The organism is Microbacterium sp. UBA7513, assembly GCF_002478345.1.
Classification (GTDB): Bacteria; Actinomycetota; Actinomycetes; order Actinomycetales; family Microbacteriaceae; genus Microbacterium.
Genome location: NZ_DLNJ01000019.1, coordinates 55,467 through 111,535 on the forward strand (window position 1 = coordinate 55,467; position 56,069 = coordinate 111,535).

The window sequence follows — 56,069 nt, forward strand, 5'->3', positions numbered from 1 at the left end:
TCGCGCTCCTGCAGGGATTCATCTTCCTCCGGACGCACTCGCTCGCCTACGTCGTCACGGTGCACCTCCTCTTCGACGCGGTGGTCTTCGCCGTCCTCGTCCACGCCCACAACCCGGAGCTCCTGCCGATCTTCCTCGTCTGACGGGGTGACTTCGCGGTCGTCAGCGGCCACACTCGATGCATGGCCGAGTGGGTGCTGCACGTCGACATGGATCAGTTCATCGCCGCGGTCGAGGTGCGGCGCCGTCCCGAGCTGGCCGGACACCCGGTCATCGTCGGGGGCCGCGGTGACCCGTCCGAGCGGGCCGTCGTCTCGACGGCGTCGTACGAGGCGCGCGCCTTCGGCATCGGGTCGGGCATGCCGCTGAAGATCGCGGCGCGCAAGGCACCGGAGGACGCGGTGTTCCTGCCGGTGGATCACGCGGAGTACGAGCGGGCCTCCGAGGAGGTGATGACGGCGTTGCGGACGCTGCCCGACGTGGTGCTGGAGGTGATCGGGTGGGACGAGTGCTTCCTCGGCGTCGTGACCGATGACCCGGAGGGCGTCGCGCGGGCCGCCCAGCGCGCGGTCGAGGAGGCGACGGGTCTGCAGTGCTCGGTCGGCATCGGAGACAACAAGGTGCGGGCGAAGATCGCGACGGAGTTCGGCAAGCCGCGAGGCGTGTTCCGGCTGACCGCCGACAACTGGTTCGCGGTGATGGGCGACCGGCCGACCCGTGATCTCTGGGGCGTGGGGCCGAAGGTGCAGAAGCGGCTCGCGGCACACGGCATCGCCACCGTGCGCGAACTCGCGGCGGCGGACGAGGAGACCCTCGTCGCGGAGTTCGGTCCCAAGATGGGGCGGTGGTATCTCGGGCTGGGCTCCGGGCTGGGGCCGCGGATCGTCGACGACACTCCGTGGGTGGCACGGAGCCACAGCCGGGAGACCACGTATCAGCAGAATCTCACGACGCGGGAGGCCGTGCAGGAGGCGCTGCGCGAGCTCGCAGGACACGCCTTCGACGACTGCGCCGCCGAGGGGCGCCCGGTCATGCGGGTGCATCTCAAGGTGCGGTACGCCCCGTTCGAGACGAGGACCGTCGGCCGGAAGCTCCCGGCTCCCACGGCGGATCGAGAGGACGTGGTCGCGATGGCGCTCGCGCTCGGTGAGACCCTCGACGCCGACCGCGAAGTGCGCCTGCTCGGGGTGCGGGCCGAGATGACGATGCCCGACGAGCCGGACGGTATCGAGCGCACGCCTGTGCGCGGACGCATGTGACCTCAGTCGCGGATCATCGCGGCGATCGCGCTCACCTCGATGAGCGCTCCGGGCACGCCGAGGCCCGCCACCCGCGCGGCGGTCACGAGGGGCGGAGCGCCGTCCCTGGCGAGGGTGGCGGCCACGGCGCCGTACGCCGCGCGCAGATCGGCATCCTGGTGGATGAGGATGGTCCAGCTCACGACGTCGTCGAGCGTCGCCCCTGCGGACTCGAGCGCGACCCGCGCGTTGTCGAGAGCGCGAAGGGACTGCGTGCCCACGTCGGGGGAGACGACGGCGCCGGAGGCGTCGACGCCGTTCTGCCCTCCGATGTAGACGGTGGTCGCCCCCGGCGGGATGACGGCGGCGTGACTGAAGGCGGGGCTGCGGACGAGGCCGTCCGGCTGCAGGAAGGTGATGTCCATGCGCAGATCATGCCCGAGGGCACCGACATCGCGCACCCGGGTCTCACACGGGATCGGGCGGCACGAGCGGTGGCGGGGCCGGGACGCTGGTGACGGTGCCGGTGGTGCCGAGGCCGCCGAGGGCGTCGAAGACCGCGACCACGACGGCGGCGCTCACGAGGGCGCCGTGCAGCGGGTGGTGCCAGAACTGCAGCCGCGCGATCAGCCGGTCCCCGCTCACGCTGATCACGAGCGCCCGCACGCCTTCGTGCCGGTGCACGCCCTCCGCCGTCCTGGCCGCATCGACGAGCGGATCGAGCACGCCGTCGATCCGGGTCGTCCCGTCCCGCCGCACCCTGACCTCCACCTCGCTGCGCCGGGCTCCGCGGGTGGAGTCGTTGACCACGGGATCGGAGAGCAGGCGTGCGTTGGGGACGTGGAGGGTGCGGCCGTCGACCGTGTGCAGGATCACCGCGCGGGCGTTGAGCTCGGTCACCGTCCCGGCGATCACGGAGTCCAGCGCCTCCACCACGATCTCGTCGCCGATGCGGACCGTCTGCCGCGCCTGCAGCAGCACGCCGGCCGCGAAGTTGTCCGCCACGCCGCGAAGGACGAGGATCGCGACGATGCCGAGGATGACGACGATCGCGAGCAGGGGCTGCACGTTGGCGCCGAGCATCGCGAGCGCGATGCCGAAGCCCAGCAGGAGGATGGCGTAGCCGACGAACTGCGCGATCGCGGTCCCGACGGCGGGGGAGATTCCGGGTGCACGCCGGAGCAGGGCTGTGGTGCCCCGGCGTGCGAACCGCGAGACGATCCAGGTCGCGAGGGCGACGAGCAGGGCGAGCAGGAGCTGCCACCAGTCGATGTCGGTCGGCAGCAGATCCTGCAGGTCCATGCTGCGGGCTCCTCGCGGTGGTGGGGGCGGGCCCGGGGCCTACTGCAGCGCCTTCGCCTTGATGAGGGAGTACTCGTCCGGCGTGATGGTTCCGGCGTCCAGCAGTGCCTTGGCCTTCGCGATCTCCTCGCTCGGACTGCTGCCGGCCACCTGCTGGATGTACGCGTTCGCGGCCTCCTGCGCACGGCGGGCTTCCGCACTGCTGCGTTCGGCCATGCCGTTGCCCCGGGCGATGAGGTACACGAGCGCCGTGAGGAACGGCACGAAGATCAGGAAGAAGATCCACACGGCCTTCCACCAGCCGCTCAGCTTGTGGTCGCGGAACAGGTCCCCGATGATCGCGAACAGGGCGAAGAGATACGCGGTGAAGGCGAAGATCCACAGGAACCACCAGATGATGTCCCAGAACGATGCCCAAAATCCCATGACTGCTCCTTTCTCGGTGCCGCCGTCTCCGGGGCACGCTGGGAACATACCGGCGGGCGCAGCGCCGGTGCACCGGTTCCGTCAGGAGTTCACCCGGGTGACTCGCCACGGTGAGACGGCTCCGGCCGGTCACGCCCGGAGCGTCGGCAGTACGCTTCCCTCGACGGCGGAGGGAGTCCCATGAGCACAGTGCACCGGCCACCGTGGCTGCTGAGCACTCTGGACGGCTACCAGCGCCGCTGGATCGTGCGCGACGTGCTGGCCGGGCTCTCCGCGGGTGCGGTCGTGGTTCCGCAGGCCATGGCCTACGCGACGATCGCGAATCTCCCGGTGCAGGTCGGCCTCTACACATGTATCGTCCCCATGCTCGTGTACGCCCTCCTTGGTGGCAGTCGGGCGATGAGCGTCTCGACGACATCGACCATCGCGACACTCACCGCGACGACGCTGGTCTCGGCAGGCGTCGCCGCGGGCGCGGACGACGCGATCGGCGCGCTCATGATGCTGACCCTCCTGGTGGGAGCGGTGCTGCTGTTGGCACGGGCGTGTCGGCTGGGATCCCTCGTCGAGAACATCAGCGGAGCGACTGTGCTCGGGCTGAAGATCGGGGTGGGGGCGACAGTCGCCGTCGGGCAGCTCCCGAAGCTCCTGGGGGAGTCCTTCGACTTCTCCGGCCACGGCTTCATCCGCTCCCTGGTCGCCGTCGGGGAAGCGCTCGACAGCGTCAACACCCCGACGCTCCTGCTCTCGGCGGGATCCATCGCCACACTCCTGCTCCTCAAACGCTTCGCTCCGCGGGTCCCCGGCACTCTCGTCGTCGTCGCCGCAGGCATGCTGCTCGTGGGTGTCGGACGGATCGACGATCTCGGTGTCGACCTCATCGCCCCGGTGGCCGGTGGTCTTCCCGTTCCGGGGATCCCGGACCTGTCCGAGGCCGCGGCACTCGTCCCCGGAGCGCTGGCGATCGCCGTCATGGCCTTCCTGGAGTCCGCCGCGGTCGCACGCAGCCTGCGCCAGGCGACGGAGCCGCAGATCGACAGCGACCAGGAGCTCTTCGCGACCGGTGCGGCCAACACGGTCGGTGCCTTCTTCACGGCCATGCCCGCGGCGGGAGGGTTCTCGCAGAGCGCCGTCAACCAAGGCGCCGGTGCGCGCTCCCAGCTGGCCACGCTGACCACTGTCGGGCTCGCCGTCCTCGTCGCGTTGTTCCTCGCTCCCGTGCTGAGCCTGCTGCCCGAGGCGACGCTCGCGGCGATGGTCTTCACGGCGGTGGCCGGACTCGTCAACATCCCCGAGCTCGTGCGCTGGGCGCGCATCAGCCGGATGGACTTCTGGGTCGCGACCTCCGTGGCGGCCATCGGTCTCACCGCGGGGCTCCTCCCCGCGGTGGCTGTCGGCGTCGTCGTGACGCTGGTGCTCGTGCTGCGAGAGCTCAACATCCCTCGCGTCCGCGTGGTGGGGAGGCGGGGGAGCGCGCTCGGGCTGGAGCCCGAGCGGGGGCTCTACACGGCGAACGCGCTCGCCAATCGGCGGCTCATCGTGCAGACCGTCGCCGCGCAGGCCGAGCCGGTGCGGACGCTCGTGCTCGGACTGCCGCAGCAGGTGGTGATGTCGATCACCGTGCTCGACGCTCTCGAAGCCCTCGATCGGGAGCTGGCGCAGCTCGGCGTGGAGCTCCATCTCGCGGCTCTGCCTGCGGACGCGACCGCTGTCGCGGCTCGGACGTCGTGGTACTCCGCCCTGGCGGCGGACGGACGCGTGCACCCCTCGGTCGATGTCGGGCTCCGGGCCGCGGCGGACCGCGAGGAGCGGCGGCGTTCACCCGGGTGAAGTGGCCGATGAGCAGTGACGCGCGGCCACCGCCTGCCTAGGCTGACGGCACGGAAGAACCACGGGGCGATCGAGACAGGGGAGACGATGCCCGACCGCAGCCGGAACCGGAGAGCGAGGCGGGCATGGCGGCACGCGCCGGGGTGACGTGGCGATGGTCGCGGTTCGGTCTCGGCGTGCTCTACGCGGTGCCCGCGATGGCGGTCGCGCCGTTCGATCCCGCTGTCGCGCTGGCTCTGAGCATCGGGGTCCTGCCGGCGGCTGTCGTCGGGCTTCCTGCACGGCGACGAGCGCGCTCGGCGATCCCCGTGCTCGGGACGCTGGTCGCGCTGGGACTCCTTCTCGGTGCCACGCTCGCGCTCGTGCCGGTCCTCGCCGTGCTCGCCGTGGCTGTGCTGGCGGTCCTCGCCAGCATGCTCGCCGCGCGGGAGCGCGCCGGTCAGCTGGCCCTGACCCTGGTCCTGCCCATGGTCGGGATCGGTCTGAGCTTCCCACTGTCGACGACGACCGTCCTCCTGGCCGGCGCGATCGTCGCCGGCTCGGTGTACGCGTGGCTCATCGCCCTGCTCTGGCCGGAACACGAGGCGGGCGTGCGGGCTGCGGCATCGATGCCGAAGGGGCGCGCCTTGCTGATGTACGGGTTCCTGCTGGGTGCCGCCGCCGCGACGGCGGCGGCCATCGGCTTCGCGACCGGGGTCGAGCACGTCGGCTGGGCGACCGGCGCCGTGCTGCTGGTGATGCGTCCGGTGCGAGGCCAGCTCGTCCTCCGCAGCGTCGGTCGGGCGGCGTCGGTGCTCGTCGGGGCGCTGGTCGCGGCGGGGTTCGCCCTGTTGTCTCCGAGCGGGGTGGCGATCGGGCTCGCAATCGGTGTCGTGGTGGGGTGTCTCGGCGCAGTCCAGGAGAGCCGGTGGTACGTCGCGCCGGCCTTCACGACCTTTCTCGTGCTCACCCTGCTGCTGTCGACGTCGGACGAATCGCCGACGTCGCGGTTCCTGGAACGGACCCTCGAGACGCTGCTGGGAGTGGCTCTCGCCCTGTTCTTCGGCGTCCTCGTGCCGACGCTTCTCGCGATGCGACGGCCGTCGCGGGCGGACGTCTCCGAGTGAGCACCTCTTGCGGGACCGCTCCCACTGTGCAATAGACTGCCCGCCAGGGGGAGCAAGGTCGAAATCGGGGGGTTTCGAGTGCTGCACAGTGCAAGAACGGCGGGAACGAGCGAGAGCTCTGAACCCGCTCCGATGAAGGGCGAGGTCCGTCGAGAGCGCCTGCTCTCGCGGTTGACTGCCGCGATGGACGGGCCGTGGACGCTCACGCTCGTGAGCGCGCCGGCAGGATCCGGCAAGACCCGGCTGCTGTCGCAGTGGGCGCAGCGTCTGCGTGCCGATCCCCGCATCCACCTCGTGTGGGTGTCCCTGGAGCGCGGCGAGGCGGACCTGCCGCTCCTGCGCGGCGCCCTCGAGAGAATCGACGATCCCGGACTCCAGGACGCGCTCGCGGCTGTGCCCGCCGTGCGCTCCGCGACGACGGCGCGTGCGCTCGCCAGAGCTCTCCGCGAGGCGAGGAACCGGATCGTCCTCGTCATCGACGACGTCCACCGAGTCGAAGACGAGCACACCGCCCAACTGCTCTCGACGTTCGTGCAGAGCGCTCCCGGCACCGTGCACGTGGTGCTCTCCGGGCGCGGGACGCGGGCGATCCCCCTGGCACGACGCCGCATCGCCGGCGTGGCCCTCGAACTCGATGCCCGTGCGCTCGCCTTCACCCCGGCCGAGGTCCGCGCCTTCTTCGGCGCGCGAGGTCTCCGGCTCTCTCAGGGCGAGGTCAGCACCGTGCTCGCCCGTACCGAGGGCTGGGCGACCGGGCTGCAGCTCATGATGCTCGACGCCGCCGGGGCGCAGACCGTCCTCGGGCCCACGCTGCGCGGGGACGCCCCCGAGGTGGCGGACTACTTCGTCGAGGAGGTGCTCGCCGACCTCGATGGCGAGCTGCGCTCCTTCCTCGAGACGACCGCGGTCGTGGACCGCTTCACCCCCGAGCTCGCCGCCGTGCTCTCCGGGGCCGACTCCATCACCGCCACGATCGACCGACTGCTCCGCCTCAATGTGGTCGCGGGTCCGGACGCCGAGGATCCGTCCCGCTACCACTATCCGCCGCTGCTGCGGGAGTTCCTTCTCAGCCGGCTGCGGGAAGGCGGTGCCGACCGCGAGGAGCGGCTCCACCGGCGTGCCGCGGAGTGGTTCGCGCAGCATGGGCAGCACCTCCTCGCGTTGCAGCACGCCGTCCGCGGCGGGGAGACGGCCTGCACGGCCGGCGTCCTGCGGCGCTGCGGGATGCAGCTCGTGCTGGACGGCCGGGCGGATACGGTGCGGCGAGTGATGGCGGAGCTGCCGACCGCCCTGCGCGCCGTGCCCACCGTCCGGATGCTCGTCGCCGCAGCGGAGCTGTCCTGCGGAGATCCGTCGGCCGCCGTGATCGTGCCGCCCGTGGGCGCGGGAGAGTCCGACGCCGACCGTCGCTGGCGCCGCGGGATCGACGTGCACGCGGCGCTGCGGCGGGGCGGTATCGCCGAGGCTCTCGACGGCGCTGGAGCCGATCTCCACGACCTCAGCGGAGAGGAGCAGCTCGACACCTACGCCATTCTGGAGGCCGCGACGGCGAAGCTCTATGTGGGACGACTCGACCAGGCGGAGGCGACAGCGCGCCGTGCCGGTGACCTCGCTCGAGCGATCGGCGCCCGCGCGGCGGAACTGCAGGCGGAGGCGGTCCTCGCCACCAGCGTGCTGTTCCGCGGCCGGCTCCGTGACGCGATCGAGGCGGGAGCCGCCTTGGAACGCCGCTGGCACGAGCTCGGTGAGCCGGACAGCCCGTTCTTCGAGGTGACCAGGGTGTGGCGTTTCTGGGGCCCCTACGAGGGCATGCAGATCCTGGAGGGGCCTGAGACCCTGGAGTACTCGGCGCGGGTGATCGCCGAGGGCGGGGAGACCGCGATCGCGCGGGGCCTGCAAGGGCTGCGCGCGCTGCTCGGTGCAGAGCAGGGCGCCGATCCCCACGACGCGGCCGTGCGGCTCCTCGCCACCCTTACTCCCCGTGACGATCTGCCGCTTCCGCCGCACTGGTACGCCATGATGGGGCCCTTCGCGGTGCACGCCTTCGATCGGCTGGGGGAGCCGACGCTCCGAGACCGGTTCATCGCCGACATCGAGGATGCGCTGGGGGACACGGGAGACGTGCTCGTGCTCCGGGCTATCGCCGCTGTGCACGACCGGCGCGATGGCATCGCCCGCGGCGCGCTGGCGCCGGTGCTGGAAGGTGCCGTCCCGTGCCTGCTCCCGGCCTCGCTGATCGACGCCTGGCTGGTGGAGGCGGAGCTCGACGTGCACGACGGGGAGCCGGACCGGGCGCAGTTCGCGCTCGCCACCGCCCTCGCCCTTGCGGAGCCGGAGGAGCATGTGCGCCGGGTCGCCGAGGCGGGCCCCGTCGTCGCCCGCCTGCTCGCGGCCCGCGCGACGGCCGGAGCCCGCACGCACTTCGCGGATCGGGTGCGGGAGCGGCTCGCCGCCGCCGGTGTGCTCGTGGAGGAGGAGCTGACGCAGCGTGAGCGCATCGTGCTGAGCGCCTTGAGTCGCAATGCCACGCTCCGCCAGATCGCCCAGCAGGAGTACATCTCCCCGAACACGGTGAAGACGCATGTGCGCAACATCTACCGCAAGCTCGGGGTCTCGGATCGCGATGGCGTGACAGCGGCCGCCCAGGCCCTCGGATTGCTCTGAGGGCCTGGACGGCCGCCGGTCGTCAGTCGCGGGCCATGGCCGCCGCCAGGTGCGCCTCCAGGTCGAGGTAGGCGTCGTCGGCGACGTCGAACACGACCTTCTTGATCTCCCCGTCGCGGAACTCGAATCGCTGTCCCTGATACTCGGGCGAGACGGCGTCCGCACTGTCGTAGCCGATGCACAGTCCTTCACCGGAGAGCGAGAAGTGTCCGAGCACTGTGCGGATCTGCTCCTCGGCGACCTTCTGATCGTCGATGTACAACGCCAGCGGACCGAGGCCCTCCCGGTGCTCTCCCATGCTCTGCTTGGTGAACTCGACGCCCAGCACGTGGCGGCCGGTCAGGGCGATCGGCGCGGAGATCAGGTACAGCGGGGGCACGCCGAGGAAGTTGTAGCAGTACGTGAGGCGACCGTCCTTGATGTAGAGGGAGTGACCACCGAAGCGTGAACCCTGCGCGAAGATCACCCCCTGGCTGGCGGGTGTCAGGTCGACGTCCGCAGCGACCTTGTAGGACACACCGTGCACATTGGCTGAGGAGCGCTCCGGGATCTCGGTCGTGCCCGGGTAATAGGTGTACTGCCCGGATGGCGGGGCGGGCTGGTGGAACTCCATGTGGTTGATGAACAGGTCGAAGTCCTCGGGATTCGTCAGGATCGCCAGATCGTTCAGGGGGAGGACATCGTTCCGTTTCGCCTCCTCCATCCATAGACGGGTGAGTTCGGCCACCTTCTCGGGGTGCTCCGCGGCGAGGTCGTGGGCCTCTGCGCGATCGACGTCGGTGTGGAAGAGTTGCCACCGGTCGTTCTCGTAGTCACCCTTGCCGCTGACGGGACCGTGCTCGGTGACCGCCTTCCATCCCCGGTGCCAGATGCCGCGGTTGCCGAACATCTCGTAGTACTGCGTCTCCTTCTGCGTCGGACCGTCCGAGGCCGCATCGAAGCTGTACCGCATCGACACGCCGTCGAGCGGACGTTGCGGCACCCCGTTGTAGGTCTCGGGCAGGCTCAGTCCGCACACATCGAGGATCGTGGCGACGATGTCCGTGGAGTGGTGATATTGCGAGCGCACCTCGCCGCGCGCCGAGATCCCGGCAGGCCAATGGATCACCAGCGGATCGCACACGCCGCCCTGATAGACGTACCGCTTGAACATGCGGTACGGGGTCGAGAACGCGGCTGCCCATCCGGTCGGGTAGTGGTTGTAGGTGTCGGGGCTACCCAGCTTGTCGACGAGACGGAGGTTCTCCTCGAGCGAGTCGGGGTAGCCACCGAAGATCTTGCCCTCGTTGACCGAGCCGTTCGGACTGCCTTCGCCGGAAGCGCCGTTGTCGGCGCAGTAGAAGATGATCGTGTTGTCGAGTTGCCCCGACTCCTCCAGATAGTCGATGATCCGCCCCACCTGGGCGTCCGTGTACTCCGAGAAGCCGGCGTACACCTCTGCCATCCGGCAGAACATGGCCTTCTCCTCTTCGTTCAGCTCGGCCCACGGGCGCACGTGGTCGCCCGCCGAGTACGTGCCCTCCGCCATCGGGTTCAGAGGCGTGAGCTCGGTGTCCGCCGGCACGATGCCCTTCTCGATCATCCGCGCGAGCACCCACTCTCGATACGCCTCGTAGCCGTCGTCGAACGCGCCCTTGTACTTGTCGATGTACTCCTGTGGCGCGTGGTGCGGAGCATGGTTGGCGCCGGGGCAGAACCACAGGTACCAGGGCTTGTCCGGCTCCGTCTGCTTGCTGTCGCGGATCATCTTCAGGGCCTGATCGGCGAGATCCTTGGAGAGGTGGTACCCCTCTTCCGGCGAGTAGGGCTGATCGATGTAGTGGTTGTCCTCGGCGAGGGAGGGATACCAGTTGTTGGTCTCTCCGCCGATGAATCCGTAGAACCGGTCGTATCCCTGCGCCAGCGGCCAGTTCTTCTTGCTCGACCCGGCCGTCCAATCGTCGATGGGCACGTTGTGGTTCTTCCCGACCCAGAACGTCGACCATCCGGCGTCTCGGAGGAGGTGCGCCATCGGCACGTTGTGGGCCGGGATATGTGAGTTGTACCCCGGGAAACCGGTGGAGGACTCCGAGATCGTCGCGAACCCGTTGGAGTGGTGGTTGCGTCCGGTGAGGAACGTGGAGCGGGTCGGCGAGCAGAGAGCAGTCGTGTGCCACTGCGCGTACGTCAGGCCGTTCCGCGCAAGACGGTCCATGGTGGGCATGTTGATCCGCCCGCCGTATGGCGACCAGGCCGCCTGCCCGGTGTCGTCGTAGAGGACCACCAGGACGTTGGGGGCCCCCTGGGGTGCCTTCGCCGGGAGGAAGGCCTCCCAGTCGGCCTCCGAGTCGCGGACGTCGAGTTCGATCTTGCCCTGGAAGTCACGGGCCATGTCCATCTCCTTCATCTCTGCCGAACCGCCTTTCCCGCACAGTACTGCCGGGTCAGGTCCGGGTCACGGGCTCAGGGCCGCGTTCATCCGGGTGATCTCCGCCGGAGAGGGCACGCCGATCAGACGAGGGCGGTGAGGGCCTTGTCCAGCTGCAAGACGCCGATCACGAGCAGCATCGCGGCGTTGAGGACATGTGTGTTGCCGGCGACCCAGCTGCGCAGGCGCTCCAGCGCCGGTCGTGCACCGACCCCGCGCGCGACGACGAACAGCACGGGGGCGGCGATGGGCAGAGTGCCCAGTACGGCGAACAGGACCGTCACGCCGACGGTCGCGGCAGGGGTGATATCGGCGAGGGAGATGTCGAGCGCGGCGATGACCGCACAGGAGGCATCCACCGGATTGAGGACGAACAGGGCGAGACCGAGCAGGAACGTGCGCCCCGGGCGGAAGGTCTCCACCGAGTGCAGCCATCCCGGGAGCTGAGGCGATGCGGCCACGACCTCCCGGGGGGAGGAGGCACCGGCCATCGCCGCGATCCGGGCCCTCCCCTTTCGATACACCCAGACCGCGGCGCCGGTGAGGAAGAGCCCCAGCACCAGGCGGACGAGCGGAACCCAGAGCGGAGGCTCATACTGCTCGTGGACGGCGGTGCTTCGGAACACCCAGAGGAAGACAGCCAGCAGCCCGCCCAGTCCCAGGAGCCAGCCGACCAGATACGCGATGCCGTTCGTACGGGGGTGCCGGGACACCAGAACCGCCACGAGGGCCATGATGGCCAGGGGGCTGAGCACCACACCGAGGAGCACGGGAAGCAGCGCGACGACGAGCTCTCCCATGATGCTCTTCCCCCTCGCCGGTCACCTGCGATCGCGCGGCGCGCTCAGAAGCTGCCGATGCCCTTGCCGATCAAGGACACGCCGATCACGAGCAGCAGCACGGCCATGATGACCGCATTCTCGGCGGCGAGCCATCCCCGCAGCGCATCGAGCGGGGCGCGCAGCCGTGCGGCGGCGACGAGATAGCCGATGACGGGCACGAGCACGGTCGAGGCCCCGATCAGCGTGAAGACGGCGATCACGAGGATCGTGGAACCCCCGTCGAGCGACGCGCTGCCGATGTCGATCCCGGCTCCGGCCGCCAGGAGGAGGTTCTTCGGATTCACGGCGGAGAGGAGGAGTCCGAGGCCGAGCGCCGTGCCGAAGGACATCGTGTCGATCGCTTTCATCCACGACGGCAGGGCCGCCGGCTGCCCCGCTTTCGGGCGCTTGCGCCACTGACCGACCGCCAGCACCAGCAGCAGGATTCCGAGGATGAGCTGGATGACCCCGCGGATCGGACGAGAGGCATCGGGATCCTCTTCGGGGAGGACCGCCGACAACAGGGTGAAGACGCTGACCGCCAGGACGATGCCCGCAATCCAGCCGAGCAAGAAGCCGACGCTCGTGACCCGTGCCTTCGGGGACAGGAGCATGAGGATGGCGGCGATGATCGGCACAGGGCTGATCGCGACGCCCACGGCGAGGGGGAGGATCTCCCCGATGACGGCACCCATTCAGCTGCCCTTCCTGTTCGGAGCCGGCGAAGCGGCATCGGTCGGAGCGAGGTCGGTGATCGCGGCGCGGTTGGTCGCGTACACGGGCTCCCGGTCGAGCAGGCCCAGCGCGCGGAGGCGGCGGAGCGTGTTCGGGCGGACGCGACTGAAGGCCAGCGGGATCGACTGGGCGTCGAGCCACTCCCGCAGCGCCTGGAACGCCTGGGCCCCGGTGACGTCGACGTCGGTGACGGCTTCCATGTCGATGACGACGTGGTGGACGGCGGACGGGCCGGCGGCGCGGACGGCCTCCTTGACGGCTGCGGAGAACACGGCGCCGTTCGCGAAGAACAGTGGAGCCGCGAGCCGGACGACGATGACCCCCGGTGCCGTGGTCGTGCCCGCAGGAGCGTCCTCCAGGAGGGACTCGCCGGGGTCGCCCGAGGCCTCCAGCACATCGATGGCGGGGTGGGAGGCGCGTTGGGCGAGGTTGATGAGGGCCAGCACGAAGGCCACGACGATTCCTGCGATCGAGCCGACGAACAGGGTCACGAGGAAGCAGACCGCGCCGATGACGAACTCGAACCGGTCCAGGCGCCACAACCGGACGAAGTCGCGGATGCCGAGGAGCGGGATGATCGCGACGCCGACGATGGCCCCGATCGCCGGCGAGGGGATGTCGGCGAGCAGCGCGGTGCCGAAGAGCAGCAGCAGGAGCGTCCCGACGGCGAGCACGAGGGCGGGGAGCTGCGTGCGCGAGCCCGCCTGATCCATCGCCGCGGTGCGTGAGGTCGAGGACCCGACGGCGAAGCTGCCCTGCGCGCCGGCGGCGACGTTCGCGACGCCGAACGCCAGCAGATCCCGGTTGGCATGGAACGGGTAGCGGTGCTTCTCGGCGTAGGAGCGCGAGACGAGCAGGCCCTCCGCCGTGGTGACGAGAGTCAGGGCGATTGCGGAGGGGACGAGCGCGAGCCACAGCGACCAGTCGATGATCGGCCAGGTGAGCGCGGGAGGGCCGGCGGGGACCTCGCCGAGCACGTCCACGCCCCGTCCGTCGAGGCCGGTGAGGACGACCACGACGGTCGTCGCGACGAGGACGATCAGTGCCCAGGGCACCGACCGGAGGTAGCGCTGCCCGACGAGCAGAACCACGACGGAGCAGGCGGCGAGGAGCACGGACCAGCCGTTGAGCGAGGGGAGTCCGGTGACCAGTGCGACGACCTTGTCGACGAACTCCGCGCCGGAGTCGATCTTCACCCCGAGCATCTTCGCGATCTGGCTCACCATGATGTCCAGCGCCAGTCCGCCCACGAAGCCGACGAGGATCGGCGTGGACAGGAAGTTCGCCAGGAAGCCGAGCTTGAAGACGGCGAGCAGCAGGAACATCCCTCCGCAGAGGATGGCCTGGGCGAGGGCGAGGGTGGCGTAGTCGGCACTTCCCGCGACGGCCAGGCCGCCGATCGAGGAGGCCACCAGGGCGGCTGCCGCGGCGTCAGGAGAGGCGACCAGCTGACGCGACGACACCACGAGCGCGTAGACGACGGTCGGGACGATCAGTGCGTACAGCCCGGCGGTCGCGGGGAGCCCGGCGATCTGGGCGTAGCCGATGTTGAGCGGGATGGCGATCGCCAGGAGGGTGACTCCCGCGGTCAGCTCGGTGACGAGGTTGCGTCGGGTCAGGCCCGCGAGCGGACGCGGCATGCGCTCTCCCTTCGTCGCCGGTGGTGTCCGGCTTCACGATGGCATCGTCGGACGGCGACGACCAGAGCGGCGGGCAACCTCGCCCTGGTGATTTCGCGGTGCGGTGCCGGCGGCGCGCGGCGTCAGCGTCGGCGGAAACGGCGTCGAGTCGGCGCCGCGGGCGCCGTCGGCGTCGCCGACGGCTCGGGGAGAGCGGTGCGGTCGCCGCTGACCCAGCGCACCCAGGTCGATCCCGGGTCGCCCTCCAGGACGAGCGCGCGTACGAGGAGGGTCAGCGGGATCGACAGGATGGCGCCGAGCGGCCCGATCACGAAGGTCCAGAAGATCACGGAGAAGAAGCTCAACGTGAGGCTCAGGTCGACCGCGTCGCTGACGAACTTGGGTTGGACGAGCACCTGGAGCACGACGTTCACCACGCAGTACACGGCGATGACGCCGAGGAGCAACGGCCAGCCGCCCACCACGAAGGCGAGGATCGCGGGCGGGATGAGACCGAGCACGAAGCCGATGTTCGGGATGAAGTTCGTCACGAAGGCGAGGATCGCCCAGACCACCGGGGCGGGGACGCCCATCCACCACAGCGCGAGGCCGTCGATGATCGCCACGACGGCGCCGAAGGCGGCGTTGACGACGTAGTACCGGCGAACCCCCGTCTGCAGATGGGCGATGCGCCGCAGGACCGGGCCGTGCGTCGTGCCGAAGAGCGCCGGCGCGGTCCGGTATCGGGCTGCGTCTGCTGCGAGGAAGATGATGTAGGCGCAGACGAAGAACAGGGCGGTGGCGACGCCGAGCACCGCGCTGCCCAGGCTCCCCGCCACACCGAGCAGGGTCTCGGGATCGAGGATCGAGGCGGCCGCATCCGCCGCCTCCTGATCCAGCCCGAGGGACTGCAGCCAGGCGACGACCTGATCGGCGGCGCGCACGAGGCCGTCCTGGGACGCCAGGTCGCCGACGAGTCGGGCGAACTGGGTGCCGGCAAGCCACAGCAGCGCCGCCATCGCCAGCAGGATCACGTAGGCGAGGACGATCACGGCCGTCGTCCCGATCCAGGCGGGTCGGCCAGGGCGCTGGAAGGGCCGACGGATCGGCTCGCAGATCACGACGATGACGATCGCGAGGGCCAGGGGGCCGAAGACCTCACGCGCCAGCGAGACGCCCGCGAGGACGATCGCGCTCGCCGCCAGGATCAGCAGGGTCCGCAGAGCAGGGGAGATCGCGCGGTCTGTCGCGGGGCCGGGAGGAGTCGAGAGCGGGGTCACGCCGCCAGCGTAGCCCCCGGCACTTTCATCCGGGTGATTGCGGGCTCACCCCCTGGAAGGGGGCGCGGACCCGTGGTTTCGTGTTGCCATGTCGCCTCCCGTACGTTCCACGAGGCCGGGACCGACGATGCGTTTCCGGCCACCCGCCCCGCCCATCGGCGTCCTCCCGCGGGAACGCGTGATGTCAGCGATCACGGCGGCGGTGGCCGCCGACGGGGTGACGGTCCTCAGCGCACCGAGCGGTTACGGCAAGACGACGGCCGCCACGGCCTGGGCCGCGACGCGCGACGACGTCGCCTGGCTCACGCTGAGCGCCTCGGACGACGATCCCGCGCTGCTGACGTCCGGGGTCATGAATGCGCTGGCCCTCGCCGCCGACCGCGCGGGCCGCACATTCGCCGTGCCCCGTGACGTCGAGGACCCGGTCCGCGCCTACCGGCAGATCTGCGCGGCGCTGCAGGATGCCGAGCATCCGGTGCACCTCATCGTCGACGATGCGCACCGCGCGGGCGAGGGCTGGCGCGAGGGGCTGCTCGGCCTGCTCGCCGACCAGCCTCCGGACGGTCTCCGTCTCGTCCTCGTCGGCACGACGCTGATCGAGGTCACCCTGTCCCGACACCGCCTCATGCACCCCGGATCGTTCGTCGGCGTCGACGTGCTCCGGTTCTCCACCGAGGAGATCCGCCGTCTGATGCTGTCCCTCCCCGGCGGACTCGACGCGACCGCGGTCCGAGAGGAGACCGGCGGGTGGCCCATCGCGGTCCGGCTCGTGCTCGTGGGCGGTGCCCTGCCGTCCACCGCCGGGTCGACGGCATCCTCCTTCCTCAGCGAGTACGTCCGCGAGCACGTGCTGGCTGCGCTGCCGCCGGGACTCGCCGACTTCGTGCTCGACGGCACCGTCTGCGCGGAGCTGACCCCGGAGACCGCAGCGGTGGTGACGGCGAGGGAGGACGCCGCCGAGCTCCTCGAGAGCTGCGTCCGACTCGGCCTGTTCCTCGACCGTTTCGACGGCCCGACCGGCCCGATCTATCGGTGGCATCCGGCGTTCGCCCGTCGGTGTGCCGACCTCGCGCGGACGGATGCCGACAGGTATGCCGCCGCGCACCGCCGCGCCGCCCGCGCCCTGGAGGGTACGGACCCGATCGCCGCCGTGACGCATGCGCGCCGCGCCGGGGACCCCGTCGGTGCCAGGGCCATCCTGCTCCGCCACTGGCTGGGGCTCGTGGTCGGCGCGTCGGCGGGGGACGTCGAGCGGACGGCGATCTCCCTCCTGCGGGACACGCCGGATGATCCACAGCTCCTCCTCGTGCGGGCCGGTGCCAGCGATATCCTCGGAGACCATCGCGTCGCCCGAGAGCTGTGTCGCCGAGCCGAGGCGCTCCTCGATCGGACGCCGGGCACGGGCGACCCGGCCGTCTTGGTCATCGTCCGCCTGCTGCTGGCGGAGTCCTCCGCCGAGACGGCCGTGTCTGGTCCCGAGATCCGCGCGCTCCTCCAGGCCGAGGACGACCGGATGTACGGCGGCCGGGTGGCCCTCAACCATCTGCTCGGATGGACAGCGCTGCGCAATCGGGAGGCGCCGGATCTCGCGATCGAGTACTTCTCCGCCGCGGCGCGGGAGGCGCGGGAAGCGGGAGACCGCGACCTCACCTCCCGCGCGCTCGGTCACCTGGCGTATGGCCTCGCCGCCTCGGGTCGGCTCTCGGAGGCTGCGACCGTCCTGGCCGAGGAGGAGAGCCTCGGAGACTCCGTTCTCCCACGGAACACCTTCGCGAGCGGAAGCGCCGAGGCCGCCGCCGGATGGGTCGCCTACTGGTCCGGCGAGGCGGAGGAGGCGGTGCGGATCTTCGAGGCGGCACGCGAGGAGGCGGGTTCCGGGCGGGATCTCGCCGGCCATGCGCGCATGATGGGCGCCTATGCCGCCGCGCTCACGGGAGACCCCGCGATCTGTCGTCGGGCCGCCATCGGTGTGCAGGAGCTCCCCATCGACGTCGTGCAGGGGGTGGCGTGGCCGGCGTTCCGCGAATCGTCGGTGGCGCTGCTCGAGGAGGCGGTGGGGCGGAGGGAGCGCGCGCTGCGCATCGCGAAGAAGTACGCGGGCGGCACCGACCTCCCGCTCGTGGGAGTGGCCCTGTCCGGCATCCTGCGTCGCGCCGAGGAGCATGCGGCGGCGCTGGAGATGCTCCGATCGTTGCGGGGCGCCTCCGAGCTGTCGTACGTCAAGGCCGCCACGCTCATCACCGCGGCGGTGCTGCGGCGCGGGACCGGACACCACGAGCAAGCTCATGACCTGTGCGAGGCCGCGCTCGCCCTGGCCTCGCAGGAGAACCTCGTCGTGCTCTTCGGCCCGCGGGAGGTCGCGGTACGGCGCCTGCTCCAGGCCCAGGTGCATCACGGCACGCAATTCGAGGAGTTCATCGAGAAGTGCCTCGCCGTCGACGCCGTGGGGTCAGTGACGGACCGGCTGTCGGAGCGAGAGCGCGACGTCTTCCATCAGATGCAGACCGCACGGACACTGCCGGAGATCGCCCAGGAGCTGCGCGTCTCGGTCAATACGGTGAAGACGCACCAACGTGCGATCTACCGGAAGCTCGGGGTCTCATCCCGCCGGGAGGCCGTGCACGCCATGGTCTGAGTCCGGAGGGATGTCAGGCCTGTGCACCGAGCGTCGCCACCAGGGCGGCGTTCGCGATCGCGGAGGGGATCGCCTGCGTCGCCAGGATACGATCGCCGCCGTCCTCGACCTCGCGGACGAAGCGCACGTCCCAGCGCTGTTCTACCAGGATCACCGCAGCGACCGCCCCCTGCGGCACCCAGGGGAGGAAGTATCCGACGTCGTCGAGGGAGATCAGGCCCGGCGCGTAGAGGGGCAGACCGGCGAGCGAGAAGTCGTCTCCGTCGACCTCCGTGATGCGGTGCCCCTCGGCGGCGTCGTGGCGCACGACGAGGAAGTCGAGCACGCGCAGCGTGCCGTCCTCGACCTGACGCAGCAGCGGTTCGAGGACGGGTGGTCCCGGGTGTGCGTTGCGGAGCTCGACCACGACGAACGCCACGTCTCCCAGCACCCGGCTCCTCATGGCCACCTCGATTCGCTCCGTCCTCCGATGGTGACAGCCGCGCGGAGAGGGAGTCCCGAATCCTCACCCGGAGCGGGTGAGGATTCGGCGAGCGGGCGACGATGGCGGTGCCATTCTGGACCGCGGATGAAGGGTGACGACATGAAGGAGTTCCGATTCGGACCCGTCGAGTTCTATCTCGTGGGCTTCGACGGTGATCGACCGGATCCGTCCACGTTCGGGGCGCTGACCGACCTGGTGTCGACGGGCGTGGTGCGCGTGCTGGACTTCGTGCTGGTGACGCGGACGGCGGACGGGGAGCTCGAGATCCTCGAACGGGAAGAGGCTGAGGAGCCCCTGACCCTCGACGGCCTCGAGCCGATCGTGTCCGGACTTGCGAGCGAGGACGACGTCCGCGCCTTGGCCGAGGTCGTGCCACCGGGGCGGTCGGCGGCGGTCGTGGTCCTGGAGCTCCTCTTCGCCCGGACCCTCGCCCAGGCTGTGGCCGAGGCGGGAGGCCAGGTGCTGCGCAGCGAGCGCGTTCCGGCTCCCGTCGTCAACGCGGTGATGGACATCCTCGAACAGGAAGGTGATTGACATGCCCTTGCGGAGATTCGGTCGGCCGGGGCTCATCGGTCTCGCCGCGCGGACCGCGGTGGTCGCGGGGACGGCGACCGCGGTGCAGGGAGCCGCGATGCGGCATCAGGAGCGCCGTGCGCAGAGCGAGTACGAGCAGCAGCAGTACGAGGCCGCCCAGCAACAGGCCCAGCTGGACGACGCGGCTCGGAACGCGGCTGCGCAGTATGCGCCGCCGCCGAGCCCGCCGGCCGCGCCTCCCGCACCGGCCGACGACCTGATCGCCCGGCTTCAGGAGCTCGGATCGCTGAAGGCCTCCGGCGTGCTGACTCAGGAGGAGTTCACCGCCGCGAAGCAGAAGCTGCTGAGCTGAGCGTCGCGACGATCGAGACCAGACGCCGATGAGCGAGATCGAAGACCTGCGGGAACGACTGCGCGCGCTGGAGCTGGAGAACGAGGCGCTCCGACGCCCTCGACGCCGGATCTCGGCCCGGAGCATCATCGCCGGGATCGTGCTCGTCGTCGCCGTGCTCCTGGCGCCGATCGCGGCGATGGGGACGTGGGCCCGACTGCAGCTCGTGGATGCGGACCGGTTCGTCGCGACCTTCGCTCCGCTGGCCGAGGACCCGGACGTGCAGGACTTCGTCGCCGACCAGGTGACGGCGGCGATCGACGAGCAGGTCGACCTGGATGCGGTGGTCGGCGAGCTCTTCGACGGCCTGCGTGCCCTCGACCTCCCGCCGCGTGCCACAGCCGCCCTCGGGTTGCTGGAAGCCCCGGCCGCGTCGGGGTTGTCGTCCCTGATCGACGGCGTCGTGCACGATGTGGTCTCGTCGCAGCAGTTCGCCGACATCTGGGCGGAGACGTTGCGCTTCACGCACGAGCGCGCCGTCGCGATCCTGCAGGACGAGCCCGGCACCGCGCTGGAACTCAGCGACGACGGCGTGCTCTCGGTGGACGTGGGCGCGGTCGTCGAAAGGGTCAAGGAGGCTCTGGCGGAGCGCGGGGCCGGGGTGGCCGACCTCATCCCGGTGATCGATCGCACCATCCCCGTGGTGCAGGCCGACGCGCTGGTGCTGGTCCGCACGGTCTACCAGATCGCAGTGACGGCGGGGTTCTGGCTGCCCTGGGTGGTCCTCGGCCTCGTCGTCCTCGGCGTGCTGCTCGCGGTGAACCGGCCGCGGGCGCTGTTCTGGACGAGTGCGGGTTTCGCCGTCGTCTTCTTCCTCCTCGCCGCCGGGATGGGCGTCGGGCGCGGGTTCTTCGTCAGCGCCGTCAGCCCGTCGATCATGACGGCCGCGGCGGCCGAATCGCTCTTCGATCAGCTCACCGCGCTCCTCGGCTCCACGATCGTCGCGCTCGCTCTGGTCGGGGTGCTCATCGCGCTCTGGGCCTGGCTCGCCGGGTCGAGCCGCAGCGCCCTCACGGTGCGGCGCGTCACGGAGAGCGGGTTCGGGGCGCTGCGCGACGCGGCTGAGGCGCGCGGGATCTCGACCGGGCGGTTCGGGCGGGCGGTCGACCGCTATCGCGGTGCGATCCTCATCGCGGGGATGGCGATCGGGGTCCTGATCCTTCTGGCGACGCGTCCGGTCACCTTCGGAGCCGTCCTCGGCGTGGCGCTCGGCGTGCTCGTGCTGACGATCCTCGTCGAGCTGCTGCGGCGCCCAGGGCCCGCCACGGTCGTCGAGGACGCCGCCGACGCCGAGGTCACCCTGCCCGGGTGAAGACCCCTGTCGGGATGTAGGCCGGGTCCGGAGACTCGGATCGAGGCGCGCGCGGCCGCGCCCAGAGCGAAGGAGAGATGATGCCGGAATTCAATGCGGACTTCGCGGGCGAGATCAGGCTGGACGTCCGCGACTCCCGTCCCGACTGGTCGCCGTACGAGCTGCGGAAGGCGCCCGAGGGCGCTCCGAACGTCCTCGTGGTGCTCTACGACGACACCGGGCTCGCCTCCTGGTCGCCGTACGGCGGCCGGATCTCGATGCCGACCATGGACCGTCTCGCCGCTGGCGGCCTCACCTACACGCAGTGGCACACCACGGCGCTGTGCTCCCCGACGCGGTCCACCATGCTCACGGGACGAAATCATCACGTCAACCGCGCCGGCGTCATCATGGAGGGCACGAACGGCTTTCCCGGCTTCGCGGGACGGCTTCCCGCGGAGTGCGCGACGATCGGACAGGTGCTGCAGGAGAACGGGTACAGCACGTTCTGGCTCGGCAAGAACCACAACGTCCCGGAGGAGGACATCGCTCCGGGCGGCAGCCGCTCGATGTGGCCGCTGCAGCTCGGGTTCGACCGCTTCTACGGATTCCTCGGCGGCGAGACGAACAACTGGTACCCGGACCTCGTGGAGGACAATCACTTCATCGAGCAGCCGTACGGCCCGGAGGAGGGGTACCACCTGTCCAAGGACCTCGCCGATCAGGCGCTCGCGATGATCAGGAACCAGCAGGCGTCGAATCCCTCGAAGCCTTGGTACATGTGGTTCTGCCCGGGGGCGAACCACGCGCCGCACCACGCTCCGCAGGAATACATCGACAAGTACAAGGGCGCGTTCGACGACGGCTACGATGCCTACCGCGACTGGGTGCTCGCCCGGATGATCGAGAAGGGCGTGCTGCCGGAGGGCACGCGGATGACGCCGTTCAACCCGCTGCCGGAGGACGCCGCGAACCCCGCCGACCACGTGCGTCCGTGGTCGGAGCTGAACGACGACGAGCGGAGGCTCTTCGCCCGGATGGCCGAGGTCTTCGCCGGTTTCTCCGAGTACACGGACGCACAGGTCGGGCGGATCGTGGACTATCTGGAGGAGACGGGGCAGCTGGAGAACACGATCATCTTCTACTGCGCCGACAACGGCGCCTCCGGGGAGGGGTCGCCGGACGGCTCGGTGAACGAGAACAAGTTCTTCAACGGCTATCCCGACGACCTCGCCGAGAACCTCGCGATGATCGACACGCTCGGGTCCGCCGACACCTACAACCACTACCCGACGGGGTGGGCGGCGGCGTTCTCCACCCCCTTCCAGATGTTCAAGCGGTACTCCCAGTACTCCGGCGGCACCTGCGACCCGATGGTCGTGCACTGGCCGAAGGGCATCGCCGCGAAGGGGGAGCTGCGCCACCAGTACCACCACTCGGTGGACGTCGTCGCGACGGTGCTCGACGTGATCGGCATCGAGATGCCGAAGTCGTTCCGTGGGGTGCCGCAGCGACCGCTCGACGGCGTCTCGATGCGATCTTCCTTCGACGCCGCGCCGGACGGGCCGACGACGAAGACGGTCCAGTACTACTCCATGCTCGGGACGAGGGGCATCTGGAAGGACGGCTGGAAGGCCGCCGCCGTGCACGCGCCGCTGAGCGGCAAGGGTCACTTCGATGATGACGTCTGGGAGCTGTACCACGTGGCGGAGGACCGCTCCGAGTCGGACGACCTGGCCGCGACCCACCCGGAGAAGCTGCAGGAGCTCATCGCCGCGTGGTTCGCGGAGGCGGAGGCGAACTTCGCGCTTCCGCTCGACGACCGGTCGGCCCGCGAGATCCTCACGGTCCCCAGGCCTCAGGCGGAAGAGCCCCGGGAACGGTACGTGTACTTCCCCGGCACCGCGGCGGTGCCGGAGAGCGTCGCGGTGAACATCCGCGGGCGCTCCTACAAGATCATCGCCGACGTGATCCTCGACGAGGGGGCGGAGGGCGTGCTGTTCGCCCACGGCTCTCGCTTCGGCGGGCACTCGCTGTTCCTCAAGGACAACAGACTCGTCTACGTGTACAACTTCCTCGGCATCCCACCGGAGCAGTCGTTCTCCTCCGACGAACTCACCCCGGGCCCGCACACCCTCGGCGTGGAGTTCGTCCGCGAGGGAGCGGGGGAGCACGGCGAGTCCGTCGGCACGGCCACGCTGTACGTCGATGATCGCGCCGTGGCGTCGGGTCCGATGCGGGCGCAGGTCGGGAAGTTCACGCTGTGCGGCGACGGTCTCTGCGTGGGGTGGGACAGCGCCGACCCGGTGAGCGCCCAGTACCGCAACCCGTTCCCGTTCACCGGCGGCAAGCTGCTGGGCGTGGCGGTGGACGTGAGCACAGAGCAGTATCTCGATATGGAACTCGAGGCGGCGGCGATGCTGTCGCGGGAGTGATCGAACGGAGGGGGCCGAGGCCTAGCATGAGGTCATGACGGCGATGATCGAGATCCCCGGCGGAACGCTTCTCATGGGGTCGGACGAGTTCTACCCGGAGGAAGGACCAGTCCACGAGCGGCGCGTGGAGGCGTTCACGCTGGATCAGCATCCCGTGACGAACCGCCAGTACGCCGCGTTCGTCGAGGACACCGGGTACGTCACGATCGCCGAGCGGCCGATGGACCCCGCCGACTATCCCGGCGTGCATCCGGACGACCTCGTCCCCGGCGCCATGGTTTTCACACCGACCACCGGCCCCGTGGACCTGCGCGACTGGCGGCAGTGGTGGCGGTGGGAGCCGGGGGCGTCCTGGCGCCACCCGTTCGGGCAGGGGTCGTCGATCGACGACCGCCTCGACCATCCGGTCGTGCAGGTCGCGTATCCCGATGCCGCCGCCTACGCCGCATGGGCGGGTAAGCGCCTGGCCACCGAGGCGGAGTGGGAATGGGCGGCGCGCGGTGGGCTCGTCGGTGCCCGCTTCGCCTGGGGTCAGGAGACGAAGCCGGACGGCACCCTCATGGCCGACACCTGGCAGGGTGCCTTCCCCTACCGGAACGACGGCGCAGACGGGTGGATCGGCACCGCTCCGGTCGCCTCGTTCCCCGCGAACGGCTACGGCCTGCACGACATGATCGGCAACGTCTGGGAGTGGACGGACGACTACTGGACGCATCGCCACGTGCCGCCGGGTGCGGCGGGTGTCGACGCCGGTCAGCGCGCGAGCCTGTTGTCGTCCGAGCCCGGGTCACCCATCCCTCGCCGCGTGCTCAAAGGCGGCTCGCACCTCTGCGCCCCCGAATACTGCCTCCGCTATCGCCCCGCGGCGCGGTCGGCCCAGGCGGAGGACACCGCCATGACCCACATCGGCTTCCGCTGCGCTCTCTGACCGGTGTTCTCCGCCTCAGACGGAGTCGGGGAACACGGACGCCCAGTCGTCCTTCACGCTGACCACGGTGTAGCCCCGGTCGGCTGCGGCGTCCAGGGCCCGCTCGGCTCCCGTGTCGTAGGGGGTGTCGTCGCGGCCGGCATCGTCGTGATGGATCAGCAGTGCGAGCCCGGGCCGCGGGCCGCCGTGCGCGAAGTCGAGCATCGGCATGTCGCCGTTGGAGTTGCCGGCCGCCAGCAGCGGGCGCCGGCCGATCCGACTCCAGATCCGCACCGGCTTCTCCGGTCCGTCGTCGAAGAACGCCAGGGCCGAGGAGTAGCGGATGCTGGCATCCTTCTCGTCGTAGGAGAGTCCGAGCGCCGAGCCGATCACCCGCTCGGGAGGGATGCCGTAGTTCGCCTGGGTCATCGGCCGCATGAAATCGCGCTCGCCGCCCGACACGATGTAGCACGTGAAGCCGTGGCTCTCGAGGTACCGCAGCAGTTCGACCATCGGGCGGTACACCGATTGGGCGTAGGGGCGGCCCAGGAGCGGGTGCTGGGCCGTGCGGTAGAACTCCGCCACGGAGCGGGCGTAGTCCTCCACGCTCACGCCGTCGGTCAGTCCCAGGAGCGCCTGGATGATGACTCCGAGGTCGGAGTCGTCGCCGGCGTAGTGCTTGTCGATCGCGGTGCCGAGCCAGGCGAGGTCACCGGTGACCGCTGCTCGGTAGGGCTGCCGGTCGGCCAGGGACGGGTCGCGGGTCGCCTCTTCGCGCCAGCGCTCCACCACGTAATGCAGCTGGGTGGGCATGGGCTTCTCCGACCAGAGAGTGCCGTCGTTGTCGAACACCGCGATGCGTTCGTCGACGGGGACGGCGTCGGTGCCCTCCGTCACGGCGGCGACGAACGCCTCGATCGTGCGCCGCGTGCCGGTGTCCCGCCAGGAAGCCAGAGGTGAGGAGTCCATGACCGCGATCTTCACAGGCCCGGCGACGGATGCCGAGCGTCCCTCACCCGGAGCGGACGAGTCCCGCTGCGGCCCGGGCGTGCGGGAATACCCTCGGAGGGTATAGAGTTGTGCCGAAGGAGTACCCCAGGGGGGTATCCCGAGGAAAGGAAGCATGATGAGCACGAGCGAGTACCAGGTCACCGGAATGACCTGCGGCCACTGCGAGATGGCGATCCGCGACGAGGTGTCGCGCATCCCCGGTGTCGAGGGTATCGATGTCAGCGCGCAGAGCGGGAGACTCGTGGTGCGCAGCTCCGCCCCCGTCGACGACACGGCCGTGCTGGCCGCCGTTGACGAGGCGGGCTACCAGGCGGTCCGGTCCTGATGGACACCCCGTCCGCGACCAGCGTGGAGCTGGAGATCGGCGGCATGACGTGTGCGTCGTGCGCGATGCGGATCGAGAAGAAGCTCAACCGTCTCGACGGCGTCACCGCGACCGTGAACTACGCCACCGAGAAGGCGACGGTCACGGCGCCGGAAGGCGTGGACACCGCCGTGCTCATCGCCGAGGTCGAGAAGACCGGCTACACCGCCGTCGTTCCCGCGCCTCCCTCGCCGAAGGGTGCGCAGCCCGACGGAGAGCAGCCGGATCCGGAGCTCACGGCGTTGCGTCACCGGTTGATCGCGTCCGTCGTGCTCACCGTCCCGGTCATCGCGATGGCGATGATCCCGGCGCTCCAGTTCACGTATTGGCAGTGGCTGTCGCTCGCGCTCGCGGGCCCCGTGATCGTGTGGGCGGCGTGGCCGTTCCACAAGGCGGCGTGGATCAACCTCCGGCACGGTGCGGCCACGATGGACACGCTCATCTCCATGGGCACGATCGCCGCCCTGCTGTGGTCGTTGTACGCGCTCTTCTTCGGCACCGCCGGGATGCCCGGCATGACACACCCGTTCGAGCTCACCGTCGCGCCCAGCGACGGCGCCGGGAACATCTACCTCGAGGTCGGGGCGGGGGTGACCACGTTCATCCTCGCCGGGCGCTACTTCGAGAAGCGCTCGAAGCGGCAGGCCGGTGCGGCGCTCCGGGCGCTGCTGGAGCTCGGCGCGAAGGAGGTCGCCGTGCTCCGGCAGGGCGTCGAGACCCGGATCCCGACGAGCGAACTGCGGGTCGGGGACGCATTCGTCGTGCGCCCGGGGGAGAAGATCGCCACCGACGGCGTGGTGGTCAGCGGCACGTCCGCGGTCGACGCCTCGATGCTGACCGGCGAGTCGGTGCCCGTGGAGGTCGGTGCCGGCGATGCCGTCACCGGAGCCACGGTGAACGCCGGGGGACGCCTGGTGGTGCGTGCGACCCGCATCGGCGCAGACACCCAGCTCGCCCAGATGGCGCGGCTCGTGGAGGAGGCGCAGACCGGGAAGGCCGAGGTGCAGCGCCTCGCGGACCGTATCTCCGGGATCTTCGTGCCGATCGTGATCGTGATCGCCCTCGGCACGCTGGGAGTGTGGCTGGGGGCCGGGTTCCCGGCGTCCGCCGCCTTCACTGCCGCGGTCGCGGTGCTCATCATCGCCTGCCCCTGCGCGCTGGGGCTGGCCACGCCGACCGCCTTGCTCGTCGGCACGGGTCGCGGTGCCCAGATGGGCATCCTCATCAAGGGCCCTGAGGTGCTCGAGTCGACTCGGAAGGTCGACACGATCCTGCTCGACAAGACGGGGACCGTCACCGCCGGCCGCATGACGCTGACGGCGGTGCACACCGACGACGGCGTGGAGGGCGAGGAGCTGCTGCGGCTCGCCGGTGCCCTCGAGGACGCCTCCGAGCACCCCATCGCGCAGGCCGTGGCGGCCGCGGCCACCCGGGAGCTCGGTGCCCTGCCGAGCGTCGAGGAGTTCGCGAACGTCGAGGGCAGGGGCGTCCACGGCATCGTGGACGGCCACGCCGTCGTCGTGGGACGCGCCTCGTTGCTCGCCGACTGGTCGCAGCACCTGTCCGCGGGGCTGGCTGCGGCCAAGGCCGAGGCGGAGGCCCAGGGCAAGACCGCGATCGCGGTGGGCTGGGACGGTCGTGCCCGCGGGGTGCTCGTCGTCGCCGATGCGGTCAAGACCACGAGCGCGGAGGCGGTGGCGCAGCTCCGGGCGCTGGGACTGACGCCTGTCCTGCTCACCGGCGACAACCGCGCAGTGGCAGAGCAGATCGCCCGCGAGGTGGGCATCGCCGAGGTGATCGCCGAGGTGCTGCCCCAGGACAAGGTGGACGTGGTGCGCCGGCTCCAGGACGAAGGCAAGGTCGTCGCGATGGTGGGAGACGGCGTGAACGACGCCGCGGCCCTCGCCCAGGCCGACCTGGGGATGGCGATGGGGACCGGGACAGACGCGGCGATCGAGGCGAGCGACATCACCCTCGTCCGCGGCGATCTGCGCAGTGCGGCGGACGCGATCCGCCTGGCCCGGCGCACGCTCGGCACGATCAAGGGCAACCTGTTCTGGGCCTTCGCCTATAACGTCGCAGCGATCCCGCTGGCGGCACTCGGCCTGCTCAACCCCATGCTCGCCGGTGCGGCGATGGCGTTCTCCAGCGTCTTCGTCGTCGGCAACAGCCTCCGCCTGCGGTCCTTCCGCAGCAGGGCGGTGGACACCCCGTGAACGAGAGACAGAGGAGTACCGACATGTCCGATTCCCCCGCAGGATCCTGCTGCAGCGTTCCGCGCCAGAGCGGCGTCTCCGCCGAAGGGCGCACCGACCTGCTCGCCGCGCCGGCCGAGGGCATGGCCGAATGCCCGGTGATGGCCGGAACGCCCGTCGTGATCGCGACCGCCGAGGCCGCGGGGTTGTACCGCGACCACGAGGGCACCCGCTACTACTTCTGCTGCGCGGGCTGCGGGCCGGCATTCGACGCCGATCCCGCGAAGTACACCAGGGCGGCCTGAGCCCCCACCCGTGCGGGGCCGCGACAGATCCGGCCCCGCACGGCATCATCGACGTTGGAGGGAAGACATGAGCACCTCGCATCACGACCATTCCGCGCACGGTCACCCCGCGGGAACGGGGACCGGGACGCCCGCGGACCACACCGGGCACGCGGAGCACGCCGCGCACGGAGATCACACGGACCACGCGGGACACAGTGGGCACGCCGGGCACGACGATCACGCGGGACACGGCGGTCACGGGGGCCATGGCGATCACGGCGACCACGTCGCCCAGTTCCGGCGGCTGTTCTGGATCATGCTCGTCCTCGCCGTGCCGACCGTGCTGCTCTCGGGCATGTTCGCGATGATCGTGGGCTACCCGCTTCCCGACATCCCGGGTCTGGTCTGGGTGTCGCCGGTCCTCGGGACGGTCATGTACGTCTGGGGAGGGAAGCCTTTCCTCACCGGCGCCGTCAGCGAGATCCGTGCCCGGCGGCCCGGCATGATGCTGCTCATCGGGCTCGCGATCACGGTGGCGTTCGTCGCGTCCTGGGGAGCGAGCCTCGGTCTGCTGCATCATGAGCTCGACTTCTGGTGGGAGCTCGCTCTCCTCATCGTGATCATGCTGCTCGGGCACTGGATCGAGATGCGCTCGCTGGCGCAGACCACCTCCGCCCTCGACTCGCTGGCCGCGCTGCTGCCGGACGAGGCGGAGCGTGTGGAGGGCGATCAGGTCGTTCGGGTCTCCCCGTCGGACCTCCGCGTGGGCGATGTCGTGGTGGTGCGCCCCGGCGGGAGCATCCCCGCCGACGGGCGGATCGTCGACGGCCGCGCCTCGATGGACGAGTCCATGGTGACGGGGGAGTCCCGCACCGTCACCCGGACGACCGGCGATCCGGTGACCGCGGGAACCGTCGCCACCGACTCCGGCCTCCGCGTGGAGATCACCGCGACCGGAGACGATACGACGCTCGCGGGCATCCAGCGGCTCGTGACGGAAGCGCAGAACTCCTCGTCCCGCGCACAGCGTCTGGCCGATACGGCCGCCGGCTGGCTGTTCTGGTTCGCGCTCGGTGCTGCCGCGATCACCGCGGTGGTGTGGAGCGCGGTCGGCCTGCCGGACGACGCCGTGATCCGCACGATCACCGTGCTCGTGATCGCCTGCCCGCACGCGTTGGGCCTGGCCATCCCGCTCGTCGTCTCGATCGCGACCGAGCGCGCGGCCCGTGGCGGCGTGCTGGTGAAGGACCGGCTGGCCCTGGAGAGCATGCGTACCGTCGACACCGTGCTGTTCGACAAGACCGGCACGCTGACCAAGGGCGAGCCCGTCGTCTCCGCGGTGTCGGTGGCCGGTGCGGAGACCGCGGAGGAGGTGCTGGCGCTCGCCGCGGCCGCCGAGGCCGACAGCGAGCATCCGCTGGCGAAGGCCATCGTCCGGGCCGCTCGCGACAGGGAGCTCCGCGTGCCGGCGAGCCGCGACTTCTCGTCCTCGCCGGCAGTGGGGGTGACCGCGACGGTGGACGGTGCCGTGATCCGCGTCGGCGGCCCGCACCTGCTCACGGAGGAGGATGCCCGCGAGCTGCCCGTCGCGGAAGGGTGGCGTGCGGACGGCGCGATCATCCTGCACGTGCTGCGGGACGGCCGCGTCATCGGGGCGCTCAAGCTCGCGGACGAGGTGCGTCCGGAGTCGCGGGACGCGGTCGACGCCCTGCATGCGCTCGGCGTCCAGGTCGTGATGATCACCGGCGACGCGGAAGCCGTCGCGCACACCGTCGCGGCCGACCTCGGCATCGACCGTGTGTTCGCCGGCGTCCGGCCGGAGGACAAGGCCGCGAAGGTGCAGGAGCTGCAGCGTGAGGGCCGCAAGGTCGCGATGGTGGGTGACGGCGTGAACGACGCCCCCGCGCTCGCTCAGGCCGACGTGGGCCTGGCGATCGGCGCCGGCACGGACGTGGCGATCGCCTCCGCCGGCGTGATCCTCGCCGGCGACGACCCACGTGCGGTGTTGTCGGTGATCGAGCTCTCCCGCGCGTCGTACCGGAAGATGACGCAGAACCTCTGGTGGGCGGCCGGGTACAACCTGCTCTCCGTCCCGCTCGCCGCGGGTGTGCTCGCTCCGATCGGGTTCGTGCTGCCGATGTCGGTCGGCGCGGTGCTCATGTCGCTGTCGACGATCGTGGTGGCGCTCAATGCGCAGCTGCTGCGGCGGCTCGATCTCCGTCCGGAGGTCGTCACCGCGGACATCCTGCAGCGCTGAGCGCCACCACGCCGCCGTCTCGGTCCCGGCTCAGCGCCGACGGCCGAGGCGGCGGAGAGCGCGGACGCTCAGGACCGCCGTCAGCGCCCAGGGCCCCACGACGATGATCGGGTCGAGCCAGGTGTGCCGGAGATCGATGCGGCCGCGTCCGAACCGCGACGCGAGCGGACGATGCTGCGGTTCCGCGAGGACGCCGGTCTGCGTGATGGGGTCGTCCGGCCGCCGGGTAAGCAGGGAGCGGGCGTGCGCGGTCACGGCATCGACGCGGTCGCCCACCACGAGCAGCAGCCAGCGGGTGTTCTTCGTCTCGCTGAACCGGTCGTAGGCCACGCGCCGGATGGCGCCGGACAGGCCGTGCAGCGGCTGGGCGGTGCCCCAGACGGGAGGCAGCATCCCGTGCTCGATCGAGCGCTCGCGACCGCGGTCGGGGCCCTGACGCTCGGGGAGGTCCCAATGCGCGCCGGTGTCGCCGACATCCTCCAGCTGCTGCCAGGTGCGGCGGTGCTCGGGGGCGAGGTCGGCGCCCCAGCCCGGGATCCGGGCACGCAGCTCATCGGGGGTCGGTGCGGGGATGGGTCGGGATCCTTCGTACGGCATGGTCATTCCTCTCCGACGACGATGAGCGGTTTGATGCAGTCGTCGAGCTTGGACGAGAACACGTGGTAGGCCTCCGCGATGTGCTCCAGGGGGAAGCGGTGGGTCAACAGCTCGGACGGACGGATGTGCCCCGCCTGGATGTGTTCGAGCAGTCGCGGCCACTGCCTCTTCACGGGAGCCTGGTTGCCGCGCACCGTGAGCCCCTTGTTCATGATGTCGCCGAGGCGCACCGAGGTCACCAGCGGGCCGTAGGCACCGAGGATCGACACGGTGCCGCCCTTGCGCACGCTGTCGATGGCCCAGTTCACCGCGACGGGGGAGCCGCCCTGCAGCTTGAGCTTCGCGGCGGTCACGTGCTGGACGACGCTGCCGTCCGCCTCCGCGCCGACCGCGTCGATCACCACGTCCGCGCCGAGGTAGCCGGTCGCCTTCTTCAGCGCGAGCACGATGTCACCGGCTTCGTGCAGGTGCATCGTCTCGGCGAAGGCGAAGTCCCGTGCCTTCTCGAGCCGGTAGTCGAGGTGGTCGACGACGATGACCCGTCCTGCGCCGAGGAACCAGGCCGAGCGGGCGGCGGCCAGACCGACGGGCCCGGCGCCGAACACGACCACCGTGTCCCCTTCGGCGATGTCCGCCTGCTGCGCGCCGAAGTAGCCGGTGGAGAACGCGTCGGTGAGCAGCAGCGCGTCCTCGGAGGCGAGCCACTCCGGGATCACCGAGGGGCCGACATCCGCGAACGGCACGCGCACGCGCTCCGCCTGCCCGCCGTCGTACCCGCCGGTCGTGTGCGAGTAGCCGTAGATCCCCCCGACCGCGGTCGCGTTGGGATTCACGTTGTGGCAGTTCGAGAAGAGGCCGCGGCGGCAGAAGTAGCACGAGCCGCAGTAGATGTTGAACGGCACCATCACCCGGTCACCCGGGCGCAGCGTCTCCACGGAGGGACCGACCTCCTCGACCACCCCGACGATCTCGTGACCGAAGGTGTGCCCGATGCGGGTGTCGGGCATCATGCCGTGGAAGAGGTGGAGATCCGACCCGCACACGGCGGCTCTCGTGACCCGGACGATCGCGTCGTTGGGGTGTTGGATCGTCGGGTCGGGTTTCTCCTCGACGCGGATCTTGTACGGTCCGCGGTAGGTCATCGCCTTCATCGGGTGCTCCTTCGCTACGTGGAGTGACCGACGCTAGGCACCGCCTCGGGGACGACTCAGGGCATTGACGGATGGCGCAGGGGAGCGTAGAGGACCGAGGTCAGGCCCCGGGCGGGAGCCCGATCTCGGCGCGTGCCCGACGGCTGCGGGCCGCGAGCACGAGTCCGCCGAGGACCGCGGCGAGGAGTGAGCCGACGAGCACGCCGATCTTCACGTGATCGTCCGCGACGCTGCTGCTGCCGTACGCGAGCTCACCCACCAGCAGCGAGACCGTGAATCCGATGCCCGCGAGGAGGGACATGCCGGCGAGATCCGGCCAGCGCAGCGTCTCGTCGAGGCGCAGCGCCGGCACCCGGCTCAACAGGAAGGTCGTGAGCAGGATGCCGACCGGCTTCCCGAGCACGAGGCCCACGATGATCCCGATCGTGATCGGATCGGTCAGGGCCGAGACGAGACCCTCCACGCCGCCGATCTCGACCCCGGCTGCGAAGAACGCGAACACCGGCACGGCGACGAGGGTCGCCACGATGCCCCAGCGATCCGCGAAGTGCGCGGCGAGACCGTCGTACACCGGGGCGCCGTCGGCGTCCGTCCCCGTGCGCACCCGCGCGCGGGCCGTCGGACGCACCGGCACCATGAAGCCGAGCAGCACGCCGGCCACCGTGGCGTGCACGCCGGACGCATGCACGAACGCCCAGACGGCCAGGGCGAGGGGAAGCAGGATCCACCAGGACCGGATGCCGTTCTGCACGGCGAGTGCGAAGCCGGCGAGGGGGAGGAGCGCGAGGATCAGCCAGGGGAAGCTGATGGTCTCGGTGTAGAAGGTGGCGATGATCGTGATGGCGATGAGGTCGTCGATGATCGCGAGGGTCAGCAGGAACACCCGCAGCGCCGGCGGCAGGAAGCGGCCGACGACGGCGAGCACCGCGATCGCGAACGCGATGTCCGTGGCCGTGGGGATCGCCCATCCGCGGAGGACCTCGGCGCCGGAGGACGCGTTGATCGCGACGAAGAACAGGGCGGGGACGATGACGCCGCCCACTGCGGCGGCGATCGGAAGCGCGGCACGGCGGGGGTCGCGGAGGCGGCCGGCGACGAACTCCTCCTTCAGCTCCAGTCCGACGACGAAGAAGAACACCGCGAGCAACCCGTCGGCGGCCCAGGCGCCGACACTGAGCTCGAGGTGCCACTCCGGGATCCCGAAGCGGAAGTCCCTGACGGCCTCGTACCAGGAGGCGGCGGGGGAGTTGGCGAGGATCAGGGCGGCGAGCGTGGCGGTCAGCAGGAGACCGCCGCCCAGCACGTCGCTGCGGGCGGTGGAGCGGATGCCGCGCCAGAGCTCATGCGGCGCGAGACGGAAACGGGCAGGGGACGACGAAGAAGACACAGGGATACCTCACGGCAGATGGATGGGTGACGCGATGTCGCCGCACCCGTCCGGGCGCGGCCTATCCCCGTGGCGGCGGGCAGCCCGCGATCTCGCCGTGCGAGAGGGTGCCCCAGACGCTCGTCCACCCGTTGGTGCCGGGGTGCAGGACCACGCGCATCCACTCCGTCATCGGCGTCGCGGACGACAGACGGCGCGGAGCGCGCGTCGAACCGGCGATGTGGAGGGTGGGCACGGATCCAGGCTACCGCGACGAGCGCACCCGGGCGATCGCAGTCGCAGAGGCTGGACCGCGCTCGGGGCGTTCGCTACGTTCGAGGCATGGCGTCCAAGAGAGTGCTCACCGTCGCGATCGCCGTTCTCCTCTGCAGCTCTGTCGGGATCCCGGCCGCGGCGCTCGGTGCCGTCCCCGCTCCCTCCGACGGGACCGCGGTGGTGACGGTCCGTGCTGGCGGCGACCGCATCTCCGATGACGAGGTGGGCCCGCTCGCGGATGTCCAGCTCGGACTCTTCGCGTCGCAGTCGGCGACGACGCCGGAGGCTCTCTGCACGTCGGATGCCGATGGCGACTGCAGCTTCGTCCTCAGCGGCGCCCAGCTCGGCCGCACCTACTGGGTGGGAACGGTCGGGGTGCCGGCCGGATGGTATGCCAACGACGCCCTGCGCACGGGCCCGGCGAGCGGATCGAGTTCGACGGCCTCGGCGTACCGTTTCCCGACGCCGGCCGTGGAAGCCGGCCAGACCTACCGTTCTACGCGCGAATTCATGATCTCCTCCTCGAACTCGCTGCCGACGCGGTCGAACGGCGTCTGGCAGCAGTCCCGGGTGAACCCCGCTCTCGACGCGAAGTGCGGGTCCGACATCGCCATCGTGATGGACCTCTCCGCCTCGGTGGGGTCGGCGCTCCCGCAGCTCAAACAGGCCGCCGACGCCTTCGCGAACGCGCTCGTCGGGACGCCGTCTCGCGGGTCGGTGTTCAGCTTCTCCCGTCAGTCCCCGAGCATCGAGTCCGCCACCGGGGAACCCAGCGAGAACCGTCCGGAGTTGGTCTCGCTGTCCACGCAAGCAGGGGCGGACGCGTTCACGGCGCAGTACGCCGGGTGGAGCCTCGGCTCGGGGACGAACTGGGACCGCGCGTTGCAAGAGGTCGCCGCGGCGTCTCCCCGCTACGACGTCGTCGTCGTGCTCACCGACGGCAATCCCGACCGCTGGGGAGCCACGCACGGGGATGGCTCGAACACCCACTTCACCGACGTCGAGGCTGCGGTGTTCTCGGCGAACGCGCTCAAGGCCGAGGGCTCGCGGATCGTCTCCTTCGGGGTCGGCGCCGGAGTGCAGGGGGTCAGCGCCCTCAATCTCGCCGCGATCTCGGGGCCGGTCGCTTTCGACGGGGACAACCTCGCCGAGGCCGACTTCTTCCAGACCCCCGACTACGCGGGCGCCGCAGAACAGCTGGGGCAACTCGCCTTGGCCGGGTGCGCAGGCTCCCTGTCGGTGGTGAAGCAGATCGTGCCCGGCAACACGACCGAGGAGGACGTCACAGGCGCCGTCCCCGCCGGGGCCGGGTGGACGTTCGACGCCCAGCCCGCGACGGCGGGCACGGTCATCGCCCCGGCATCCGCGACCACCGTCGCGGATGGCACGGGTACGGTGTCGTTCGAACTCACGCCGCCCGCCGGAGCCAGTGCCTCCAGGGTCACGGTGGCGGAGCGGCAGCAGGATGGTCACACGCTCGTGACGCAGGGAGGGCAGAACGCACGCTGTGTCGATCTGCGGACGGGCGAACGAGTCCCGGTCACGTCGTCCGGCGCCACAGGATTCACGGTGGACGTGCCGGCGGCCGCTGCCGTCAGCTGCACGATGTACAACCGTTCCCCTGTACCGACGTCGGTCGTCGTCGACAAGGAATGGGTCGTCGACGGAGGCCGCTATCCGGACGGCGCGCAGCCGGCCGGAATCACGGCGGCACTCGGTCTCACGGGACCGGGGAGCGCCGGCACCACCCCGCAGCCATTCGGCGCGGTTCGCGACGGGTATCGCGCGGGCGACGCCGTGACGATCTCGGAGGTGACGACGCTGGAACCCGAGGAGTGCTCCCTCGTGTCCAGCTCGGTGAGGTCGACCACCGGGGTGACGATCGCCGAGACGGTGCCGGCCGCCGTGACCCTCGAGTCCGGTGCCAACGCCTTCGTCATCACGAATGTGGTGACGTGTTCGTCGGACCCGACGCCTGCCCCGACCGAGCCGGGGTCAGGTGCGGAACCGCCCGCCGACACGGGGCCGCTCCCGGCGACCGGGCTCGACGGCTCGCGGCTGGCGCCCACGATCGCGGGCGCCCTGACGGCGGTGGCCCTGGGACTGACGCTCGCGCTCGCAACCCGCCGTCGTCGTGTCTGAATCGGAGAACCCCCGCCCGGATCGGGCGGGGGTTCTCGCTGTACGTGCCCCCGACAGGAGTCGAACCTGCGACCTACGGTACCGGAAACCGGCGCTCTATCCACTGAGCTACGGAGGCGTACCGATCGACAATATCACTCGTCGGGGGTGGTCTCCGACCCACCGGCCTCCGTGACCGGCGCGGCGCGCAGTTCGTCGAGCGCCGCGGCGAGCTTTTCGGCGAGATAGCGGTGGCCGTCGGTGGACGGATGCTTGCGGCCGACCTCCACGTCGATGACGGCGAGATAGTTGTCCTCGGTGATCCAGTCCCGCTCGATCGGGGAGATGTACCACCAGCCGCGGGCCGAGGCGAGAGCCGCGAGATCCCGGTCGATCCGTGCCGTCTGCGCGCCGACCGGCAGCTCGTGCGGCGCGGGACCGAGCACGACGATGGCCGCCTCCGGGTACAGCGCCGTCAGCGCGTCCCAGGCGGCGGTCACGGCCTCGCGGTAGCCGGCCGCGCCCTGCGCCCGGTCGTTGATGGAGCCCTGGATGATGACGAGGTCCGGAGCGAGAGTCGGGTCCAGTGCCGCGATGCGGTCGCCGAAGGTGGGGCCGTCGATGCCGGGCTTGAGGTAGCCGCTGCCCCGGACGCCGTCCACGATGGTCGTGCCGTGCAGGAGGTCCGCGAGCACGTATGCGTAGCCGAGCGTGGGGTCGGAGGCGGCCGAGCCGTAGGTCCAGGAATCGCCGAACACGAGGACGGTCGGCTCGTCGGGGAGCACGAGCGGCGCGGGGGCGATCACCGCGATGGACTCGTCTCCGGCGGCGGCACCGGCGGGGAGGGACGATGGCGCCGGAACCCAGGGCCGCCAGACCCCGAGAACGCCCGCGGCGACGGCGACGAGGAGGGCCGCGGCGATGCCCGCGATGCGCAGTCGACGAGGGGCGGCGGGGGCGTTCATGGTGTGAGAGTAGATCACGGACGGCGGATCGCAAACTCCCCGGGACACGGGGCGACGGAATGGGCCCGCGCGCCCCCGTAAACTGGGGGATCTATGAATCCTGAAACGCTCGCCCACGCCCTCCTCGCCGTCCTCGCCCCCATCGCCGAGGAACGACGTCCGGGCGAGCCGTTCGACCTCACCGCCGCTGACATCGTGCTGGAGCGCCCGCGCAACCGCGATCACGGCGACTGGGCCTCGAACATCGCCATGCGCCTGGCCAAGCCCTTCGGCACGAACCCGCGTGAGCTCGCGCAGCAGATCGCTGACGGACTGGCCGATGTGGACGGTATCGCGAGCGTCGAGGTCGCGGGCCCCGGGTTCCTCAACATCCGCCTCGACGCGGCGGCCGCCGGCGCGCTCGCGAAGGTCATCGTCGACGCCGGCCCCGCCTACGGGACGAACTCCTCGCAGGAGGGCGTCAGCGTGAACGTCGAGTTCGTCTCGGCGAACCCCACCGGGCCGCTGCACATCGCGCACACGCGCTGGGCGGCCCTCGGCGACGCGATCGTCCGCCTGCTCCTCGCGAGCGGTGCCCGTGCTGTGCGCGAGTACTACATCAACGACGCGGGCGTGCAGATGGACCGCTTCGCGGCGTCCGTGCTGGCTGCGGCGAAGGGGGAGCCCACGCCGGAGGGCGGCTACCCGGGGGAGTACATCGCGACGCTGGCCGGCCGCGTGCTCGAGGCCCGTCCCGACCTGCTCGACCTCCCGGGGGAGGAGCAGCTCACGGTCGCCCGCGAGCTCGGCTACGAGTACCAGCTCGCCGAGATCAAGAACTCCCTCGAGCGCTTCAACGTGCCGTTCGACGTCTGGTTCTCCGAGCGCACCCTGCACGCGAAGGACGCCTCGGGGTCGAGCCTGATCGACCAGGCCGTCGACCGTCTGCGCGAGCAGGGCCACGTGTTCGACGAGGACGGCGCCGTCTGGGTGCGCACGACCGACTTCGGCGACGACAAGGACCGCGTGATCCGCCGCTCGAACGGCGAGTACACGTACTTCGCGGCCGACGCCGCCTACTACCTGAACAAGGGCGACCGCGGCTTCCGCGACAAGATCTACCTGCTCGGCGCCGACCACCACGGCTACGTGCACCGTCTCAAGGCGGTCGCGGGGGCGGCCGGCGACGACCCCGCGAAGAACATCCAGGTGCTGATCGGCCAGATGGTCTCGATCAACGGCGCCCGCCTCAGCAAGCGTGCCGGCAACATCATCGAGATGGACGACCTGCTCGACTGGCTCGGCACGGACGCGCTGCGCTACTCGCTGGAGCGCTCGCCCGCCGACTCGCCGCTCGACCTCGACCCGGAGCTGCTGCAGAAGCGCACGAACGACAACCCGGTGTTCTATGTGCAGTACGCACACGCCCGCACCCACAACGTCGCGCGCAACGCCGTCGACTCCGGCATCGACCGCTCGGTCTTCGCCCCGGAGACGCTCACGCATGAGACCGAGGCGGCCCTGCTGGGCGCACTCCAGGAGTTCCCGCGCATCGTCGCGTTCGCCGCCGAGGTGCGCGAGCCGCATCGCGTCGCGCGCTACCTGGAGGAGCTCGCCGGGCTGTACCACCGCTGGTACGACAACTGCCGTGTGATCCCGCTGAGCGATGCCCCGGTGGAGGACGTGCACCGCACCCGCCTGTGGCTGAACGATGCCGCCGGCCAGGTCTTCCGCAACGGGCTCGACCTGCTCGGCGTCTCCGCGCCCGAGCGCATGTAGGGAGCGGCATGAGCGACGACAACCCGACCCTGCCGTACCCGAAGCCCTCGGACGAGCACCCGACGCTCGTCGTCCCGGATCCGGCGGACGGTCGGGGCAGCGCCGGAAGCCGTCGCCGACGGTGGCCGTGGGTCGTGCTCATCGTCGTGGTGGTGCTCGCGGCCGTCGTGGTGGCGGCGGAGCTCGTCGCCCGGGCGGTGCTGCCCGGCGTCGTGCGTTCGATCGTCATCGAGCAGCTCGATCTGCCGGCCGATCAGCAGCTGGACGTCGAGACCGAGGGGATGCTCCTCCCACAGCTCCTCGCTGGCCGTCTCGACACCCTGCGGCTGTCGACGGACGCCGTCACGCTGCAGGGCATCACCGGTGCGGCTGACGTCACGGCGACCGGCGTTCCGCTGCGGGGCGGCGACCTCGACGGCGCCGACGGCACCATCCGCATCGACCAGGAGCAGTTCACCGCTCTGCTCGCCGACTCGGATCTCCCGGTCGACACCGTGGAGTTCGCGGCACCGAACGCGACGCTCGGGGGCTCGTTCGACGTGCTCGGCGCCGCGGTCCCGGTCTCCGTCACCCTCACTCCCGGGGCTGTCGAGGGCGACCTCGAACTCACCCCGGTGGCGGCCAGCATCGGCGGCGTGGACATCGATCTCGACAGCGTCGGGTCGTCGCTCGGCTCCCTCGGTGACGGGATCACGCAGCCGCGGCGGGTGTGCATCGCGGACCAGCTCCCGGCCGGCCTGACACTGACGGGGGTCGAGATCGTCGACGATCAGGCCGTGATCGACATCGACGTGGACGGGGCGATCGTCACGGATGAGGCGCTCCAGGAGAAGGGATCCTGCGACCGCTGACCGGACCCCGCTTCAACCGGGCAGGCGCTCCTGCAGCCGTGCGGCGAGCTCCACCGGCTGTTGCAGCGGGACGCCGTGTCCGCATCCACGGAGGACCTCGAGGGTGCTGTGGGGATGGACACGGTTCAGCAGCGCGGCGGAACGATGCATGAGCGGCTTCTCGTCGCCTCCGACGAGGACCAGTGCCGAGCCGGGGTGCGTACTCCACGCGGACGGCGGTGCGAACCGCAGGTTCTCCTCGACGGCACGCAGCAGGGTCGTGCGTGAGAGGGCGGCGGAGGTCTCCAGATAGCGGGGGAGCAGTGCGTCCGGGATGAACAGTTCGCGCGCCTGCAGACGCGCGAACCGCTCGTTCCTGGCGAGCCCGGCCGTGAGCCGCAGCAACGCGAGGGTCGGTCGGACGGCGCGCAGCGGTTCCGCCTGGGCGCTGATGACGACGGCGTCGGCGACGAGGTCCGGCCGTCGTGCCGCGAGCAGGACGGCGAGCTGCGCGCCGAGGGAGAAGCCGACGACGGTGGCCGGTCCGGTCTCCCGTTCCAGCAGGGGGATGAGCCTCGCCACCGTCTCCTCGTGCGACGCGTAGTCCTCGGCCGCACTGCGGCCGTGACCGGGAAGATCCGGGACGATGACCCGCCGCACGGGATCGAGGTGCGCGCGCAGCGGTTCCCACATCCAGCCGGCGACGCCACCGCCGTGCAGCAGGAGGAGCGGCGTGGCTCCTGGGGGACCCGATGTCTCGTGATGCATGTCACTCCGTCTCGAAGCTCGCGGCCATGCGGCCGACCGTGTCGATGGCGCTCTTCAGCGTTCCTCGGTCGAGCGGTCCCAGCGTGCGGGCCGCGGAGAGCAGTCCGAGGGTGGCGCTGGAGAGCGCGAGGGCGAGGGCTTCGGGCTCCACGTCCGGCACGATCCGGCCCTGACGCTGGAGGCCACGGATCCCGGCGACGACCTGCTCGTGACGTGTCCGGTACCGGGACATCGGTTGCGCGGCGACGTGGGCCCCGAGCACTCCCGCGTCGTCGAGGAACGCGGCCGTCATGAGCTCGTCGTCGAGCAGCGCCGTCGCCGTGGCGCGGTAGAGGGCGCTGAGCGAGGGCTGCAGTCCTGCGGTGCGGGCGACGGCGTCGGCGATCCGCCCGGTTCCGCGCTGGAGCAGGGCGTCGAGGATGTCGCGCTTCGCGGCGAACTCCAGATAGACGGCGCCTTTGCCGATGCCGGCCGCGCGGGCGATCGCCGCGACGCTCATCGAGTCGAACCCCTCCGCGAGGACCATCCGCTCCGCCGCGTCGAGGATGCGTGCCCGGCGGTCTGGGACGAGCGGCCTAGGCATCGGAGCCTCGGGCGAACCACTCGCGCAGGGCGGGGATCACGAGGTCGGGACGGTCCCGCTGCACCCAGTGCCCGGCGCCGGGGGCCACGAGGAGCTGCCCGTCGGGCAGGATCTCCGCGGCCGTCTCGATCCGTCGGAGAGGGACGCCGGAGTCGCGGTCGCCGTGCACGAGGAGGACCGGGACGCGGATCTCGGCGAGCCGATCTCGGTAGTCGGTGCGCAGTCGCAACGGCCACACCTGATCCCGCTGCCAGTCGCCGAACGTCGTGAGACCGGAGCCGGTCGCTGCCTCGGCGAGCACCGCATCGACGAGAGCCGGGGTGCGGGCGTCGGGGGAGCGGACGAGATCCTGGAGGCCTCGCGTCATCGCCTTCCGGTCGCGTGCGTAGACGCGTGTCATCGTACCGAGCAGGCCCGAACGCAGGAGCAGGAAGGTCGACAGGTGCGAGAGGGTGCCGAGGGCGCCGTCCGCCAGGCGTGGCATCAGTCCGTAGCTGCCGAGGAGGGCGGCGGCGTGTGCTCCGTCCGGGCGGTCGAGCAGATGGCCCAGCGTCATGCCCGCGCCCATCGAAAGACCTCCGATGGCGTAGGCGTGCAGCCCGAGGGCGTCGACGAGGTCGCCGACGTATTGCACCAGGCGCTCCTGGGTGAGCGGCGCATCGAGGCGGGGGCTGCGTCCGAAGCCCGGGTGGTCCGGCGCGACGACGCGGTGTCCGGCCGCCGCCAGCGCCGGCCCGACCTCTCCCCAGGAGAGCTCCGCACTGTCGGCCCCGCCGCCGTGCAGCAGCAGCACGGGCGGTTGCGTCTCCACGGAGGGGTGCCATTCCAGGACCGACACCGCGGCGCCGGGAACGGTCACGGTGTGCCGTCGTGGTGCGGACATGCGCCCCCTATCGTTGTGACCACCATATCGAATGCGGTCACAACGAGGATGGTCAGTCTTTCTTGGCCGCCTTCTCGACCGTGCCGTTCTCCTCGGCCGCCGCGCGCTGGGCGTCGCGCAGCTCTGCCGTGGCGATCTTGACGTCGACCTCGGCGCGCTGCAGCCGACGCTGGACGAACGTCCGCGCGCCGAACCGCTCGTGCAGGCGGTCGCCGCGCTCCTCTTCGGCGGTGACGATGTAGGCGCACGCGACGAGGATGACCTGCGTGGACAGCTGGAGCCAGATCAGGAGCGCGAGGAGCGAGGCGAACGACGCGAGGAGGGGATTGCTCGTCGCTCCGCCCACGAACAGCCCGGAGAGCTGCTGCAGCACGATGAGGCCGAAGGCGCCGAGGAAGGCGCCGCTCCACAGGGAACGCGCGGCGGGCCGGACGCCGGAGAGCAGGAGGAAGGCGCCGACGATCAGGGCCGCGTCGAGGATGAAGACCACGAGCAGGGAAAGGAGACGGACCGTCCAGGCGAGCAGTGGCGAATCCGACGGCACCCCGAGCAGATCGCCGATCCAGGTCACCCCGAGCTGTCCGATGAAGGTGATCCCGGCGGCGAGTACGAACGCGAGCCCGATGCCGACGGCGAGCAGGAGGTTGCGGACGATGACCCAGATCCACAGGATGTCCGCCTGGATCGTGCCGGCGATGGTCCGGATGGCCGTGCGGAGCGAGCCGATGGCGCCGAGCGCGGCACCGATCAGCGCGACGAGGGAGACGATGCCGGCGATCGAGAACGACGCCGGGGTCCGGAGGTCGTTGGTATTGATGACGCCGCCCTCGCCGATGAGCCCGGGGACCGCGGACTGCACGGCGTCGATGATCGCGCGCCACGCCTCCGGGTTCCCGGAGAGCCAGAGGGCCGCGAGGGAGAAGCCGAGGAGCACGCCCGCGAACACGCTGAACAGGGCGCGGTAGGTCACGCTGTCGGCGAGCATCGGACCGCGGCGTTCGGAGTACAGCAGCACCGCCCTCACCGGTCGCCGAGCCAGGGCCCAGGCGATCACCGGGCCCGTGACGCGGGCGACGAGTCCCGGGCGGGCCGGGGCTGCGGAGCGGTTCTCGGAGTCTCGGTTGTCGGTGTCTGCCACGTGCCCACCCTACGAGCCGGACGGTACCGCTCCCCAGGGGGTTGACGCGGCGTGTCACCATGACCAGGGCCCGACAGAGGGTGCCCTAGAATCGGGGCAACTCGATGTGCGCCTCCGCCCGAGATCCGTCCCACGATTGGTGTTCCGTGCTCGACTCTGCCGCCACGCTCGCTCCGGACTGGCTTGTCGTCCCCGAGGATCCGAACGATCTCGCGCCGGGTGTCTGGCCATCGTCGGCCACGCGCGACGAGGACGGCGGCCTCGTGCTCGCCGGAGTGCCGACGCCCGAGCTCGCCCGTACCTACGGCACGCCGCTCCTCGTCCTCGACGAGGACGAGGTGCGTCGCCGCGCCCGGGCCTTCCGCGACGCGTTCGACCGCGCCGCGTCCACGCACGGCACCACCGCGCAGGTGTACTACGCCGGCAAGGCCTTCCTGTGCACGACGGTCGCCCGCTGGGTCGTCGACGAGGGGCTCCGCATCGACGTGTGCACCGGTGGCGAGCTCGAGGTCGCCCTCGCCGCGGGGGTCGCACCGGCGTCGCTGGGCTTCCACGGCAACAACAAGTCGGTCGCCGAGCTGGAGCGCGCGGTCGCTCTCGGTGTCGGCACGATCGTCGTCGACAGTGCGATCGAGATCGAGCGCCTCGCCGCCATCACGGCGCGCACGGACACCGTGCAGCGCGTGATGGTCCGGGTCATCAGCGGCGTCCACGCCGAGACCCACGACTTCCTCGCCACGGCCCACGAGGACCAGAAGTTCGGCTTCCCGCTCGCCGAGGCCGAGGCCGCGGTGGCGCGGATCCGCGAGATCCCGGGGCTGGAGTTCGCGGGCCTGCACTGCCACATCGGCTCCCAGATCTTCGGCGTGGCCGGCTTCCGCGAATCCGCGTCGCGCGTGCTCGAACTGCACGCCGCCCTCCTCGAAGGTGGCCCGGTGCCGCAGCTGAACCTCGGCGGCGGCTTCGGCATCGCCTACACCCGCGTCGACGACCCCACGCCGATCGACGAGCTCGCCGACGGCATCGTGGCGGCAGTGGCCGAGGGCTGCGCGGCGCGGGGCATCGCGGTGCCTGCGCTCTCGTTCGAGCCCGGGCGCGCAATCGTGGGCACGGCGGGCGTGACGCTCTACGAGGTAGGGACGACGAAGGACGTCACTGTCGCCTCCGGGGCCACGCGGCGGTATGTCAGCGTCGACGGCGGGATGAGCGACAACGCCCGCACAGCCCTCTACGGCGCCAGCTACTCGGCCCGCCTCGCCTCGCGGACGGGGACCGACGAGCCTCAGCTGAGCCGGGTCGTCGGCAAGCATTGCGAGTCCGGCGACATCGTCGTCGACCACGAGTACCTTCCCGGAGACGTCACGCCGGGCGATCTCCTGGCCGTCCCGGCGACCGGCGCCTACTGCGCCTCGCTCTCGAGCAACTACAACCACGTCCCGCGGCCGCCCATCGTTGCGGTGCGCGAGGGGCGCTCGCGGGTGATCGTCCGCGGCGAGACCGTCCACGACCTGCTGGCCCGCGACGCGGGCATCGACGGGGCGCACGCCCCCGAGGGAGCACGATGACCCACCATCGAAGGAGCATCCATGACTGACTACAGACGACTTCGCGTGGCGCTGCTGGGCGCCGGAGCCGTCGGCTCCCAGGTGGCGGCCCTCCTGCTCCGCCACGGCGACGAGCTGGCCGACCGTGCGGGTGCTGCGCTGGACCTGGCGGGCATCGCGGTGCGCAACCTCGACGCGCCCCGCGACGTCGACCTCCCGAAGGAGCTCTTCACGACCGACGCCGAGTCGCTCATCCTCGGCGCCGACATCGTGATCGAGCTCATCGGCGGCATCGAGCCCGCCCGCACGAACATCCTCCAGGCGATCGGCTCCGGAGCCGACGTGGTCACGGCCAACAAGGCACTGCTGGCCACCCACGGGCCGGAGCTGTTCGAGGCGGCGGATCGCGTCGGCGCCTCGGTCTACTACGAAGCGGCGGCCGCGGGCGCCATCCCGATCATCCGTCCGCTGCGCGATTCCCTCGCCGGCGACCGCGTCGTGCGGATCATGGGCATCGTCAACGGAACGACGAACTACATCCTCGACCGGATGGACACGGAGGGCGCCGACTTCGCCGACGTGCTGGCGGACGCGCAGCGCCTCGGATACGCGGAGGCCGACCCCACCGCGGACGTCGAAGGCTACGACGCCGCGCAGAAGGCCGCGATCCTCGCCAGCCTCGCCTTCCACACCGCGGTGCCGCTGGAGGCGGTGCACCGCGAGGGCATCACCGCGATCACGGCATCCATGATCGAGGAGGCCCGCGCGGCGGGCTTCGTGATCAAGCTGCTCGCCGTGTGCGAGCGCATCGAGGCCGACGGCGCCGAGTCCATCTCGGTGCGGGTCTACCCGGCCCTCGTGCCGGTCGCCCACCCGCTCGCCTCCGTGCACGGCGCCAACAACGCCGTCTTCGTCGAGGCTGAGGCGGCGGGCTCCCTCATGTTCTACGGCGCGGGCGCGGGTGGGATCCAGACGGCGTCCGCCGTGCTCGGCGACGTGGTCTCGGCCGCTCGTCGGCACATCGCCGGCGGCGTCGGGGTGGGCGAGTCCACGCGGGCGAACCTCCCCGTCGTGCCCATCGGCCATGTCACGACCCGGTACCAGATCACCCTCGAGGTCTCCGACGCCCCGGGCGTGCTGGCCACCGTCGCCGGGATCCTCAGCGACGGCGGCGTGTCCGTCGCGACCGTCGTGCAGACCGTCGAGGGGGAGGACGAGCCGACCGCGCGCCTCATCATCGGCACGCATCGCGCGACGGAGCAGGCCCTGAGCGACACGGTGGACGTGCTCGCGGGCAGCGACGTCGTCGCCCGCGTCGTGTCCGTCCTCCGGGTGGAAGGCGAGTGACCACGGTGACGGCCACGGCTCCCGCCCCCGAGGAGCACGGTGCGCGCGTGGGACGCACGGTCGAGGTGACGGTGCCGGCGACGAGCGCCAACCTGGGCCCCGGCTTCGACACGCTCGGCCTGGCGCTCAGCATCTACGACCGCCTCGAGGTGACGGCGCTGCCCGAGGGGCAGCTCGAGATCGAGGTCTCCGGTTCCGGCGCCGAGGAGATCCCGCGGGATGCGTCCAATCTCATCGTCCGCACGATCGCCTACGTGTTCGCCGACGCAGGCCGCGCGATGCCCGGCCTGCGCATCGTGGCCGAGAACGCCGTCCCGCACGGCCGCGGTCTCGGCTCCTCTGGCGCGGCCGTCGCCGCCGGCGTGCTCGCGGCGAAGGGGCTGCTGGCCGGCGACGTCGACATCTCCGACACCGATCTGCTGCGCCTCGCGACCGAGCTGGAGGGCCATCCGGACAACGTGGCGCCCGCACTGTTCGGCGGACTCACGATCGCATGGATGGGGGAGCGGGGCCCGCAGCACAAGAAGCTCCTCGTGCACCGCGGCGTGTCGCCGCTCGTCCTCGTCCCGGCCTACACGATGTCCACCTCGCAGGCCCGTTCCCTGCAGCCGCCGCACGTCTCCACGGCCGACGCGGTGTTCAACGTGTCCCGGTCGGCGCTGCTCATCGCGGCGCTGATGCAGAGCCCGGAACTGTTGCTCGACGCGACCGCGGACCGGCTGCACCAGGATTACCGCGCCGGCGCCATGCCCGAGACGCAGCGCCTCGTGCAGGCGCTGCGCGCCGCGGGATTCGCGGCCGTCGTCTCCGGCGCCGGACCCAGCGTGCTCGTGCTCGCCGACGGGCCTGGCAGTCGTCTGGACGCCGTCGATGTGGCCAATCGGGTGACCGACACCCCGTGGGAGGCGCTCCTGCTCGCCGTCGACGTCCGTGGTGGTACAGTGGGGGATCGAGCGGAGGGCTCCACGTAGCATTCGTGAATCTGGCCCCATTGCATCTCTTGCAAGACCCGCACGCGAACCCCTGAGGCCCAAGTGCCGAGGCTGGCTGACGCCGAGCGTCAGCCCGTGCGATCGTGCGCAGCACCCGTTGTGCGCGTTCACGCTCATTTCCCATGACCTATAAGGGAGTACTCGTGGAGAACCTCTCCGAGACCCAGAACGATCAGGCGGCTCCGACCGCCGATGCCCCCGTCGCCGAGCAGGCGACCGAATCCGCTCCGGCCAAGAAGCGCGCACCGCGTCGGGCGAATACCGCCACGGCTGCGGCCAAGGCGGCCAAGGCCGCGGAGGAGTCCGGTTCGGCCGAGGCCCCTGCGGCTGCCGCCGCCTCCGCCGAGGCTGCGGAGGCGGCCCCGAAGGCGAAGGCTCCGCGCCGCACGCGGGCGAAGAAGGCCGACGCCGAGGCCCCCGCTGAAGCCGCACCGGCCGAAGCGGCCCCCGCTGCCGAGACCGTCGAGGCGCCGGCCGAGGCCCCCAAGTCCGCCCGCGGCCGTCGCACGAAGAAGGCGGACGCCGAGGCTCCGGAGGCGAAGACCGAGAAGGCCGAGGCAGCACCCGCCGAAAGCGCGACGGAGACCGCCGAGGCGGGCACCGCTCAGGGCGGCCGCGCCAAGAACGACGCGGCGAAGAACGACGCAGCGAAGAGCGAGTCGAGGAACGACAGCGCCGCCGCGAAGAACGAGGCCGAGGCGGACGCTCCGGCGAAGGATGCGTCCGGCGAGGGAGACAGCGGTGAGGAGCAGGGCGGTCGAGGCCGCAACCGCAACCGCAACCGCAACCGTGGCCGGGGTCAGGGCGGCGGCCATGAGCAGGCGCAGAACGCGCCGGCCGACGACGACCAGTCGGGTAACGGCAACGGCCGCAACCGTCAGCGCAACAAGCGTCGCAGCGGCGGCCAGGCCGACGAGTTCGAGACGGAGATCACCGAGGACGACGTCCTCATCCCGATCGCCGGCATCCTCGACGTGCTCGACAACTACGCTTTCGTGCGCACCACCGGCTACCTGGCCGGCCCCAGCGACGTCTACGTCTCGCTCGGCCAGGTCAAGAAGTACAACCTCCGCAAGGGCGACGCGGTCGTCGGGTCGATCAAGCAGCCGCGCGAGGGCGAGCAGCAGGGCCGCCAGAAGTACAACGCGCTCGTCAAGGTCGACTCGATCAACGGCCTCTCGGTCGACGACGCGGCCACCCGCGTGGAGTTCGGCAAGCTCACCCCGCTCTACCCGCAAGAGCGCCTGCGCCTGGAGACGGCTCCGGAGAAGCTGACGCAGCGGATCATCGACCTCGTCGCGCCGATCGGCAAGGGCCAGCGCGGCCTCATCGTGGCGCCGCCGAAGGCCGGGAAGACCATCGTCCTGCAGCAGATCGCCAACGCGATCGCGCAGAACAACCCCGAGGTGCACCTCATGGTCGTGCTCGTCGACGAGCGCCCCGAGGAGGTCACCGACATGGAGCGCACCGTGAAGGGCGAGGTCATCGCCTCGACCTTCGACCGTCCCGCGGAAGACCACACGACGGTCGCCGAGCTCGCGATCGAGCGGGCCAAGCGTCTCGTCGAGCTGGGCCGCGACGTGGTCGTGCTGCTCGACTCGATCACCCGTCTCGGTCGTGCGTACAACCTGGCCGCTCCGGCGTCCGGCCGCGTGCTCACCGGCGGCGTCGACGCGTCCGCGCTCTACCCGCCGAAGCGCTTCTTCGGTGCTGCCCGCAACATCGAGAACGGCGGATCCCTCACGATCCTCGCCACCGCGCTCGTCGAGACCGGCTCCAAGATGGACGAGGTCATCTTCGAGGAGTTCAAGGGCACCGGCAACAGCGAGCTGCGCCTTTCCCGTCAGCTCGCCGACAAGCGCATCTTCCCGGCGGTGGACGTGAACGCGTCCAGCACGCGCCGCGAGGAGATGCTGCTCTCGGCCGACGAGGTCAAGATCACCTGGAAGCTGCGTCGCGCTCTCGCCGGGCTCGACCCGCAGCAGGCCCTGGAGGTCGTGCTCGGCAAGCTCAAGGAGACCCACTCCAACGTGGAGTTCCTCGTGCAGATGCAGAAGTCCATCCCGACGCTGCCCTCGGGCGCCCACGGGCACGACAACAACATCCGCTGAGGTCCGACGTGTTCGAGTCCGTCCAGACTCTGATCGACGAGCATCGCCGGGTCCAGGAGGAGCTCTCCGACCCGGCGGTGCACGCCGACGCGGCACGCGCCAAGCGCGTCAACCGTCGGTATGCCGAGCTGTCGCGCATCGTGGCGGCGCATGAGGCGTGGACGGCTGCCGTCGACGATCTGGAGGCGGCGCGGGACCTGGCCCGTGAGGACGAGGCCTTCGCCGCGGAGGTCCCCGCCCTCGAAGAGGGCGTGCAGGCGGCGCAGGAGCGCCTGCGGCGCCTCCTCATCCCGCGCGACCCGGACGACGCCCGCGACGTGATCATGGAGATCAAGGCGGGGGAGGGCGGCGCGGAGTCGGCCCTGTTCGCCGCGGATCTGCTGCGCATGTACGTGCAGTACGCCGCGTCGAAGGGGTGGAAGACCGAGCTGCTCGAGCGCAACGAGTCCGACCTCGGCGGCTACAAGGACGTGCAGGTCGCCATCAAGGGTTCCTCGTCCGACCCCGCGCAGGGCGTCTGGGCGCATCTGAAGTACGAGGGCGGCGTGCACCGCGTGCAGCGGGTTCCCGCCACGGAGTCGCAGGGCCGCATCCACACCTCCACGACCGGCGTGCTGGTGTTCCCCGAGGTCGACGAGCCCGAGGAGATCCAGATCGATCAGAACGATCTGAAGATCGACGTGTTCCGCTCGTCCGGCCCCGGTGGACAGTCGGTGAACACCACCGACTCCGCTGTCCGCATCACGCACGTGCCCACCGGCATCGTCGTGTCCATGCAGAACGAGAAGTCGCAGCTGCAGAACCGCGAGGCGGCGATGCGGGTGCTGCGTGCCCGGCTGCTGGCCAAGCAGCAGGAGGAGCTCGATGCGGCCGCCTCCGACGCGCGCAAGTCGCAGATCCGCGGCATGGACCGCTCGGAGCGCATCCGCACCTACAACTTCCCCGAGAACCGGATCGCGGATCACCGCACCGGGTTCAAGGCGTACAACCTCGATCAGGTCATGGACGGTGCGCTCGACCCCATCATCGAGAGCGCCATCGCCGCCGACGAGGAGGCGCGTCTGGCTGCCGTCGGCTCCGAGGGCTGAGCGGCTCCCGCGACGGAGTCAGGTGCGCGCGGCGTACCGGTGCTCGGGACGCCCGGTCGACCCGTAGCGCAACCGCACCTCGACGATGGTCCGTGCGGCGAGAGCCGCGAGGTGCCGTTGCGCCGTGGCCCGGGAGATGCCGACCCGCTCGGCGACCTCCGCGGCGGAGGCCTCGCCGTCGCCGAGCGCCGCGAGCACGCGCTGCTCGGTGGCCGAGCGCGACAGGGAGACCGGCTCGCCGCCGCCGTGCAGGATCGTCAGCGCGCGGTCTACGTCTTCCTGCGTGACGGGCCGATCACCCGCGAGCAGGTTGCGGTAGCGGGTGTACCGGTCGAGGAGTCCCGTGAGAGCGCGTCGGTCGAAGGGCTTCACGAGGTAGCCCACGGCGCCGGCGCGCAGTGCGCGGCGCACGGTGGGCGCGTCGTCCGCGGCGGAGATGAGGATCGCGTCGACCCCGAGCTCGCGGACGAGTCCGATGCCGTCCCCGTCGGGGAGGTAGACGTCGGCGAGCAGGAGGTCGGGGCGTGTCGAGCGCACGAGGTCGCGCGCCTCGGCGCAGGACCGCGCTGTCCCGGTCACGGCGTATCCGGGCTGATCGTCCACGATCGTCCGGTGCAGGTCGGCCACCCGGAAGTCGTCGTCGAGGATGAGCGCGCGCAGCGGATCGGTCATGGGTTCTCCTTCGGGACACGCGGGGCGGGGTCGACGGCATCCCCGAGCCGGGCGGCGAACACCGCGCCGTTGCCGGGACTGCCGGGGTCGATGATCCAGAGGTCGCCTCCGCTCCGGCGGGCGATCTCCGTCGCGAGCGGCAGACCGATGCCGTGCCCGTGCACGGCGTCCTCGCTTCCGTCCTCGACGGCGCTCGTCCGTGGGTCGGGCTCGCGCAGACCGTCGCCGGAGTCGGCGACGGTGACGACGAGCGCGTCACCGTCGCTCAGCACGGAGACGTCCACCCACCGCGGCTCCCGCGTGCCTGCGACGGCGGCCACGACCGCGTTGTCGACGAGGTTGCCCAGCACGCTCGCCACGTCCTCGGCCCGGCGGACGGTGCCGATCAGGTGAGTCTCGTCCCCGATCCGCAGGGCGACGCCCCGTTCGGCGGCCTCGACGCCCTTGGCTCCGAGGAAGGCGTGCAGGAACGGGTCGCCCACGAGGTCGAGTCCGGCGACGGGGAACGCCACCGGACCGCGACTCACCAGCTCGCCGAGGAATGCCCTGGCGTCGTCGACGCGACCGGCGTCGAGGAGGCCCGCGGCCACATGAAGGCGGTTCGCGAACTCGTGGCGCTGGACACGCAGCGCGGAGGTCATCGTCCGGACGGCCTCCAGCCGCTCGGTCAGGGCGATGAGGTCGGTGCGGTCGCGCACGATCAGCACATCGCCGAGCGCGCGCCCGTCGCGTCGCACCGCGCGCGATTCGAGGTACAGCATCCGGTCGCCCACGACGGCCTCCGCACGGTCGCGAGCCCCGATGGCGGTGTCACGCACGATCGGGGGGAGCGTGTCCACGGTGTGGCCGACCGGATCGTGGAGCCCGAGGAGCCGGTCCGCCGCCGCATTGCTCACGCGCACGACACCGTCCTGATCGACGGCGAGCACGCCGTCGCCGACGCCGTCGAGCACCGCCGTCTGATTCTGCACGAGGGCGACCAGCTCCTCGGGCTGCACGCCGATGGTCAACCGTTCCCAGCGGCGGCGCAGGAGCAGGAAGGTCAGGAGGGCGAGGGTGAGCGCGCCGGCGGCGGTGAGACCGAGAGCGGTGAGGAGGGGCGGCAGGTCGTCGAACACACCCGCGCGCTCGAACCCGACGCTGATCTCGCCGACCGGTGTGCCGGAGTCGTCGCGCACCGGCACCTTCGCGCGGGCGGACTCGCCGAGCGTACCGGTCTGCCAGTCGACCACCTCGTGGCCCGCCAGCACCTCGGCGAAGGGGGTGCTCACCACCTCGCCGATCCGCGACGGCAGGGGATGGGCGAGGCGGATGCCCTGGTCGTCGGTGATGACGACGAACAGGGCTCCGGTGCGCGCCGTGACGGCGGCGGCGATCTGCTGCAGCTCCCCGTCGCGCAGCGCCTCCGCATCCGGCTCGTCGTCCGACGCGGAGATGGCGGCGACCGCCGCCCGCACCTGCGCGTCCTCCGCCAGGGTCCTCGCGATGCCGAGCGCGGTCGACTCCGCCTCGGCGCGCAGCTGCTGGACCGCGAGGGCGAGGTACACGCCCGTGCACAGCGCGACGACGAGGGCGACGGCGGCGAGGTGCAGCAGCAGCGCGCGGGTCGCGAACCGGACCCGTCTCCGCGGGGACATCGACACCTCCTCGACGCGCAATATGCGCAGAAGTCACGGTACGCGCACAAGGCCCGGGAATGCGGCATACCGCGCTCCGCGTCCCCGGATTCCCTAGCCTCGTCAGGATCCGTCAGCGATGACGGAGCGACGACGAAGGAGTCACGCATGTTCCACGCATCGACCGCGCTGATCGCTGCTGCCGAGGAGGAAGCCCCCACCTACGACGTGGCCTTCGTACCGCCGGAGGGCGTGCTCGTCATCCTCGGCTTCACGATGGTCCTCGTGTTCATGACGCTGATCATGACCAAACGCCTCACCCCCATGGTGGCCCTGATCCTGGTGCCGACCGCCTTCGGGCTCTTCGCGGGAGCGGGGCTCGGGCTCGGCGACATGATCCTCGACTCGATCGGCACCATGGCGCCCACGGCGGCGCTGCTGATGTTCGCGATCATGTTCTTCGGCATCATGATCGACGTCGGACTCTTCGACCCCCTCATCCGGCTGATCACGCGGGTGCTCGGCGACGACCCCGCGAAGGTGGTGCTCGGGACGGCGATCCTCGCCGGCGCGGTCTCCCTCGACGGCGACGGCTCGACGACGTTCATCATCACGACCTCCGCGATGCTGCCCATCTACCTGCGCCTCGGCATGAGCCCCGTCGTCCTCACCTGCGTCGCCGGTCTCATGAACGGCACGCTCAACATCGTCCCGTGGGGCGGCCCGACCGTGCGCGCCGCGACCGCGCTCGGTGTGCAGCCGACGGAGATCTTCGTTCCGATGCTCCCCGCTCTGGGCGCAGGCATCGTCGTGGCGCTCGGGTTCGCCTGGCTCCTCGGCCTGGGGGAGCGGCGCCGCCTGGGACGGATCGACGCGGACGGCCGGCTCACCGGAGCCGACGGCGGCGTCCTCTCCTCGGTGCCCCGGATCTTCCGCGGCGCCGAGCTCAAGCCGGGCGCTCGTGCCTCGCTGCGCACCGGCAACCTCGTCGTCGTCGCCGGCGGACACGCCCCGGTCGCCGCCGGGAGCGTCGACCCCGCAGACACGGCGATGGCCGACACCATGCTGGACCCCGCCCGGCCGACCCTGCGCCCGCGGCTGATCTGGTTCAACCTGCTGCTGACCGTCGCCGTCATGGTGCTCCTGGTGATCGACATCCTGCCGCTGCCCTACGTGTTCATGGTCGGCGCGGGAATCGCCCTCGTCGTCAACTTCCGCGGCATCAAGGAGCAGGCGGCCGAGATCGTCGCGCACGCCCCAAGCATCGTCGGCGTCGTGTCGATGGTCATCGCGGCCGGCGTCCTCGTGGGGGTCCTCTCCGGCACCGGCATGGTCGACGCCATGGCGAACTGGATCACGAACGTGCTGCCGCCCGCGCTCGGACCCTTCCTCGCTCCGATCACGGGCGTGCTGTCCATCCCGTTCACGTTCTTCATGTCGAACGACGCCTTCTACTTCGGGATCCTCCCGGTGCTCGCCCAGAGCGCGGCGAGCTTCGGCATCGATCCGGTCGAGATGGCCAGGGCCTCGATCACCGGGCAGCCGGTGCATCTGCAGAGCCCGCTCGTGCCCGCGATCCTGCTGCTCGTCTCCCTCGCCGGGGTGAACCTCGGAGACCACCATCGCAAGGTGCTGTGGCGCGCGGTCATCGTGTCGCTCGTGATGCTGGGGATCGGGATCCTGGTGGGCGCCGTCCCGTTCTTCGTCGCGCAGTGACCCCGCCCCGGTGCCGCGCTAGGCTCGCCCCGTGATCACACTCCTGTACCGCGGCCTGATGTATCTCGTGTCGGCCGGCCTCGGTCTGCTGGCGGCGGACCTGCTCCTCGACGGTTTCCAGATCCAGTGGGACCAGTGGTGGGGGTTCGTCGTGTGCATCGTGGTGTTCGCCGTGCTGCAGAGCGTCCTCTCGCCGTGGGTGAGCAGGCTCGCCGATCGCTACGCGCCCGTGCTCATGGGCGGCATCGGGATCTTCTCCACGCTCATCGCCCTCATGGTCGTCGTGCTCCTGCCCATCGGGGGCCTGCGCATCGTCGACCTGACCGGGTGGCTGCTGGGCGCCGTCATCGTCTGGCTGGTGACGGCGCTCGGCAGCGTGCTGCTTCCGCTCGTCTTCCTGCGTCGTCGGATGGAGGGCCGCAGCGAGCACCGCTCGGGTCGCCGGGCGGCGCGTCAGATGGAGTAGTCCGGGGCGGTCAGCAGGGCTCTGGTGTCCTCGCCGGCGGTCCGCTGGCGCGGCTTCGCCGGCACCCCCACGAGCACGCTGTCGGCGGGCGCGTCCTTCGTGACCACGGCGTTGGCGCCCACCACCGAGCGGGCGCCGACCGTGACGGGGCCGAGGATCTTCGCTCCCGCGCCCACGGCGACGCCGTCGCGCAGGGTGGGGTGCCGCTTGCCCACGTCCCGTGTCCGACCGCCGAGGGTCACACCGTGGTACATGAGCACGTCATCGCCGATCTCCGCGGTCTCGCCGATCACGACGCCCATGCCGTGGTCGATGAAGAAGCGCCGTCCGATCCGGGCTCCCGGGTGGATCTCGACGCCGGTCAGCCAGCGGGACACCTGCGACCCGGCACGGGCGAGGAGGCGGAAGCGTCGCCGCCACAGCGCGTGGGAGACGCGGTGCGCCCAGACAGCATGCAGGCCGGGGTAGAGCAGAGCCACCTCGATCGCGCTGCGCGCGGCCGGATCGCGAAGGCGCGCGGCGGCGATGTCCTCGCGCATTCGCCCCATCATGCCCATCGACGACCTCAGTCCTCCCGCAGATCCTCGAACAGGGCGGTGGAGAGGTACCGCTCGCCGGTGTCCGGGATGATCACGACGATGGTCTTGCCGGCGTTCTCCGGGCGTGCGGCGACGGTCAGCGCGGCCGAGACGGCGGCACCGGAGGACATGCCGACCAGCAGTCCCTCCTTCGCCGCGAGCTCGCGGGCCACGCGCAGCGAGTCCTCGAACTCCGCGGTGATGATCTCGTCGAGCACCTCACGGTCGAGGATGTCGGGCACGAAGTTCGGGCCGATGCCCTGGATCTTGTGCGGTCCGGGGTGTCCCTCGGTCAGGACGGGGGAGTCCTTGGGCTCGACGGCGATGACCTGGACCTCGGGCTTGGCCGCCTTCAGCGCCTGTCCGGTGCCGGTGACGGTGCCGCCCGTGCCGACGCCGGCGATGAAGATGTCGACCGCGCCGTCGGTGTCCCGGAGGATCTCCTGCGCCGTGGTCTCGCGGTGGATCTGCGGGTTCGCCGCGTTCTCGAACTGGCGGATCCAGACGGCGCCGGGGGTCTCGTCGACGATCCGCTTGACCTCCTCGATGGCCCCCTTCATGCCCTTGGTGGGGTCGGTGAGGACGATCTCCGCGCCGAACGCCTTGAGCAGCACACGGCGCTCCTTCGACATCGAGGCGGGCATGGTGAGGATGACGCGGTAGCCGCGCGCGGCGCCGACCATGGCGAGGGCGATGCCGGTGTTGCCGCTCGTCGACTCCACGATGGTGCCGCCAGGGGAGAGCTCGCCGGCGGCCTCGGCTGCGTTGATCATGGCGATGCCGATGCGGTCCTTCACGCTCGACGCCGGGTTGTAGTACTCGAGCTTCGCGAGCACGGTGGCGCCGAGACCCTCGGTCACGCGGTTGAGGCGGACGAGCGGGGTGTTCCCGAAAGCGGTGGTGATGTCGGGGTGGATGCCGGACATGGGGGAGCCTTCCTGTGCGGGTGCGCTGCCGCTCCAGCCTAGGCGAGCGTGATGGGGCGCGGGGCATTGTGACGGCTGCGCACTCTACGCTGGAGCCATGCCCGACCTCTCTCTCGCCGCGGCCGTGCGCGCCGCCGCGCAGCGTCTCGCAGACGCCGGCGTGCCCGACCCCCTCGTCGACGCGGAGCTGCTCGCCGGGCACGTCCGTGGACAGCGTCGGGGAGAGGTGCAGGCAGCGGTGATCCGCGGTGACCGACTCGACGAGGAGGATGCGACCGTGCTGGACGCCCTCGTCGCCCGGCGAGCGGGCCGCGAGCCCCTGCAGCATCTCACCGGCACCGCGCCGTTCCGGCACCTG

The 56,069-nt window shown here is 70.9% G+C and carries 49 protein-coding genes and 1 tRNA gene (2 of these 50 cut by a window edge); 26 read left to right on the forward strand and 24 right to left on the reverse strand.

The window, feature by feature from the left end:
- Window positions 1–143: the end of a CPBP family intramembrane glutamic endopeptidase gene (locus B2W79_RS10245; protein ID WP_292789258.1), read on the forward strand. The gene continues 709 nt to the left of window position 1, outside the view; 143 of the gene's 852 nt are visible here — the last part of the coding sequence; the start codon falls outside the window, past its left edge; its stop codon occupies window positions 141–143.
- A gap of 39 nt (window positions 144–182) precedes the next feature.
- Window positions 183–1,259: a DNA polymerase IV gene (locus B2W79_RS10250; RefSeq protein ID WP_292789261.1), complete on the forward strand. Its 1,077-nt coding sequence runs from the start codon at window positions 183–185 to the stop codon at window positions 1,257–1,259.
- A gap of 2 nt (window positions 1,260–1,261) precedes the next feature.
- Here the strand turns inward: B2W79_RS10250 and B2W79_RS10255 are convergent, their stop codons facing one another.
- From B2W79_RS10255 to B2W79_RS10265, 3 genes are read right to left on the reverse strand one after another with little or no spacing between them, the layout of a single operon-like run.
- Entirely contained in the window at window positions 1,262–1,663 is a 402-nt protein-coding gene (locus tag B2W79_RS10255; protein ID WP_292789264.1) for a RidA family protein, read from the reverse strand.
- A 43-nt stretch (window positions 1,664–1,706) separates the two neighbouring features.
- Window positions 1,707–2,540: a mechanosensitive ion channel family protein gene (locus tag B2W79_RS10260; protein ID WP_071328333.1), complete on the reverse strand. Its 834-nt coding sequence runs from the start codon at window positions 2,538–2,540 to the stop codon at window positions 1,707–1,709.
- 39 nt (window positions 2,541–2,579) lie between these two features.
- Complete coding sequence (locus tag B2W79_RS10265) at window positions 2,580–2,966, reverse strand: SHOCT domain-containing protein (protein WP_025103101.1); 387 nt, start codon at window positions 2,964–2,966, stop codon at window positions 2,580–2,582.
- Window positions 2,967–3,146: 180 nt separating this feature from the next.
- Between B2W79_RS10265 and B2W79_RS10270 the strand changes: the two genes are divergently transcribed.
- From B2W79_RS10270 to B2W79_RS10280, 3 genes are all read left to right on the forward strand, one after another.
- The gene (locus B2W79_RS10270) at window positions 3,147–4,796 is read left to right on the forward strand and encodes a SulP family inorganic anion transporter (RefSeq protein ID WP_292789269.1); all 1,650 of its coding nucleotides are present in this window, start codon (window positions 3,147–3,149) and stop codon (window positions 4,794–4,796) included.
- 125 nt (window positions 4,797–4,921) lie between these two features.
- The gene (locus B2W79_RS10275) at window positions 4,922–5,902 is read left to right on the forward strand and encodes an FUSC family protein (protein WP_071328335.1); all 981 of its coding nucleotides are present in this window, start codon (window positions 4,922–4,924) and stop codon (window positions 5,900–5,902) included.
- 132 nt (window positions 5,903–6,034) lie between these two features.
- On the forward strand, window positions 6,035–8,566 hold the full coding sequence (locus tag B2W79_RS10280; protein WP_292789273.1) for a LuxR C-terminal-related transcriptional regulator: 2,532 nt from the start codon (window positions 6,035–6,037) through the stop codon (window positions 8,564–8,566).
- Window positions 8,567–8,588: 22 nt separating this feature from the next.
- Here B2W79_RS10280 and B2W79_RS10285 read toward each other — a convergent pair whose 3' ends face one another.
- From B2W79_RS10285 to B2W79_RS10305, 5 genes are all read right to left on the reverse strand, one after another.
- Window positions 8,589–10,937 carry an arylsulfatase gene (locus B2W79_RS10285; protein WP_292789276.1) on the reverse strand — a complete coding sequence of 783 codons (2,349 nt, stop codon included), beginning with the start codon at window positions 10,935–10,937 and terminating at the stop codon, window positions 8,589–8,591.
- A 119-nt stretch (window positions 10,938–11,056) separates the two neighbouring features.
- Window positions 11,057–11,773, reverse strand: coding sequence for a GAP family protein (locus B2W79_RS10290; protein ID WP_292789279.1), 717 nt, complete (start codon window positions 11,771–11,773; stop codon window positions 11,057–11,059).
- A 44-nt stretch (window positions 11,774–11,817) separates the two neighbouring features.
- The gene (locus B2W79_RS10295; RefSeq protein WP_071328338.1) at window positions 11,818–12,489 is read right to left on the reverse strand and encodes a GAP family protein; all 672 of its coding nucleotides are present in this window, start codon (window positions 12,487–12,489) and stop codon (window positions 11,818–11,820) included.
- Window positions 12,490–14,169 (reverse strand): SulP family inorganic anion transporter, encoded by a 1,680-nt coding sequence (locus B2W79_RS10300; protein WP_292789281.1) that lies wholly within the window; start codon window positions 14,167–14,169, stop codon window positions 12,490–12,492. It lies immediately after the preceding gene.
- A gap of 122 nt (window positions 14,170–14,291) precedes the next feature.
- A complete protein-coding gene (locus B2W79_RS10305) occupies window positions 14,292–15,428 on the reverse strand; it encodes an AI-2E family transporter (protein WP_292789284.1) in 1,137 nt (378 codons plus the stop codon).
- Window positions 15,429–15,609: 181 nt separating this feature from the next.
- On the opposite strand from B2W79_RS10305, the gene B2W79_RS10310 reads away from it, so the two are divergent.
- On the forward strand, window positions 15,610–18,063 hold the full coding sequence (locus B2W79_RS10310; RefSeq protein ID WP_292789286.1) for a LuxR C-terminal-related transcriptional regulator: 2,454 nt from the start codon (window positions 15,610–15,612) through the stop codon (window positions 18,061–18,063).
- A gap of 13 nt (window positions 18,064–18,076) precedes the next feature.
- On the opposite strand, the gene B2W79_RS10315 is transcribed toward B2W79_RS10310, so the two are convergent.
- A complete protein-coding gene (locus tag B2W79_RS10315; RefSeq protein ID WP_292789289.1) occupies window positions 18,077–18,493 on the reverse strand; it encodes a DUF6325 family protein in 417 nt (138 codons plus the stop codon).
- Window positions 18,494–18,646: 153 nt separating this feature from the next.
- Here B2W79_RS10315 and B2W79_RS10320 point away from each other — a divergent pair, with 153 nt between their 5' ends.
- From B2W79_RS10320 to B2W79_RS10340, 5 genes are all read left to right on the forward strand, one after another.
- Window positions 18,647–19,081, forward strand: a complete 435-nt coding sequence (locus B2W79_RS10320) for a DUF6325 family protein (protein WP_071328735.1) — start codon at window positions 18,647–18,649, stop codon at window positions 19,079–19,081.
- 1 nt (window position 19,082) lies between these two features.
- Window positions 19,083–19,433, forward strand: a complete 351-nt coding sequence (locus B2W79_RS10325; protein ID WP_071328342.1) for an SHOCT domain-containing protein — start codon at window positions 19,083–19,085, stop codon at window positions 19,431–19,433.
- A 28-nt stretch (window positions 19,434–19,461) separates the two neighbouring features.
- Window positions 19,462–20,784 carry a hypothetical protein gene (locus tag B2W79_RS10330; RefSeq protein WP_292789294.1) on the forward strand — a complete coding sequence of 441 codons (1,323 nt, stop codon included), beginning with the start codon at window positions 19,462–19,464 and terminating at the stop codon, window positions 20,782–20,784.
- Between the two features lie 80 nt (window positions 20,785–20,864).
- Entirely contained in the window at window positions 20,865–23,198 is a 2,334-nt protein-coding gene (locus tag B2W79_RS10335; protein ID WP_292789297.1) for an arylsulfatase, read from the forward strand.
- Window positions 23,199–23,241: 43 nt separating this feature from the next.
- A complete protein-coding gene (locus B2W79_RS10340; RefSeq protein WP_396654718.1) occupies window positions 23,242–24,126 on the forward strand; it encodes a formylglycine-generating enzyme family protein in 885 nt (294 codons plus the stop codon).
- A gap of 15 nt (window positions 24,127–24,141) precedes the next feature.
- On the opposite strand, the gene B2W79_RS10345 is transcribed toward B2W79_RS10340, so the two are convergent.
- Window positions 24,142–25,074 carry an HAD family hydrolase gene (locus B2W79_RS10345; protein WP_292789303.1) on the reverse strand — a complete coding sequence of 311 codons (933 nt, stop codon included), beginning with the start codon at window positions 25,072–25,074 and terminating at the stop codon, window positions 24,142–24,144.
- Window positions 25,075–25,231: 157 nt separating this feature from the next.
- Here B2W79_RS10345 and B2W79_RS10350 point away from each other — a divergent pair, with 157 nt between their 5' ends.
- The 4 genes from B2W79_RS10350 (at window position 25,232) to B2W79_RS10365 (ending at window position 30,219) form a co-directional block, all read left to right on the forward strand.
- On the forward strand, window positions 25,232–25,441 hold the full coding sequence (locus B2W79_RS10350) for a heavy-metal-associated domain-containing protein (RefSeq protein ID WP_025103117.1): 210 nt from the start codon (window positions 25,232–25,234) through the stop codon (window positions 25,439–25,441).
- On the forward strand, window positions 25,441–27,696 hold the full coding sequence (locus B2W79_RS10355) for a heavy metal translocating P-type ATPase (protein ID WP_292789306.1): 2,256 nt from the start codon (window positions 25,441–25,443) through the stop codon (window positions 27,694–27,696). Before B2W79_RS10350 ends, B2W79_RS10355 begins: the two co-directional genes overlap by 1 nt.
- Window positions 27,697–27,719: 23 nt before the next feature.
- Entirely contained in the window at window positions 27,720–27,980 is a 261-nt protein-coding gene (locus B2W79_RS10360; RefSeq protein ID WP_071328346.1) for a YHS domain-containing protein, read from the forward strand.
- Window positions 27,981–28,047: 67 nt separating this feature from the next.
- Window positions 28,048–30,219: a heavy metal translocating P-type ATPase gene (locus B2W79_RS10365; protein WP_292789311.1), complete on the forward strand. Its 2,172-nt coding sequence runs from the start codon at window positions 28,048–28,050 to the stop codon at window positions 30,217–30,219.
- Between the two features lie 30 nt (window positions 30,220–30,249).
- On the opposite strand, the gene B2W79_RS10370 is transcribed toward B2W79_RS10365, so the two are convergent.
- From B2W79_RS10370 to B2W79_RS10385, 4 genes are all read right to left on the reverse strand, one after another.
- Complete coding sequence (locus tag B2W79_RS10370; protein ID WP_292789314.1) at window positions 30,250–30,816, reverse strand: hypothetical protein; 567 nt, start codon at window positions 30,814–30,816, stop codon at window positions 30,250–30,252.
- Window positions 30,817–30,818: 2 nt separating this feature from the next.
- Window positions 30,819–31,967 carry a zinc-dependent alcohol dehydrogenase gene (locus B2W79_RS10375; RefSeq protein WP_071328349.1) on the reverse strand — a complete coding sequence of 383 codons (1,149 nt, stop codon included), beginning with the start codon at window positions 31,965–31,967 and terminating at the stop codon, window positions 30,819–30,821.
- 100 nt (window positions 31,968–32,067) lie between these two features.
- Window positions 32,068–33,354 carry a Na+/H+ antiporter NhaA gene (gene nhaA / locus B2W79_RS10380; RefSeq protein WP_071328350.1) on the reverse strand — a complete coding sequence of 429 codons (1,287 nt, stop codon included), beginning with the start codon at window positions 33,352–33,354 and terminating at the stop codon, window positions 32,068–32,070.
- 61 nt (window positions 33,355–33,415) lie between these two features.
- A complete protein-coding gene (locus B2W79_RS10385) occupies window positions 33,416–33,589 on the reverse strand; it encodes a hypothetical protein (RefSeq protein WP_177173799.1) in 174 nt (57 codons plus the stop codon).
- 86 nt (window positions 33,590–33,675) lie between these two features.
- On the opposite strand from B2W79_RS10385, the gene B2W79_RS10390 reads away from it, so the two are divergent.
- Window positions 33,676–35,751 (forward strand): vWA domain-containing protein, encoded by a 2,076-nt coding sequence (locus B2W79_RS10390; protein WP_071328351.1) that lies wholly within the window; start codon window positions 33,676–33,678, stop codon window positions 35,749–35,751.
- Window positions 35,752–35,796: 45 nt separating this feature from the next.
- Here B2W79_RS10390 and B2W79_RS10395 read toward each other — a convergent pair.
- Both B2W79_RS10395 and B2W79_RS10400 read right to left on the reverse strand, forming a co-directional pair.
- A tRNA-Arg gene (locus B2W79_RS10395) sits at window positions 35,797–35,869 on the reverse strand.
- A gap of 16 nt (window positions 35,870–35,885) precedes the next feature.
- Entirely contained in the window at window positions 35,886–36,695 is an 810-nt protein-coding gene (locus tag B2W79_RS10400; protein ID WP_292789322.1) for an SGNH/GDSL hydrolase family protein, read from the reverse strand.
- Window positions 36,696–36,788: 93 nt separating this feature from the next.
- Between B2W79_RS10400 and argS the strand changes: the two genes are divergently transcribed.
- Both argS and B2W79_RS10410 read left to right on the forward strand, forming a co-directional pair.
- Window positions 36,789–38,453, forward strand: a complete 1,665-nt coding sequence (argS, locus tag B2W79_RS10405) for an arginine--tRNA ligase (protein ID WP_071328353.1) — start codon at window positions 36,789–36,791, stop codon at window positions 38,451–38,453.
- A gap of 8 nt (window positions 38,454–38,461) precedes the next feature.
- Window positions 38,462–39,304 (forward strand): DUF2993 domain-containing protein, encoded by an 843-nt coding sequence (locus B2W79_RS10410; RefSeq protein ID WP_292789325.1) that lies wholly within the window; start codon window positions 38,462–38,464, stop codon window positions 39,302–39,304.
- 12 nt (window positions 39,305–39,316) lie between these two features.
- On the opposite strand, the gene B2W79_RS10415 is transcribed toward B2W79_RS10410, so the two are convergent.
- Genes B2W79_RS10415 through B2W79_RS10430 form a run of 4 tightly spaced genes read right to left on the reverse strand, consistent with a single transcriptional unit; the run spans window position 39,317 to window position 42,655 of the window.
- Window positions 39,317–40,051, reverse strand: a complete 735-nt coding sequence (locus B2W79_RS10415) for an alpha/beta fold hydrolase (protein WP_292789328.1) — start codon at window positions 40,049–40,051, stop codon at window positions 39,317–39,319.
- A 1-nt stretch (window position 40,052) separates the two neighbouring features.
- Window positions 40,053–40,634, reverse strand: coding sequence for a TetR/AcrR family transcriptional regulator (locus tag B2W79_RS10420; RefSeq protein WP_292789331.1), 582 nt, complete (start codon window positions 40,632–40,634; stop codon window positions 40,053–40,055).
- Window positions 40,627–41,517 carry an alpha/beta fold hydrolase gene (locus B2W79_RS10425; protein ID WP_292789334.1) on the reverse strand — a complete coding sequence of 297 codons (891 nt, stop codon included), beginning with the start codon at window positions 41,515–41,517 and terminating at the stop codon, window positions 40,627–40,629. The genes B2W79_RS10420 and B2W79_RS10425 overlap by 8 nt, the downstream gene beginning before the upstream one ends.
- A gap of 52 nt (window positions 41,518–41,569) precedes the next feature.
- A complete protein-coding gene (locus B2W79_RS10430) occupies window positions 41,570–42,655 on the reverse strand; it encodes a YihY/virulence factor BrkB family protein (protein WP_292789337.1) in 1,086 nt (361 codons plus the stop codon).
- 146 nt (window positions 42,656–42,801) lie between these two features.
- On the opposite strand from B2W79_RS10430, the gene lysA reads away from it, so the two are divergent.
- The 5 genes from lysA (at window position 42,802) to prfA (ending at window position 49,737) form a co-directional block, all read left to right on the forward strand.
- Complete coding sequence (gene lysA / locus B2W79_RS10435; protein ID WP_292789340.1) at window positions 42,802–44,220, forward strand: diaminopimelate decarboxylase; 1,419 nt, start codon at window positions 42,802–42,804, stop codon at window positions 44,218–44,220.
- Between the two features lie 21 nt (window positions 44,221–44,241).
- Entirely contained in the window at window positions 44,242–45,546 is a 1,305-nt protein-coding gene (locus B2W79_RS10440) for a homoserine dehydrogenase (RefSeq protein ID WP_071328359.1), read from the forward strand.
- Window positions 45,547–45,551: 5 nt separating this feature from the next.
- A complete protein-coding gene (gene thrB / locus B2W79_RS10445) occupies window positions 45,552–46,517 on the forward strand; it encodes a homoserine kinase (protein WP_256209417.1) in 966 nt (321 codons plus the stop codon).
- 143 nt (window positions 46,518–46,660) lie between these two features.
- Window positions 46,661–48,649 (forward strand): transcription termination factor Rho, encoded by a 1,989-nt coding sequence (rho, locus tag B2W79_RS10450; protein WP_292789344.1) that lies wholly within the window; start codon window positions 46,661–46,663, stop codon window positions 48,647–48,649.
- Between the two features lie 8 nt (window positions 48,650–48,657).
- Window positions 48,658–49,737, forward strand: a complete 1,080-nt coding sequence (gene prfA, locus B2W79_RS10455; RefSeq protein ID WP_292789347.1) for a peptide chain release factor 1 — start codon at window positions 48,658–48,660, stop codon at window positions 49,735–49,737.
- A gap of 18 nt (window positions 49,738–49,755) precedes the next feature.
- Here prfA and B2W79_RS10460 read toward each other — a convergent pair whose 3' ends face one another.
- Both B2W79_RS10460 and B2W79_RS10465 read right to left on the reverse strand, forming a co-directional pair.
- A complete protein-coding gene (locus tag B2W79_RS10460; RefSeq protein WP_292789350.1) occupies window positions 49,756–50,409 on the reverse strand; it encodes a response regulator in 654 nt (217 codons plus the stop codon).
- The gene (locus B2W79_RS10465; RefSeq protein WP_292789353.1) at window positions 50,406–52,046 is read right to left on the reverse strand and encodes a sensor histidine kinase; all 1,641 of its coding nucleotides are present in this window, start codon (window positions 52,044–52,046) and stop codon (window positions 50,406–50,408) included. The genes B2W79_RS10460 and B2W79_RS10465 overlap by 4 nt, the downstream gene beginning before the upstream one ends.
- Window positions 52,047–52,193: 147 nt before the next feature.
- Between B2W79_RS10465 and B2W79_RS10470 the strand changes: the two genes are divergently transcribed.
- Window positions 52,194–53,741 carry a CitMHS family transporter gene (locus B2W79_RS10470; RefSeq protein WP_292789356.1) on the forward strand — a complete coding sequence of 516 codons (1,548 nt, stop codon included), beginning with the start codon at window positions 52,194–52,196 and terminating at the stop codon, window positions 53,739–53,741.
- 31 nt (window positions 53,742–53,772) lie between these two features.
- The gene (locus B2W79_RS10475) at window positions 53,773–54,207 is read left to right on the forward strand and encodes a phage holin family protein (RefSeq protein ID WP_071328365.1); all 435 of its coding nucleotides are present in this window, start codon (window positions 53,773–53,775) and stop codon (window positions 54,205–54,207) included.
- Here the strand turns inward: B2W79_RS10475 and epsC are convergent.
- A complete protein-coding gene (epsC, locus tag B2W79_RS10480) occupies window positions 54,195–54,764 on the reverse strand; it encodes a serine O-acetyltransferase EpsC (RefSeq protein WP_292789360.1) in 570 nt (189 codons plus the stop codon). The genes B2W79_RS10475 and epsC overlap by 13 nt on opposite strands.
- An 8-nt stretch (window positions 54,765–54,772) precedes the next feature.
- A complete protein-coding gene (gene cysK, locus B2W79_RS10485; RefSeq protein ID WP_292789363.1) occupies window positions 54,773–55,711 on the reverse strand; it encodes a cysteine synthase A in 939 nt (312 codons plus the stop codon).
- 97 nt (window positions 55,712–55,808) lie between these two features.
- Here cysK and prmC point away from each other — a divergent pair, with 97 nt between their 5' ends.
- Window positions 55,809–56,069: the 5' portion of a peptide chain release factor N(5)-glutamine methyltransferase gene (gene prmC / locus B2W79_RS10490; protein ID WP_071328368.1), read on the forward strand. The gene runs 600 nt beyond the window's last position; the window shows 261 of its 861 coding nt (coding positions 1–261); the start codon lies at window positions 55,809–55,811; its stop codon lies off the right edge, out of view.

Excerpts from the sequence above, each read along its gene's own strand:
- B2W79_RS10250 (WP_292789261.1), top strand. The coding sequence starts at position 183 with ATGGCCGAGTGGGTGCTGCACGTCGACATGGATCAGTTCATCGCCGCG.
- B2W79_RS10255 (WP_292789264.1), bottom strand. The coding sequence starts at position 1,663 with ATGGACATCACCTTCCTGCAGCCGGACGGCCTCGTCCGCAGCCCCGCC.
- B2W79_RS10260 (WP_071328333.1), bottom strand. The coding sequence starts at position 2,540 with ATGGACCTGCAGGATCTGCTGCCGACCGACATCGACTGGTGGCAGCTC.
- B2W79_RS10265 (WP_025103101.1), bottom strand. The coding sequence starts at position 2,966 with ATGGGATTTTGGGCATCGTTCTGGGACATCATCTGGTGGTTCCTGTGG.
- B2W79_RS10270 (WP_292789269.1), top strand. The coding sequence starts at position 3,147 with ATGAGCACAGTGCACCGGCCACCGTGGCTGCTGAGCACTCTGGACGGC.
- B2W79_RS10275 (WP_071328335.1), top strand. The coding sequence starts at position 4,922 with ATGGCGGCACGCGCCGGGGTGACGTGGCGATGGTCGCGGTTCGGTCTC.
- B2W79_RS10280 (WP_292789273.1), top strand. The coding sequence starts at position 6,035 with ATGAAGGGCGAGGTCCGTCGAGAGCGCCTGCTCTCGCGGTTGACTGCC.
- B2W79_RS10285 (WP_292789276.1), bottom strand. The coding sequence starts at position 10,937 with ATGGCCCGTGACTTCCAGGGCAAGATCGAACTCGACGTCCGCGACTCG.
- B2W79_RS10290 (WP_292789279.1), bottom strand. The coding sequence starts at position 11,773 with ATGGGAGAGCTCGTCGTCGCGCTGCTTCCCGTGCTCCTCGGTGTGGTG.
- B2W79_RS10295 (WP_071328338.1), bottom strand. The coding sequence starts at position 12,489 with ATGGGTGCCGTCATCGGGGAGATCCTCCCCCTCGCCGTGGGCGTCGCG.
- B2W79_RS10300 (WP_292789281.1), bottom strand. The coding sequence starts at position 14,169 with ATGCCGCGTCCGCTCGCGGGCCTGACCCGACGCAACCTCGTCACCGAG.
- B2W79_RS10310 (WP_292789286.1), top strand. The coding sequence starts at position 15,610 with ATGTCAGCGATCACGGCGGCGGTGGCCGCCGACGGGGTGACGGTCCTC.
- B2W79_RS10320 (WP_071328735.1), top strand. The coding sequence starts at position 18,647 with ATGAAGGAGTTCCGATTCGGACCCGTCGAGTTCTATCTCGTGGGCTTC.
- B2W79_RS10325 (WP_071328342.1), top strand. The coding sequence starts at position 19,083 with ATGCCCTTGCGGAGATTCGGTCGGCCGGGGCTCATCGGTCTCGCCGCG.
- B2W79_RS10330 (WP_292789294.1), top strand. The coding sequence starts at position 19,462 with ATGAGCGAGATCGAAGACCTGCGGGAACGACTGCGCGCGCTGGAGCTG.
- B2W79_RS10335 (WP_292789297.1), top strand. The coding sequence starts at position 20,865 with ATGCCGGAATTCAATGCGGACTTCGCGGGCGAGATCAGGCTGGACGTC.
- B2W79_RS10340 (WP_396654718.1), top strand. The coding sequence starts at position 23,242 with ATGATCGAGATCCCCGGCGGAACGCTTCTCATGGGGTCGGACGAGTTC.
- B2W79_RS10345 (WP_292789303.1), bottom strand. The coding sequence starts at position 25,074 with ATGGACTCCTCACCTCTGGCTTCCTGGCGGGACACCGGCACGCGGCGC.
- B2W79_RS10350 (WP_025103117.1), top strand. The coding sequence starts at position 25,232 with ATGAGCACGAGCGAGTACCAGGTCACCGGAATGACCTGCGGCCACTGC.
- B2W79_RS10355 (WP_292789306.1), top strand. The coding sequence starts at position 25,441 with ATGGACACCCCGTCCGCGACCAGCGTGGAGCTGGAGATCGGCGGCATG.
- B2W79_RS10360 (WP_071328346.1), top strand. The coding sequence starts at position 27,720 with ATGTCCGATTCCCCCGCAGGATCCTGCTGCAGCGTTCCGCGCCAGAGC.
- B2W79_RS10365 (WP_292789311.1), top strand. The coding sequence starts at position 28,048 with ATGAGCACCTCGCATCACGACCATTCCGCGCACGGTCACCCCGCGGGA.
- B2W79_RS10370 (WP_292789314.1), bottom strand. The coding sequence starts at position 30,816 with ATGCCGTACGAAGGATCCCGACCCATCCCCGCACCGACCCCCGATGAG.
- B2W79_RS10375 (WP_071328349.1), bottom strand. The coding sequence starts at position 31,967 with ATGAAGGCGATGACCTACCGCGGACCGTACAAGATCCGCGTCGAGGAG.
- B2W79_RS10390 (WP_071328351.1), top strand. The coding sequence starts at position 33,676 with ATGGCGTCCAAGAGAGTGCTCACCGTCGCGATCGCCGTTCTCCTCTGC.
- B2W79_RS10400 (WP_292789322.1), bottom strand. The coding sequence starts at position 36,695 with ATGAACGCCCCCGCCGCCCCTCGTCGACTGCGCATCGCGGGCATCGCC.
- argS (WP_071328353.1), top strand. The coding sequence starts at position 36,789 with ATGAATCCTGAAACGCTCGCCCACGCCCTCCTCGCCGTCCTCGCCCCC.
- B2W79_RS10410 (WP_292789325.1), top strand. The coding sequence starts at position 38,462 with ATGAGCGACGACAACCCGACCCTGCCGTACCCGAAGCCCTCGGACGAG.
- B2W79_RS10415 (WP_292789328.1), bottom strand. The coding sequence starts at position 40,051 with ATGCATCACGAGACATCGGGTCCCCCAGGAGCCACGCCGCTCCTCCTG.
- B2W79_RS10420 (WP_292789331.1), bottom strand. The coding sequence starts at position 40,634 with ATGCCTAGGCCGCTCGTCCCAGACCGCCGGGCACGCATCCTCGACGCG.
- B2W79_RS10425 (WP_292789334.1), bottom strand. The coding sequence starts at position 41,517 with ATGTCCGCACCACGACGGCACACCGTGACCGTTCCCGGCGCCGCGGTG.
- B2W79_RS10440 (WP_071328359.1), top strand. The coding sequence starts at position 44,242 with ATGACTGACTACAGACGACTTCGCGTGGCGCTGCTGGGCGCCGGAGCC.
- rho (WP_292789344.1), top strand. The coding sequence starts at position 46,661 with ATGACCTATAAGGGAGTACTCGTGGAGAACCTCTCCGAGACCCAGAAC.
- B2W79_RS10460 (WP_292789350.1), bottom strand. The coding sequence starts at position 50,409 with ATGACCGATCCGCTGCGCGCGCTCATCCTCGACGACGACTTCCGGGTG.
- B2W79_RS10465 (WP_292789353.1), bottom strand. The coding sequence starts at position 52,046 with ATGTCCCCGCGGAGACGGGTCCGGTTCGCGACCCGCGCGCTGCTGCTG.
- B2W79_RS10470 (WP_292789356.1), top strand. The coding sequence starts at position 52,194 with ATGTTCCACGCATCGACCGCGCTGATCGCTGCTGCCGAGGAGGAAGCC.
- epsC (WP_292789360.1), bottom strand. The coding sequence starts at position 54,764 with ATGGGCATGATGGGGCGAATGCGCGAGGACATCGCCGCCGCGCGCCTT.
- cysK (WP_292789363.1), bottom strand. The coding sequence starts at position 55,711 with ATGTCCGGCATCCACCCCGACATCACCACCGCTTTCGGGAACACCCCG.